The sequence below is a fragment of the Bacterioplanes sanyensis genome (assembly GCF_014652515.1).
GTDB classification, from domain to species: domain Bacteria; phylum Pseudomonadota; class Gammaproteobacteria; order Pseudomonadales; family Oceanobacteraceae; genus Bacterioplanes; species Bacterioplanes sanyensis.
In genome coordinates, this window is the sequence record NZ_BMYY01000003.1 from 230,076 (window position 1) to 287,746 (window position 57,671).

The 57,671-nt window shown below is 54.7% G+C and carries 54 protein-coding genes (2 of these 54 cut by a window edge); 7 read left to right on the top strand and 47 right to left on the bottom strand.

Going from position 1 to position 57,671, the window contains the following annotated elements; all coding sequences use genetic code 11:
- From IE090_RS06935 to IE090_RS06955, 5 genes are all read right to left on the bottom strand, one after another.
- Positions 1-116 carry the beginning of an ExbD/TolR family protein gene (locus IE090_RS06935; RefSeq protein ID WP_189387633.1) on the bottom strand. Its footprint begins 292 nt before the window's first position, so only the first 116 of its 408 coding nucleotides appear in the window; it begins with the start codon at positions 114-116; the stop codon falls past the left edge of the window.
- A gap of 3 nt (positions 117-119) precedes the next feature.
- On the bottom strand, positions 120-623 hold the full coding sequence (locus tag IE090_RS06940; protein ID WP_189387634.1) for a MotA/TolQ/ExbB proton channel family protein: 504 nt from the start codon (positions 621-623) through the stop codon (positions 120-122).
- Positions 623-1,963 carry a MotA/TolQ/ExbB proton channel family protein gene (locus IE090_RS06945; protein WP_189387635.1) on the bottom strand — a complete coding sequence of 447 codons (1,341 nt, stop codon included), beginning with the start codon at positions 1,961-1,963 and terminating at the stop codon, positions 623-625. Before IE090_RS06945 ends, IE090_RS06940 begins: the two co-directional genes overlap by 1 nt.
- The gene (locus IE090_RS06950; RefSeq protein ID WP_189387636.1) at positions 1,960-2,721 is read right to left on the bottom strand and encodes a DUF3450 domain-containing protein; all 762 of its coding nucleotides are present in this window, start codon (positions 2,719-2,721) and stop codon (positions 1,960-1,962) included. Before IE090_RS06950 ends, IE090_RS06945 begins: the two co-directional genes overlap by 4 nt.
- Positions 2,722-2,901: 180 nt before the next feature.
- Complete coding sequence (locus IE090_RS06955) at positions 2,902-5,814, bottom strand: insulinase family protein (protein WP_189387637.1); 2,913 nt, start codon at positions 5,812-5,814, stop codon at positions 2,902-2,904.
- 295 nt (positions 5,815-6,109) lie between these two features.
- Here IE090_RS06955 and IE090_RS06960 point away from each other — a divergent pair, with 295 nt between their 5' ends.
- Entirely contained in the window at positions 6,110-6,895 is a 786-nt protein-coding gene (locus IE090_RS06960) for a hypothetical protein (RefSeq protein ID WP_189387638.1), read from the top strand.
- 35 nt (positions 6,896-6,930) lie between these two features.
- Here the strand turns inward: IE090_RS06960 and IE090_RS06965 are convergent, their stop codons facing one another.
- From IE090_RS06965 to IE090_RS07035, 15 genes are all read right to left on the bottom strand, one after another.
- Positions 6,931-7,281 carry a PilZ domain-containing protein gene (locus IE090_RS06965; RefSeq protein WP_094061046.1) on the bottom strand — a complete coding sequence of 117 codons (351 nt, stop codon included), beginning with the start codon at positions 7,279-7,281 and terminating at the stop codon, positions 6,931-6,933.
- On the bottom strand, positions 7,278-8,288 hold the full coding sequence (gene holB, locus IE090_RS06970; protein ID WP_189387639.1) for a DNA polymerase III subunit delta': 1,011 nt from the start codon (positions 8,286-8,288) through the stop codon (positions 7,278-7,280). Before holB ends, IE090_RS06965 begins: the two co-directional genes overlap by 4 nt.
- A complete protein-coding gene (tmk, locus tag IE090_RS06975; RefSeq protein ID WP_189387640.1) occupies positions 8,285-8,923 on the bottom strand; it encodes a dTMP kinase in 639 nt (212 codons plus the stop codon). Before tmk ends, holB begins: the two co-directional genes overlap by 4 nt.
- A gap of 1 nt (position 8,924) precedes the next feature.
- The gene (mltG, locus tag IE090_RS06980) at positions 8,925-10,010 is read right to left on the bottom strand and encodes an endolytic transglycosylase MltG (protein ID WP_189387641.1); all 1,086 of its coding nucleotides are present in this window, start codon (positions 10,008-10,010) and stop codon (positions 8,925-8,927) included.
- A 27-nt stretch (positions 10,011-10,037) separates the two neighbouring features.
- A complete protein-coding gene (pabC, locus tag IE090_RS06985; RefSeq protein WP_189387642.1) occupies positions 10,038-10,862 on the bottom strand; it encodes an aminodeoxychorismate lyase in 825 nt (274 codons plus the stop codon).
- A 7-nt stretch (positions 10,863-10,869) separates the two neighbouring features.
- Positions 10,870-12,111 carry a beta-ketoacyl-ACP synthase II gene (fabF, locus tag IE090_RS06990; protein ID WP_189387643.1) on the bottom strand — a complete coding sequence of 414 codons (1,242 nt, stop codon included), beginning with the start codon at positions 12,109-12,111 and terminating at the stop codon, positions 10,870-10,872.
- A 103-nt stretch (positions 12,112-12,214) separates the two neighbouring features.
- Positions 12,215-12,448: an acyl carrier protein gene (acpP, locus tag IE090_RS06995; RefSeq protein ID WP_189387644.1), complete on the bottom strand. Its 234-nt coding sequence runs from the start codon at positions 12,446-12,448 to the stop codon at positions 12,215-12,217.
- 46 nt (positions 12,449-12,494) lie between these two features.
- Positions 12,495-13,235, bottom strand: a complete 741-nt coding sequence (fabG, locus tag IE090_RS07000) for a 3-oxoacyl-ACP reductase FabG (protein WP_189387645.1) — start codon at positions 13,233-13,235, stop codon at positions 12,495-12,497.
- Positions 13,232-14,173, bottom strand: coding sequence for an ACP S-malonyltransferase (fabD, locus tag IE090_RS07005; RefSeq protein WP_189387646.1), 942 nt, complete (start codon positions 14,171-14,173; stop codon positions 13,232-13,234). The genes fabG and fabD overlap by 4 nt, the downstream gene beginning before the upstream one ends.
- 135 nt (positions 14,174-14,308) lie before the next feature.
- Positions 14,309-15,313 (bottom strand): phosphate acyltransferase PlsX, encoded by a 1,005-nt coding sequence (plsX, locus tag IE090_RS07010; RefSeq protein ID WP_189387647.1) that lies wholly within the window; start codon positions 15,311-15,313, stop codon positions 14,309-14,311.
- Positions 15,313-15,498, bottom strand: coding sequence for a 50S ribosomal protein L32 (rpmF, locus tag IE090_RS07015; protein WP_189387648.1), 186 nt, complete (start codon positions 15,496-15,498; stop codon positions 15,313-15,315). The genes plsX and rpmF overlap by 1 nt, the downstream gene beginning before the upstream one ends.
- A gap of 27 nt (positions 15,499-15,525) precedes the next feature.
- On the bottom strand, positions 15,526-16,044 hold the full coding sequence (locus IE090_RS07020; RefSeq protein ID WP_189387649.1) for a YceD family protein: 519 nt from the start codon (positions 16,042-16,044) through the stop codon (positions 15,526-15,528).
- Positions 16,045-16,089: 45 nt separating this feature from the next.
- Positions 16,090-17,085 (bottom strand): S49 family peptidase, encoded by a 996-nt coding sequence (locus IE090_RS07025; RefSeq protein WP_373296411.1) that lies wholly within the window; start codon positions 17,083-17,085, stop codon positions 16,090-16,092.
- A complete protein-coding gene (locus IE090_RS07030) occupies positions 17,078-17,731 on the bottom strand; it encodes an HAD family hydrolase (RefSeq protein ID WP_189387650.1) in 654 nt (217 codons plus the stop codon). Before IE090_RS07030 ends, IE090_RS07025 begins: the two co-directional genes overlap by 8 nt.
- Complete coding sequence (locus IE090_RS07035; RefSeq protein WP_189387651.1) at positions 17,728-18,717, bottom strand: RluA family pseudouridine synthase; 990 nt, start codon at positions 18,715-18,717, stop codon at positions 17,728-17,730. The genes IE090_RS07030 and IE090_RS07035 overlap by 4 nt, the downstream gene beginning before the upstream one ends.
- A 419-nt stretch (positions 18,718-19,136) precedes the next feature.
- Here IE090_RS07035 and IE090_RS07040 point away from each other — a divergent pair, with 419 nt between their 5' ends.
- Complete coding sequence (locus IE090_RS07040; protein WP_189387652.1) at positions 19,137-22,514, top strand: Rne/Rng family ribonuclease; 3,378 nt, start codon at positions 19,137-19,139, stop codon at positions 22,512-22,514.
- 73 nt (positions 22,515-22,587) lie between these two features.
- Here the strand turns inward: IE090_RS07040 and prpF are convergent, their stop codons facing one another.
- The 9 genes from prpF to ppsA all read right to left on the bottom strand — a co-directional run bounded on the left by prpF (position 22,588) and on the right by ppsA (position 33,860).
- On the bottom strand, positions 22,588-23,775 hold the full coding sequence (prpF, locus tag IE090_RS07045) for a 2-methylaconitate cis-trans isomerase PrpF (RefSeq protein WP_189387653.1): 1,188 nt from the start codon (positions 23,773-23,775) through the stop codon (positions 22,588-22,590).
- Between the two features lie 124 nt (positions 23,776-23,899).
- A complete protein-coding gene (gene acnD, locus IE090_RS07050) occupies positions 23,900-26,494 on the bottom strand; it encodes a Fe/S-dependent 2-methylisocitrate dehydratase AcnD (protein ID WP_189387744.1) in 2,595 nt (864 codons plus the stop codon).
- Positions 26,495-26,540: 46 nt separating this feature from the next.
- On the bottom strand, positions 26,541-27,662 hold the full coding sequence (gene prpC, locus IE090_RS07055; RefSeq protein WP_189387654.1) for a bifunctional 2-methylcitrate synthase/citrate synthase: 1,122 nt from the start codon (positions 27,660-27,662) through the stop codon (positions 26,541-26,543).
- Between the two features lie 13 nt (positions 27,663-27,675).
- The gene (gene prpB, locus IE090_RS07060) at positions 27,676-28,554 is read right to left on the bottom strand and encodes a methylisocitrate lyase (protein WP_189387655.1); all 879 of its coding nucleotides are present in this window, start codon (positions 28,552-28,554) and stop codon (positions 27,676-27,678) included.
- The gene (locus tag IE090_RS07065; RefSeq protein ID WP_189387656.1) at positions 28,551-29,216 is read right to left on the bottom strand and encodes a GntR family transcriptional regulator; all 666 of its coding nucleotides are present in this window, start codon (positions 29,214-29,216) and stop codon (positions 28,551-28,553) included. Before IE090_RS07065 ends, prpB begins: the two co-directional genes overlap by 4 nt.
- Before the next feature lie 169 nt (positions 29,217-29,385).
- The gene (gene rraA, locus IE090_RS07070; RefSeq protein ID WP_094061063.1) at positions 29,386-29,877 is read right to left on the bottom strand and encodes a ribonuclease E activity regulator RraA; all 492 of its coding nucleotides are present in this window, start codon (positions 29,875-29,877) and stop codon (positions 29,386-29,388) included.
- Positions 29,874-30,503, bottom strand: coding sequence for a Rossmann-fold NAD(P)-binding domain-containing protein (locus IE090_RS07075; protein WP_189387657.1), 630 nt, complete (start codon positions 30,501-30,503; stop codon positions 29,874-29,876). The genes rraA and IE090_RS07075 overlap by 4 nt, the downstream gene beginning before the upstream one ends.
- Positions 30,500-31,483, bottom strand: coding sequence for an alpha/beta fold hydrolase (locus IE090_RS07080; protein WP_189387658.1), 984 nt, complete (start codon positions 31,481-31,483; stop codon positions 30,500-30,502). The genes IE090_RS07075 and IE090_RS07080 overlap by 4 nt, the downstream gene beginning before the upstream one ends.
- Before the next feature lie 7 nt (positions 31,484-31,490).
- Entirely contained in the window at positions 31,491-33,860 is a 2,370-nt protein-coding gene (gene ppsA, locus IE090_RS07085) for a phosphoenolpyruvate synthase (RefSeq protein ID WP_189387659.1), read from the bottom strand.
- A gap of 82 nt (positions 33,861-33,942) precedes the next feature.
- Here ppsA and ppsR point away from each other — a divergent pair, with 82 nt between their 5' ends.
- On the top strand, positions 33,943-34,764 hold the full coding sequence (gene ppsR, locus IE090_RS07090; protein WP_189387660.1) for a posphoenolpyruvate synthetase regulatory kinase/phosphorylase PpsR: 822 nt from the start codon (positions 33,943-33,945) through the stop codon (positions 34,762-34,764).
- Between the two features lie 7 nt (positions 34,765-34,771).
- Here the strand turns inward: ppsR and IE090_RS07095 are convergent, their stop codons facing one another.
- The 7 genes from IE090_RS07095 to IE090_RS07125 form a co-directional block, all read right to left on the bottom strand.
- Positions 34,772-35,608: an alpha/beta fold hydrolase gene (locus IE090_RS07095; protein ID WP_189387661.1), complete on the bottom strand. Its 837-nt coding sequence runs from the start codon at positions 35,606-35,608 to the stop codon at positions 34,772-34,774.
- Entirely contained in the window at positions 35,589-36,422 is an 834-nt protein-coding gene (locus IE090_RS07100; protein ID WP_189387662.1) for a DUF4124 domain-containing protein, read from the bottom strand. The genes IE090_RS07095 and IE090_RS07100 overlap by 20 nt, the downstream gene beginning before the upstream one ends.
- Positions 36,422-38,101 (bottom strand): OmpP1/FadL family transporter, encoded by a 1,680-nt coding sequence (locus IE090_RS07105; RefSeq protein WP_229815547.1) that lies wholly within the window; start codon positions 38,099-38,101, stop codon positions 36,422-36,424. Before IE090_RS07105 ends, IE090_RS07100 begins: the two co-directional genes overlap by 1 nt.
- 11 nt (positions 38,102-38,112) lie before the next feature.
- Positions 38,113-39,174, bottom strand: coding sequence for a transporter (locus IE090_RS07110; RefSeq protein ID WP_189387663.1), 1,062 nt, complete (start codon positions 39,172-39,174; stop codon positions 38,113-38,115).
- A 22-nt stretch (positions 39,175-39,196) separates the two neighbouring features.
- On the bottom strand, positions 39,197-40,129 hold the full coding sequence (locus IE090_RS07115) for a C39 family peptidase (RefSeq protein ID WP_229815549.1): 933 nt from the start codon (positions 40,127-40,129) through the stop codon (positions 39,197-39,199).
- 128 nt (positions 40,130-40,257) lie between these two features.
- A complete protein-coding gene (locus tag IE090_RS07120) occupies positions 40,258-41,235 on the bottom strand; it encodes a hypothetical protein (protein WP_189387749.1) in 978 nt (325 codons plus the stop codon).
- Positions 41,236-41,313: 78 nt separating this feature from the next.
- Complete coding sequence (locus IE090_RS07125) at positions 41,314-42,273, bottom strand: DUF6160 family protein (RefSeq protein ID WP_189387665.1); 960 nt, start codon at positions 42,271-42,273, stop codon at positions 41,314-41,316.
- 482 nt (positions 42,274-42,755) lie between these two features.
- Here IE090_RS07125 and IE090_RS07130 point away from each other — a divergent pair, with 482 nt between their 5' ends.
- Positions 42,756-43,949, top strand: coding sequence for an anthranilate synthase component I family protein (locus IE090_RS07130; protein ID WP_189387666.1), 1,194 nt, complete (start codon positions 42,756-42,758; stop codon positions 43,947-43,949).
- A 314-nt stretch (positions 43,950-44,263) separates the two neighbouring features.
- Here the strand turns inward: IE090_RS07130 and thrH are convergent, their stop codons facing one another.
- Positions 44,264-44,881: a bifunctional phosphoserine phosphatase/homoserine phosphotransferase ThrH gene (gene thrH / locus IE090_RS07135; protein ID WP_189387667.1), complete on the bottom strand. Its 618-nt coding sequence runs from the start codon at positions 44,879-44,881 to the stop codon at positions 44,264-44,266.
- Positions 44,882-45,323: 442 nt separating this feature from the next.
- Between thrH and IE090_RS07140 the strand changes: the two genes are divergently transcribed.
- A complete protein-coding gene (locus IE090_RS07140) occupies positions 45,324-46,052 on the top strand; it encodes a phosphoadenylyl-sulfate reductase (protein WP_268247115.1) in 729 nt (242 codons plus the stop codon).
- 45 nt (positions 46,053-46,097) lie between these two features.
- Here IE090_RS07140 and cysB read toward each other — a convergent pair whose 3' ends face one another.
- Complete coding sequence (cysB, locus tag IE090_RS07145) at positions 46,098-47,072, bottom strand: HTH-type transcriptional regulator CysB (protein WP_189387669.1); 975 nt, start codon at positions 47,070-47,072, stop codon at positions 46,098-46,100.
- Between the two features lie 133 nt (positions 47,073-47,205).
- On the opposite strand from cysB, the gene IE090_RS07150 reads away from it, so the two are divergent.
- Complete coding sequence (locus tag IE090_RS07150; RefSeq protein WP_189387670.1) at positions 47,206-47,979, top strand: sulfite exporter TauE/SafE family protein; 774 nt, start codon at positions 47,206-47,208, stop codon at positions 47,977-47,979.
- Between the two features lie 3 nt (positions 47,980-47,982).
- Here IE090_RS07150 and IE090_RS07155 read toward each other — a convergent pair whose 3' ends face one another.
- On the bottom strand, positions 47,983-48,870 hold the full coding sequence (locus IE090_RS07155; RefSeq protein WP_189387671.1) for a DUF72 domain-containing protein: 888 nt from the start codon (positions 48,868-48,870) through the stop codon (positions 47,983-47,985).
- A 124-nt stretch (positions 48,871-48,994) separates the two neighbouring features.
- Between IE090_RS07155 and IE090_RS07160 the strand changes: the two genes are divergently transcribed.
- On the top strand, positions 48,995-50,062 hold the full coding sequence (locus IE090_RS07160; RefSeq protein WP_189387672.1) for a 3-deoxy-7-phosphoheptulonate synthase: 1,068 nt from the start codon (positions 48,995-48,997) through the stop codon (positions 50,060-50,062).
- Positions 50,063-50,113: 51 nt separating this feature from the next.
- Here IE090_RS07160 and IE090_RS07165 read toward each other — a convergent pair whose 3' ends face one another.
- From IE090_RS07165 to IE090_RS07200, 8 genes are all read right to left on the bottom strand, one after another.
- Positions 50,114-51,325 (bottom strand): O-succinylhomoserine sulfhydrylase, encoded by a 1,212-nt coding sequence (locus tag IE090_RS07165; protein WP_189387673.1) that lies wholly within the window; start codon positions 51,323-51,325, stop codon positions 50,114-50,116.
- Complete coding sequence (purF, locus tag IE090_RS07170) at positions 51,322-52,848, bottom strand: amidophosphoribosyltransferase (RefSeq protein ID WP_189387674.1); 1,527 nt, start codon at positions 52,846-52,848, stop codon at positions 51,322-51,324. The genes IE090_RS07165 and purF overlap by 4 nt, the downstream gene beginning before the upstream one ends.
- A gap of 23 nt (positions 52,849-52,871) precedes the next feature.
- Positions 52,872-53,366 carry a CvpA family protein gene (locus IE090_RS07175; RefSeq protein ID WP_189387675.1) on the bottom strand — a complete coding sequence of 165 codons (495 nt, stop codon included), beginning with the start codon at positions 53,364-53,366 and terminating at the stop codon, positions 52,872-52,874.
- A gap of 163 nt (positions 53,367-53,529) precedes the next feature.
- Positions 53,530-54,084 carry an SPOR domain-containing protein gene (locus IE090_RS07180; RefSeq protein WP_189387676.1) on the bottom strand — a complete coding sequence of 185 codons (555 nt, stop codon included), beginning with the start codon at positions 54,082-54,084 and terminating at the stop codon, positions 53,530-53,532.
- Positions 54,068-55,315, bottom strand: coding sequence for a bifunctional folylpolyglutamate synthase/dihydrofolate synthase (locus tag IE090_RS07185; protein WP_189387677.1), 1,248 nt, complete (start codon positions 55,313-55,315; stop codon positions 54,068-54,070). The genes IE090_RS07180 and IE090_RS07185 overlap by 17 nt, the downstream gene beginning before the upstream one ends.
- Positions 55,308-56,111 (bottom strand): tryptophan synthase subunit alpha, encoded by an 804-nt coding sequence (gene trpA, locus IE090_RS07190; protein WP_189387678.1) that lies wholly within the window; start codon positions 56,109-56,111, stop codon positions 55,308-55,310. Before trpA ends, IE090_RS07185 begins: the two co-directional genes overlap by 8 nt.
- Positions 56,108-57,343 (bottom strand): tryptophan synthase subunit beta, encoded by a 1,236-nt coding sequence (gene trpB, locus IE090_RS07195; protein WP_189387679.1) that lies wholly within the window; start codon positions 57,341-57,343, stop codon positions 56,108-56,110. The genes trpA and trpB overlap by 4 nt, the downstream gene beginning before the upstream one ends.
- On the bottom strand, positions 57,303-57,671 hold the 3' portion of the coding sequence (locus tag IE090_RS07200) for a phosphoribosylanthranilate isomerase (RefSeq protein WP_189387680.1). Its footprint extends 285 nt past the window's final position; the window shows 369 of its 654 coding nt (coding positions 286-654); its start codon lies off the right edge, out of view; its stop codon occupies positions 57,303-57,305. Before IE090_RS07200 ends, trpB begins: the two co-directional genes overlap by 41 nt.

Consider the following 57,671-nt stretch of genomic DNA (forward strand, 5'->3'; position numbering starts at 1 on the left):
TTCACAAACGAGGTGGTCACAATAAAAAAGATCAGCATGATAAACACAATGTCGAGCATCGGTGTGATGTCGATATCGCTGGCATCGGTGTCGCCACCTGTATGTCGACGAGCCATAACTTATTCCGTAACCAATAAATCGGTGAGCTGTTGCACGCCGCGCTCACTTAAACGCTGAAAACGTGCGCGAAAATACAAACCCGTCAAAGCAACCACTAGGCCGGCCATGGTGGGAATGGTCGCCTGCGAAATGCCAGACGCCATGGCGCGAGCATTCCCAGTGCCGGTCACTGCCAACACATCAAACACGCTGACCATGCCGGTGACGGTGCCGAGCAAACCCAGCAAAGGGCAAATGGCAATCAAGGTGGCAATGGACGACAAATAGGTCTGCGAGCGTTGGCGCTGGCGGCTGATGATGGCAGCGCGAATTTTACGCGCCGTCCAGCTGGTGTAGTCGCTGCGTTGCTGCCACTGCTCCGCCAATTGGCGGTTGCTGCGCGGCAAATCGCGATAGAAAAACCACAAGCGCTCTAGGATCAGACTCCATAACAGCAAGCAGGCGGCCAAAATGCCGTACAGCACTGGCCCGCCTTGGTTAAAGAAGTCCAGCAACCACTGCATTAGCCGCGCCCCTGACGTTCCAGCACTTCGGCCATCAGGCCTGCCGACTGCTCATCCAACACTTGAATCAGCGCTTTGCTGCGTGAGGCGACCCAGTTGTGGGCCAGCAGCAGCGGAATGGCGACAATCAGACCTAACACCGTGGTAATCAGCGCTTGTGAAATGCCCGCGGCCATCAATTTCGGGTCGCCGGTGCCAAAGTTGGTAATGGCCTGGAAGGTCGCGATCATGCCAGTCACGGTACCGAGCAGGCCCAACAGCGGCGCAATGCCCGCAAACAGTTTGATGATGGATTGGCCGCGCTCCAGGGCTGGCAGTTCGCGCAATACGGCTTCGTCCATGCGCGCTTCCAACACTTCGCTGTCAATGTTGCGTGGTAGATTTTGATGTACCGCCAAGATGCGGCCCAGCGGATTATCGTCACGCGGCTGATCGAGTTGTTTTTGCTGACGTGCCAGCTTGCTGCCCACACTGAGCAATACCAGCAAACGCCACACGGCTAACAACAGGCCTACCACGCCGACGGCCAGAATGATGTAACCGACCTCAGCCCCTTGCTCGATGCGCTCGGCCAAATCTGGCGAGTCCAGAGTCATGGTCAGCAAGGCGCCGCGGCTTGGGTCCAGCGCCAAAGGGGCAATGGCCTGACTACTGGCAAGATAGCTAGCCGCCTGCTCCGCCACCGCAGGCTGGCGCCCCAGTTCACGCAGCTGTTGTAACTCGCTGTCGTACGCTAAATAGCCATCTGAACTCAGAGCGTTAAAGGTACCGATGCGCACCACATCGCGTGCGACCGGCTTGCCGTCGACACCAATCACCTCGGTGTTAAAGGCGCTGATCTGACCATTGATGGTCATTTCTTGCAGCAAGGTGTGCCACAGGTTTTGCAGTTGCTGTAAATCCGGCAGCTCTTTGGCTTCGGCCAGGGTGGCCAAATCGGCGCGGCGCTGAGGCACTTCCACCTTGGTTAGGCTGTCATCGAGCACGGTTTGCAAATCGTTGGCGACCTGGCGCACCACGCCAAACATTTCGCCCAAGTTGCCGACCTGCATGCGCAGCGCTTCTTCTTTTTCTGTCAGCGCCACTTCGTTGTTGTCAAAGGCTTGCTTTAACGCATCGGCGCGTTGGCGCTCGGCGGCCAAAGCGGCCTTGGCCTGCTTAAGCAAGCGCTGTTGCTCGGCCAGATCGTTGCGAAACGCTGCCTGGCGGGCTTTATCCAACTGAGCTTCGTTGCTCTGGTAGTCGACGGTTTGCTCCAGCAGTTGCTGTAGGCGGGCTTCATCTGCCTGGGCAAAAACGCCCACCAGCAATGTCGCTAGGGCGATCAGAAGGTGTTTCATGATGCGCCTCCTTGCAGAGTCGGCAATGGCAAGGTCAGCAGCTGTGGCGCCGCCGTTTGACGGGCGACTTTCAACGCTTGGTTCAGATCACGTAGGTAGCCGCCATCCAGTGCTTGCCAGCTGTTTTGCTGACGCGACCACAGCCAGGCTTGTTGGCCATCGTTGGCAATGCGGTACAGAGCCACACGACCGATGCGCAAAAACTCATAGCTGACGCCATCGTCATTGGCGCGATAGGCTTCAATATTGCGGCCATAGTCGACTTCAATTTGGTAAGCCTCTAATACGCGGCGAAATTTTTCCGATACCGTCACATCGGCACGCGTCATCATGTCGCGCAGCAATGCCACGCGCGTGGCGCGCTCGTTGGGCAAAAATGGCGTGTCTAGCTCAACAAACTCGTCCAGCGAATCCAGCATGCGCGTCATCAGCGGCAAGATGCCGCGCTCGGTGCGCTCGATTTCGCCAATTTGGCGATCCAGCGAGGCCAGTTCTTGTTGCTGGTTGTCGACGATTTGCTGCATTTGCCGGTTGTAGAGCGCCAGTTGCTCCGCTTCGGCAATGGTTTGGCGATACTGCTGCAACAGCTCGCGGGTTTGATCATCGAGCTGGTCGATGCGGCGCTGATTTTGCTGGCCGCTGCGCTCGCTTTGGGCGACGGTATTTTTAGCCTCGCGCACACGGTCGGCGGCTGGCTCAGCTTGCACAGCCGCTACCAACGCCAACAGCGCGGGAGCGACGAAAAACGATGCCTTCATAATAAGGATCATTCCTGACGGTTGATGAGTGGCAGCCATTCTACGCACTCTTTATGAATCTTGACTGAACTGCTAGACAGCCTTTGGCATAAAAACGGCGCCGATTATGGCGCCCTGATCGAACAATGACAAGTTTGTGAGAATCATTAGCAATTAATGAGACCCACAAACCCGCAGACGTTAATAATCCTCTGCCACCAGTCCCAATGCCTGAGCCACTTTTTCTGTGCCGCGCGGTGCCACCACCGCCCGACTGCCGGTTTGTCCTTCGATGTAGGTTTCGGCCACCCGCACCAAGTCATTCCAGCTAACAGACAGTACTTGCTCGCGATAGTTCTGGCGCACGGCTTGGCTGCGGCCGGTGCGATCCTGGTGGAAGCTCTGCTTGGCTTCACCGGCAGGCGAGCCCGGGCGGTCCATGGAGCTGATCACGCCCAAGATGGCCTGCTCCACCAAGCCTTGGTCGGCTGGCTGTTGTTTCAGCCAGCTCACCGATTGGGCAAAATCCTCAAAGGTCGCTTCACAGCGCGGATCGCGATAGGAGTAAAATTTAAAGCAAGCATGGGCATGATCTTGCGTCGCCCCGCCACCGTAGGCGCCGCCTTGCTCGCGAATCGCAGTATGCAGCATATTGTTGCGCAATACGCCCGCCAATACCGACAAAGGCGCGGCATCTGGGTGGGTCAGTGGTACCGTCGGCAGCGCCCAGGCGCAGTAATTGACTTGGGCATCGACCATCCAGTAACGCGCTTGATTGGCCGCAAACTGTGCATTTTGCACGTCATCATGGCCACTGCCGACTTGCTGCCAATGCTGGCGCACACTGGCCAAGTGCTCGGCGGCGGCATTAACATCATGCACCAGCAGCGCCTCATCAGGCTGGACCGGCAGGGCTTGGCGCAGCGACTGCAAGGCCTCGACGATTACGGCACCGCCCTGCTGCTTGATGGCTTCCACCCGCTGCTTTAAGCGCTTGGCTTGCGGCAAACCGCTTACTTCGTCCAATAATTGCGCAGCCCGATTCAACGGGGCTGCAGCCAGCGACATGGCCAAGGCATGGCCACTGCCGGTAATGCCATGTTCTTTGCGGGCTTTGGTTTGCCGCAGCAGCTCGATTAGGCGCTGTTCTTCATCGAGGCGCACCTCGCGCCAGGTTTCTGCCGCCATATCGCTGAACGCTTGGGTCTTGGTCGCCAGAGCTTTGCCCGTCAGCACCAAATAGCTGCGCAGCTGATTTGGGTCATTCACTTGGCTTTTAATGGTGGCGTAGGCGCTTAAACTGCCCAGCGTCGCGGTTTGCCGCTGCTGCTGTTGCAAATAGTCGAATTGGCCAGCACCCACTTCCGTCCAAGCATGGGTGTAAAACGGCAGCCAAGTGAGCTGCTCAAATGACAGCGCTGGCAGATCGGCAATTAATTGCTGATACACTAGGCCATTGGTGCCTGCCTGATACTCGTGCAGCGGCATGCCAGCATCATCGACCGAAGTGACAGGGGTATAAGTGACCGCCGCTGGCACATCGGCCAGCCCAACTTCTGGCAACAGGGATTCGTCATCCTGCTGTGCCTGACGCGCTTTTAGCGCTGCGGCCTCATCCACAATGCGCTGGCGCGCTTCGTCGCTTAAACCCGCCTCGATGGCGGCTAACTGCTGTTGCTCTTGCTGTGCGACCGCCTCATTCATGCCCGCATCCGGTGCCAGGGTGTAACGCACACGGTGGCGGTTATCGAGCAGCAGCTGGCGCACTCGCTGTTGAATAAACCCAGGCTCGGCCACTTTTTCGCGCAAGCGCTCCAGCGCTGGGTCTAGGTTGATCAAATCTGTCGGATTGCCGTAGTGCACCGCTGCTGGTAGTGACGAAAAGATCAATTGCAAGCCGTACGGCATATGATCGCCACCGATTTCACGCTGATGCAGCTCCAGCTGATGCAGCGCGGCTTCGATCACCTCGGCATCGACGCCTTCCTCAGCTACCTGCGTGAGCACTTCCAACACTAGATTTTCAAACGCGCAAGCATGCTCGGGCTCGCTGCCTTCGATGCCACATAAAAAGCTCATTTCACGATTGGAGTCTTCCAAACCGCACAAAGGCGAAGGCGAGCTGCCCAGCTCTGTGTTTTCTAATGCGCGGCGCAGTGGCGAGGCACTATTATCGAGCAGTACCTGGCTAATCAGGTTGGCTTCTAGTTGAGCGTCCAAATCGGTGGAGTCACCCAGCAACCAACCCATTACATGGTGGGTTTGACCACTGAGGTCACCGGCTTCGCCGCCCTCAACGCCGTAATGGGCTTGCACCGCGCGCGGCGCGGCGTAGCGTTTTTCCGGCTGCACTTGCCATTGCTTGTGCTGCTGCTCAAAGCGCTTGAGCGCCAAGCTTTCAAACGATTCATGCAGCTCGCTGACGTCTAAATCACCAAAGGTCATAAACACGGCGTTCGATGGGTGATAATGGCTTTTGTAAAAGTCCATCAGCTGGTCGTAGCTCAGGTCGGTAATCACCGACGGCTCGCCACCGCTGTTGAAATGGTAAGTAGTGGTCGGGAACAGCTCGGCACTGATGCCTTGCCACAACTGCGATACCGGCGATGACATCGCCCCTTTCATTTCGTTAAACACCACGCCTTTATACTGCAAGCCCGAGGTAGCATCGGCGGCATCGGCAAACTCTAATCGGTGGCCCTCTTGGGCAAAATCAAGCGGGTCTAGGCGTGAAAAGAACACCGCATCTAGATAGACATCCAACAAATTAAAGAAGTCTTTATCGTTTTGCGAAGCAAAGGGATACGCCGTCCAGTCACTGCTGGTCATGGCGTTCATAAAGGTATTGAGCGAGCGACGCGTCATCATAAAAAACGGGTCGCGCACCGGATAGCGCTCACTGCCACACAGCACCGTATGCTCGAGAATGTGCGCGACGCCGGTCGAATCCATCGGCATGGTACGCACCGCCACACAAAAGGCTTTTTCATCATGATCGCAATTTAAGTGGTAGTGCTCGGCTCCCGTGGCACGATGGCGATAGTGCTCGACGGTGAGATTTAACGACGCCACCGGCGTGGTACCCAAACATTCAAATGCGCTGTGTGTAGACATGAAAACCTGATTGATAGCTGAATAAGCGTCTATGGTATCGCACTGCAAAGGAGATTGTATGCTCAACCGCCACTGGAACGACGAGTTCCGAGTTGCCACGGGGTGGTACAAGTTTGCATCGCACTGCACAAGACCTATTACGCCACAACACCTTAGTGTCACGGCAACGGCGCAAAGCGCTGCTGATTTTCTATCCAACTCAACCACTGCTACAGGATTCAATAAGTGTTTTTGTTAGTCTTGCCGCGCTGCCGAAAAGCGCAGCATTGGAAGCCATTTTTAAAAGGAAAGCAGTGTGAAAAAACAGTTTTTAGCCCTAGCAATTGCCGCTACGACCGCCATGAGCAGCCAAGCGGAACTGATCAAGTATGAAACCAGTGATATTAGCGCCAGTGATCTCATCCAGATTTACAACTTGGACCTTAGTAAAGCTGAAGGCGCGACCGCTTGGTTTGAAACCAATGAGCTTGCAGGCCCTCGAGAGCCTCAACCGCCGAAACTTAAGCGCTTGGTAATTGATATGGCGGGTGGCCTGGATAATCTGGTCATTAACGATTTCGACTCAACTGAAGGAAACAGCAACGACTACGAAGCTAAGACATCAGGCTGGATTTTCCGTCAGTTGCACGTGCGGGCAACTGAAGTTGACACTGAATCCATGCGCATCAATATCAGCGTAAAGCCAAACAACAACCTACACACACAGGTTGCTGACTTTTATATTGGCGGCTTACAGCGTACAGATCGCAACCCAGTCGTCGATATCGCCACAGTAAAAGCCAACGATAAGCGGTTGCAACTGAAACTATTGGAACGCCCACAGACCTTCACCGATCGATACAACAATCTCATTCAACACTATGCCCTTGAGGTTAACTGGCTGGGCCATGGCAACAAAACCATACCGCTCTATGTCGATATTCAGCGTGATAACAGCCCAATTGCAATTGAGCTAATCGAAGACGGCCAGAGCCACTTGGGTCAAGACTATAAGGTTATGGTGAAATTTGAAGGCTCTCAGTCTGATCTCAAGGATGCTGGACACCTATCTAAGATGCTGCAAGAATTCTTCAAAATGTGACCCATTAAAAAACCCGGCATATGCCGGGTTTTTTATTACATGGTATGGGTCATGCGATCCGATTTAAGTGCCCCAGCCAGATAGGTTTCTATCTTGTCGCGGGCGATGGTGGTATCGCCGGTAAACTGCACACCGATGCCCGCCACCTTATTGCCCTGCGCGCCTTTCGGGGTGATCCACACCACCTTACCGGCCACCGGAATTTTCTCCGGCTCTTCCATCAGTTTGAGCAACATAAACACTTCATCGCCCAGCTGATATTGCTTGTTGGTTGGAATAAACAGCCCACCGTCTTTGATGAAGGGCATATACGCGGCATACAACACCGATTTGTCTTTGATTGTCAGCGATAAAATACCGCTGCGGCCACCTGCTCCCGGTATCATGCGGTCTCCCTTTGTTGTGCGGTCATCACCAGCTCACGCCAGTCGAGTAATAAAGTTTCAAGGGTCAGCTGTTTATTATAGTGGCCTGCGCCGGAAGCCAGGCGGCCAACTATGGTCTGCACTTTGTCGTGCAAGGTTATCAGCTTTGTGTAGTCCAAGGTAGCTTGCTGCAGCACAGGCAACTGTTGCAGCAGCTCAATCAGCATTATTTGTTCGTCACGCGCGCCCAGCTGGGCTTTCAAAGTGTCGGCCAACACTTGCAGCCACCAGCGACAGACCTGAGCAAAATCCAGCTTCTTACTCCAGGGTTCAGCCACCTCGGCCAAACTGGTACTGCCCTGACTCCATTGGCGTAGCTGCTGCAGCCACTTTAGCAGCTGCTCGTGAGTGCCATCATTGAGCCACTGCAAAGCGGCCAGCGGCGCCCCCGGATTAAAGCGCAAAGCTTGCTGAGCCAGTTCCGTGTCGATGCCCTGTTGCTGCAACCACTGCAGCGCCTGATTGTGCTCTGGCGGTTGCAAACTGATGCGCTGACAGCGACTGCGAATGGTGGGCAATACCGAGCCGTAGCGTTGCGCTGACAACAGCAAATAGCTCTCACCGGGCGGCTCTTCTAAGGTTTTTAGCAAGGCATTGGCGGCACTGAGGTTCATGACCTCGGCGGGTTCGAGAATCACCAACTGACAAGGCGATATTTGCGGTGTTTGCGCCAGAAACTGGTTGATTCGGCGCACCGCATCAATGCGAATTTGCTGTGAATTTTCCTCCGGCGCACAGTGCAAATAATCTGGATGATTACCCGCCCGCCATAAATGACAGCTGTGACATTCATTGCAAGGCCCAGAAGAATGTGGCTGGCGACACAGCAGCCACTGCGCCAGCTGTGACATCAGCTCATGCTTGCCGATGCCGGCCAAGCCCGTCAGCATCATCGCATGGGGCAGACCGGCGCCGGCGTTGCGCTCAACCAGCCCCTGCCAGACCTCACCCTGCCAAGGCAAGATCATAAACTGGGCTCCAGTGTTTTAATCGCCTGCACGATGGCTTGCTGCACACCGGGCAACGCTTGGTTGGCATCGATCGCAACGATCCTAGCGTGTTCACGCGCCAGCGCTTCAAAGCCCTGCTCGACGCGCTGAAAGAAAGCGTCCTGCTCGGCTTCGAAGCGATCCGTGACTTCGGCACGCCCTGATGCACGCGCTCGCCCCACCGCCAAAGGCGCCTTTAACCACAAGGTTAAATCCGGCTCCAGCGAGCCTTGCACCAAACGTTTTAATTGCTCAATCATGCTGAGATCAACACCTCGCCCATAGCCTTGATAGGCCAATGTTGAGTCGCTAAAGCGATCGCACAACACCCATTTGCCAGCCGCCAACGCCGGTTTAATCAAACCTTGCAAGTGCTGGGCACGCGCGGCGAACATCAGCAGCAGCTCGGCCAAATCATCCATTGGCTCATCGTGGTGCGCTTTTAGCAGCTGGTCTCGAATCAGCTCAGCGATCTCGGTGCCGCCAGGCTCACGGGTGGTGACGACTTCGTGCCCATGTTGGCGCAACCAATCGGCGAGAAACTGAATATTGGTGGTCTTACCCACACCTTCACCGCCTTCGAAAGTGATAAAGCGCCCTGCGCTGGGGGTCATGCTAGTTGTTCTCCTGCGGTGCCGGACTGGAGCGATAATCATCGCGCCGACTAAGAATCTGATATTGGCGCACGGCGCGATTGTGCTGCTCCAACGTATCGGAGAACACATGACTGCCATCGCCTTTGGCAACAAAATACAACGCGCTACCTGCCTTAGGCTGCACGGCTGCCAGCAGCGCTTCTCTGCCTGCTAGCGCAATGGGGGTGGGTGGCAAACCGCCGTGACGATAACTGTTGTAAGGGTTGCTTTGATCATTTAAGTGGCGGCGCCGTAAGTTGCCATCAAAGCCTTCTCCCAAGCCATAGATCACTGTGGGGTCGGTTTGCAAACGCATGCCTTTGTTTAGCCGGCGTACAAACACCCCGGCGATCTGCGGCCGCTCGTGGGCGACGCCGGTTTCTTTTTCCACAATCGACGCCAGAATCAAGGCTTGGTATGGGTTCTTTAGCGGCAAATCTGGATCACGCTGCTGCCACGCTTGTTGCAGTTCCGCCTCTAAGCGCCGATGCGCCTGCCGCAACAAGCGGCTGACCTTTTCGCCACTGGGGTACACATAGGTATCTGGGTACAACAGCCCCTCAGCACTGCCTTGAATCTCCAACAACTCGGCTACGCCCTGCGGGGTTAGCGGTTGCACGTCTTGATCCAGATGAGGGGCATTGGCCAACACCTGTAACGCATCACGCAGGGTTTTGCCTTCAATCAGGGTTAGGCGATACATCACAGGCTGCGCCTGTTCGAGCAGCGTCAACAGCTCTGCACCGGTAACGCCAGCGGGCACATCAAACTCGCCGACTCTCAGCACCCGCTCTTTATCCAACAAACGCGCTTGCAACCGCAACAATGCCGCCGATGGCAACCAGCCATCGGCCTGCCATTGCCGACTTTTGGCCGCGAGGGTATCGCCACTTTGAATGGTGATGCGCACGGGCTCTGAGTTGGTGCTGGGCACAAACCAGGCTGCCAAGGCCAGACCGACGATCAAGACGGTCAGCGCTAGAAAGATATAGCGCAACGATGAGGTCGAACCCGGTGAGCGCTGAGTGTTTTTCGATTGCGCGTGAGAAGTGTCAGAGCGAGCCACAGTTAATCCGCTGTTAGCATAAAAAAGTCAGGATACCGGATTCAGCCGGCCAGAAAACAACTGTTGTAACTGCGATTGCCAGTCTGTGATCTGAGTCAGCTGTGACATGGGCAAATTGATATCGTCAATCCGCGACACTGGCACCAGCCCACGCACGGCATTACTGACGAACACAGTGTCCAGCGCCGCCAATTGCGAGCGGTGAATTTTGGTCACCTCAATTGGCGCTTGCTGCAGCAACCACTGTCGAACGACACCGTTCACGCCACACGAAGTCAGATCTGGCGTCTGCCAGCGGCCATCGACATAGGCAAACACATTGCCACAACTGCTTTCGATCAGCTGTTCATCGCCATCGAGCATCAGGCAGTCATCCCAGCAACGCGCCAAACGACCACGCGCCAGCACCTGTTCGAGTCGATTTAAGTGCTTAATGCCAGCCAGCAAAGGCTGGTGACTCAAGCGCACATCACTGACCGTCATCACTTGCGGTGCAGACGGCCAATCGGGCACCTCGAACGCTTGCAACATCACCAGTGGCTGCATGTCGGCATGGTAGCCATAGCCTCGACCACCACCGCCGCGGCTGACCAACAACTTAAGGCCGCTATTGTGCCGGCCTTGGCCTTCAAAATGCGCCAAGGCTTGCTCGATTTGAGCCAAGGTATCGATGGGAAAATCCAACGCCACCAAACCACGCTGCAACCGCTGCCGATGCAAAGGCCACAGCGGCAGCGAGCCGTTATCGGCGCGGCGCATGGTTTCAAACAGACCGTCACCGAATTGCGCCGCACGATGATTGTCGGGCGCGGCCACCGGGCTGCCGGCGCAGTACCATTGCAACTCAGGCATGATCGCCTCAGCCATCAAAGCGCTTCAGTAACAAGCTGCCATTGGTACCACCAAAACCAAAGGAGTTGGAAATGGCAGCACGAATCGGCATAGAACGCGCCTGATGCGGCACGTAGTCCAGATCACAGCCGTCGTCTGGCGCGTCCAAGTTAATGGTCGGCGGCGCCACGCTGTCGACAATGGCCAGAGTGGTGATCAAAGCCTCCAACGCACCCGCCGCACCCAGCAAGTGGCCGGTCATAGATTTGGTCGACGACACCGCCAATTGATCGGCGTGCTCGCCAAACACCGCGCGAATGGCTTTGGTTTCTGCGACATCGCCTACCAAAGTTGAAGTGCCATGGGCATTGATGTAGTCGATGTCTTCCGCCTTCATGCCAGCATCATTCAAGGCGTTGAGCATGGCATCGCGCGCACCCGCACCATCTTCGGGCGGGCTGGTAATGTGGTGCGCGTCGTCACTCATGCCTAAGCCTGCCACCTCGGCATAAATACGCGCACCGCGCGCTTGGGCATGCTCTAACGATTCCAGCACCAATACCGCAGCACCGTCACCCAGGACAAAACCATCACGGTCTTTATCCCATGGGCGGCTGGCTTTTTCTGGCTCATCATTGCGAGTGCTCATGGCGCGTGCGGCGGCAAAGCCGGCCATCCCTAAGGGCGATGAGCCTTTTTCGGCACCACCGGCGAGCATGACATCGGCATCGCCGTAAGCAATGGTGCGCGCGGCATAGCCGATGTTATGCGTGCCCGTGGTACAGGCCGTGGTGATGGCGAAGTTGGGGCCGCGAAAACCGTGGCGAATGGCAATATTGCCCGACGCCATGTTGATCACGGAGCCGGGAATCAAAAACGGCGATACGCGCCGCGCACCGCTTTTTAATAATTGGTCGTAATTCTGCTCAATGGTGCTTAAGCCGCCAATGCCAGACCCAACTGCCACGCCGATGCGATCGTAATTCAGGGCATCGTTCAACTGCGCGTCACTGACAGCTTGTTCCGCCGCCACCAAGGCATATTGCAAGAACAAATCCACCTTGCGCGCTTCTTTCGGCGACATCACGGCACTGACGTCAAAGTCTTTCACCATGCCGCCAATGCGGGTGGCAAAGCCCTCGGTATCGAAATGGTCAATGACACCAATGCCACTGTTGCCCTGACGGACGGCATCCCAGGTGTCCTGTGTATTGAGGCCCAGTGGGTTAACTGTGCCCAGGCCGGTAATCACGACACGTCGTTTACTCATAGCACCTATTCGCAGTGAATTTCTTGTAGCCCGCCGGATCAATGCAGACGACGGGCATAAAAAAAGCCGCGTCCGAAGAGGCGGCTTTCGAACATCGCGAATCTTACAGATTGGCGATGATGTAGTCGATGGCTTCCTGAACGGTAGTCAGCTTCTCAGCGTCCTCATCCGGAATCTCGGTTTCGAATTCTTCTTCCAGAGCCATAACCAGCTCGACGGTGTCCAGTGAGTCAGCGCCCAAATCATCAACAAATGAAGAGGCGGCTTTTACATCCTCTTCTTTAACACCCAGCTGCTCACAAACAATCTTTTTAACGCGTTCTTCAATGTTACTCATGGTTAGTTCCTACCGTTTCAGTTTTTCCTGAGGGTCAGTAATGACCTCACCCCATATTCATGCCGCCATTCACATGAATGGTCTGGCCTGTTACGTACTGTGCGTCATCACCGGCCAGAAACGCCACGGCGGCGGCGATATCATCGACCTGACCGAAGCGCTTCATCGGAATCGACGCTAGGATGGCCTCTTTTTGCCCGTCAGGCAAGACATCGGTCATATCCGTTTGAATAAATCCTGGCGCGACACAATTGACGCGAATATTACGGCTTGCGACCTCTTGTGCCAATGAGCGCGAAAAGCCCTCAAGACCAGCTTTGGCCGCCGCATAGTTGGTTTGTCCGGCATTGCCCGTGGTGCCAATGATCGAACTGATGTTAATAATCGAGCCGTGCTTTTGCTTGATCATCGCTTTTGACAAAGCTTTGCAGACTCGAAAAACACCGCTCAAATTGGTGTTGATCACCGCCTGCCAATCATCTTCACTTAGCCGCAAAAATAAATTATCACGGGTCACGCCAGCGTTGTTCACCACCACTGACGGCGTGCCAAAATCTGCCAACAGCTGCTTCAAGGCGCCATCGGTTTGCTCAGCATCGGCGATATTTAATACCAAAGCATCGTTATCGGCAGACAGCGCCTGCAGTTGCTGGCGTATTTTGTCAGCACCGCTGTCGCTAGTCGCGGTACCAATGACTCGGTAGCCCTGCTGCGCCAGCTTGGCCGCAATGGCAGCGCCAATACCGCGTGACGCGCCGGTTACCAGCGCTAAAGCTTTCTCACTCATGAAGCCCCCTGTATCGCTGCCAACGCATCCGTAAACGAGGCAACATCCAATGTATTTTTAGTGGTCAGCGTTTTATCAATGCGCTTATTTAAACCGGCCAGTACTTTGCCGGGGCCAAATTCAACCGCCAACTCACCTTGAGCACGACATGCTTGCACCGCGCCGGTCCAGTTCACCGGGCTGTACAGCTGCGCCAGCAATTTAGCTGGAATATCCGCAGCCGCTGCAGGTGCATTATCAACGTTGTGATACACCGCAAATTTTGGCTGCTGCCAGCTCACCGCGTTTAGCTCAGCTTCAAACTCAGCGGCTGCCGCTTTCATTAAACTTGAATGAAAAGGACCACTCACGGCCAATGGCAGCGCACGCTTAGCGCCCATTTCCTTTGCTGCAGCTACCGCCGCTTCGATACCCGTGGTTTCGCCAGCAATAACGATTTGACCGGGCGCATTAAAATTTGCAGGCTCGACGACGCCCTGCTCCGCCACTTGTTGGCATAGCTCTTGAATTTGCTCTTCTGACAACCCCAAGACAGCCGCCATACCACCCTGACCAGCCGGCACAGCGGCATCCATCAGCTGACCGCGGCGCTTTACCAGCTTCACCGCCGTGGCAAAATCCACGGCTTCACTCGCCACCAGCGCACTGTACTCACCTAATGAGTGGCCTGCGGCGGCCACCGCCGTCAAACCCGGCTGTTGCTGCTGCATCAAACGCCACAATGCCACACTGGCCGTCAACAAGGCTGGCTGGGTGTTGTAGGTCAGATTCAGCGTCTCGGCTGGGCCTTGCTGAGACAAAGCCCACAAGTCTAAATCAATGGCAGCTGAGGCCTCGGCAAAGGTGTCTGCAATAATTGAGTGCTGCTCGGCCAGCTCGGCCAACATGCCGACTTGCTGCGCCCCTTGGCCTGGAAAAAAAGCAATAAAATCCGTCATTTAACAACCTTTTTTTGTTGCTGTTCGCCAACGCAGTACGCCAGCCACCGCGCTCATCAGCGCAGCGGGGCCCATACTATGGACGCGGATTGTTACAGTAAATGGGAATGATTGCACAAGATTATTGAGTATTTTTCATTGACCAGCGGTCAGCGCTTGGGCGTAACCCGCTTGTCCGCCGCGCTCAAGCTGCTGATAGACAAACTTGAGGGCATGGTGCAATGAGCGCCAATCGGAGTTGCCATGACTTTTAACCACCACGCCGCGAACACCCAGCAACAAGGCACCGGCATAGCGACTGGCGTTAAAACGACGCAATAAACGCGCAATGATCGGCCTGAGTAGAGGGTAAAAACTGCGCCCCCAAAAATGACGCTGAAACTCACGTTGAATTTGCTCCGACAGCCACGCCGCCAAACCTTCACTGGTTTTGAGCGCCACGTTGCCGACAAAGCCATCACACACCACCACATCCAACTCACCGGTATAAATGTCGGTGCCCTCACAGAAACCGACAAATTGCTCAGGCCAACGCTGACGAAAGCGCTCCGCGGCATCTCGAATAGTGTTGGTGCCTTTGCAGGCCTCCTGACCAATATTAAGCAGTGCCATGCGCTGTACTGGACGTCCTTGCAGCGCCTGCCAAGCCAAGCCCAAGGCTGCAAACTGCTCCAGCTGCTCAGCACCCGATTCTAAATTGGCGCCCAAATCAAGCATCAACACCGGACTTTGCCGGGTTGGCAAACACGCCGCCAAAGCCGGTCGCTGGTAGCCGTCGTACATACCCAGCAGCTGACGCGACATCGCCATCAGCGCACCCGTGTTGCCCACTGACAGCACAGCATCGGCCTCACCATCGGCATGCAGTTGCAGCGCCATGGCCATACTGGAGTTTTGTTTGTGACGCAGGGCCGCAGACGGCGAATCCGTCATCGCAATGGCAACATCAGCGACAACAAAGCGCACCTGCTCGAGATAATCGGCAAGTTGGGATTGGGCTTCGGCCTGCTGATCAGCGGTCATCACCAACAGCAAACGAAGATTTTTGGGGCGGGTTGCCAACCATTTGCGGCAGGCCTTAAACGCAACGCGGGGACCTAAGTCCCCGCCCATAACATCTACCGCGATGGTAAACATCATTAGTCGTTGCCAGTCTCCACGACTTTTTTGCCACGGTAGAAACCGTCTGGCGTTACGTGGTGACGACGATGCGTCTCACCAGTCGTTGGATCGGCAGACAGTGCAGTTACGCCACTGTCCAGAGCATCGTGAGAACGACGCATGCCGCGCTTGGAACGAGTCACTTTGTTTTTTTGAACCGCCATGGTTGGCTCCTAGATGTATATCAGTCGCTAGTTCTTTTTTAGCTGAGCCAGCACGCTGAACGGATTCTCACGCTCAACCTCTGGCCCGACGTCCTCTTCTGGCTCGGGCTGCTTCAGCTGACATTCGTCTTCTGGATGAAGCGGAAACGGTGGCAAACTCAACAGCACTTCGTCCTCTAAAACATCCCAGAGATCAAAGTAACCGTTTTCATCTACAATCACCGGCTCCAGACGACGCGGCAATTGTTTTGCCTGATCATCACCGAAAACCAGCCCCAGCTCAAATTCGCTGCTGACCTCGAGGGATACCGGTTCCAGACAACGCTGGCACACCATTACCACCCGGGTACTGCAATCGCCTTTCAGAACGCGATGACCCTCTGCGTCTCTGAAAAACTCTAAATGGCAATCCACTGGCGCTTCAGCCTGCTCAATTGCAGCACTGACGCGAGCCAGATTTTGACCGTCGATTTTTGCGCTAAATTGTTGATTCGTATCGACTAATTTAGCCGCATCAACCCGCTTCGGAAGTTGAGCCTCTGCCATAGTGCGCGACATCATAGGTATGCAATGGGCCTCTGTCAAAATTATTTAACGCAGGGTCAGTGATTGGCTGGTCAGCATGTTGGCAAAGCCACTGCCAATGCTGGCACCAAACTGCCGAACCAACTCTTCCCACGGGTGTGGTTGATAGGTGTAATTCACCATCTCTTCGGTGCCCAGTTTATCACGAGCCACCTGACTGCTGGATGCCAAGCCGTCGACCAGACCTAGCTCCAGTGCTTGCTCGCCCGACCACACCAGGCCGCTGAACATATCGGGGTGCGATTTCAAACGATCCCCACGCCCTGCTTTGACCTGCTCGATAAACTGCTTATGAGTGACATCGAGCACGCTGTTCCAGAATTGTTTTTCCTCTTCATTTTCAGGAGAAAACGGGTCCAAAAACGCTTTGTGCTCACCAGCGGTGTAAAGACGGCGCTCAACGCCCAGCTTTTCCATGGCATCCACAAAACCAAAGCCAGAACCCACCACACCAATCGAGCCAACTAAGCTGGCTTTGTCGGCGTAAATTTCGTCTGCGGCAGCAGCGATGTAGTAAGCGCCAGAGGCGCCTATATCCATAATCACAGCATACACAGGGAAATCTGGACGGGTTTCTTTTAAACGCTTAATTTCGTCATAAACGTAACCGCTTTGCACTGGGCTGCCACCTGGGCTATTGATGCGCAAAATGACGCCACTCGCCGCTTCGTCTTCAAAGGCTTTGCGTAGCGAGCCAACAATCAAATCGGCGCTGGCGTCTTGGTCGGCAGCGATAGGGCCATTAACCTCAATAATTGCCGCATGCGGGCCCTCGCCCATGTCTTTCGCCACATCATCGACCGGCATGCGAATCAACCATAAAATGGCAATCAAATACAAAAAAGTAAGGGATTTAAAAAAGATCCCCCAACGACGTGCACGGCGTTGCTCGCCTTGCATGTCCATTAACACTTTTTCTATTAAGCGCCACTCTTTACTGTCATCCGCTGGGCGAGCGCTAGGTGAGCCCTGCGCCTCGGTACGGTTATTCATATCATCCATAGTTTTTTATCCAGTGTTGCAACTCAGTCAGGTTATGACAGATGGCCACCGGGCCATGCCGTCTCAAAATGGATTCGTCATGGGCACCGTGAGTCATGGCAATGGCATCAACACCCGCGTTGGCCGCCATGTCCAAATCGTAACTGGTATCACCAATCATCAGGGCGCGCTCGGCAGGCACAGACAATTGCTGCAGCAATTCGTTCAACATGCGCGGCGCTGGCTTGGACTCGGTTTCATCGGCGCAGCGCGTGGCGGCAAACCAATGACGAACACCATGTTCGTCCAGCATGCGATCCAAGCCGCGCCGACTCTTACCCGTTGCTACCGCCAATTGCCGCCCACTGGCTGTTAGGTTTTGCAGTAGCGCATCTGCGCCAGCAAAAAAAGCCATCGACACTTCGCTGTCTGCAACAAAAAAGCGCGCATAAACCTCCGTCATGCGTTGGCGCTGCTCGCCATCAATACCAGGCCACAAGGTTTCTAAAGCCTCGGGCAGCCCCAAGCCTATGATATTCTGGACGGCAAAATCCGAGATGCTCGCCAGCCCTACCTCGCCGGCAGCACGCTGCATGCTATCGACAATGCGCCCGGTGGAATCCACCAAGGTGCCGTCCCAATCAAAAACGATTAATTCGTACTTCACACATTTTCCTTTAAATAGTGACGCCACGCCTGTCCCGTCAAGGCATCCAGCCAGCCAGCCAGCTGCGCATCAGGCTGTGCCTGTAAATCCAGCCACTCACCCGTCAGCGGATGACGAAACGACAACCGCCAAGCGTGCAAGCACAAGCGCGTCACAGCGTATTTAGCATCGACTTGCTGCTCAGGCGCTGTGTGATACTTCACATCGCCAGCGATGGTACAGCCCTGCGATAAGCAATGCACTCGAATCTGATGGGTGCGCCCAGTCACCGGCTCCGCCTGCACCACGCTGTAATGCTTGCCGGCACCCAGCAGGCGATAACGCGTTAGCGCTGTTTTGCCATCATCATCCACCCGCACCACGCGCTCACCCGATTGCCGCTCCGTGCGCAGCAGTGGCAAATCGACATGATTCACCTGCTGCGGCCAATGGCCGTGCACCAATGCCAAATAGTATTTACCGATGCCCTGCTTATCAGCCAACATGCGTTGCAATGTGGTCAGCGCTTTGCGCTTTTTCGCTACGAGCACTAGGCCTGAGGTGTCGCGATCCAACCTGTGCACCAGCTCTAAAAAGGCGTGTTGCGGGCGCATTTTACGCAGCGCTTCGATCATGCCCAGGTTCACACCACTACCGCCATGCACCGCCAACCCCGACGGTTTATTCACCACCAACAATGCATCGTCTTCGTAAACGATGGCGGCATCGAGCTTATCGCGCAGCACCGATGACACCGGTGGCGTTTCGCCTTTTTGCGGCAACCGCAGCGGCGGGATGCGCAACAAATCCCCTTCCTGCAAACGGGTATCCGCCTTGGCACGCTTCTTATTGATGCGCACTTCACCTTTGCGAATAATGCGGTAAATCAGCGTTTTAGGAACGCCTTTTAAAGTCGACAACAGGAAATTATCGAGGCGCTGACCGGCGTTAGCGTCGGTCACGGTCAACCAGGAGACCTGGCTGGTATCTAGCTCAGTTGGCACCATTAACTGTCCGGTAAAAGCTTATAAGTACGGCGTTTGCCGCCGCCTGGCATTGTTGCTATAGTCCGGCGACGGTCTGACGCGCCCGTACATCCGATTGATCAGATGCGCTCAGGTCGCGCCGAAAAGCGGCACAGTATAAGGAAGATGCAGTCAAGAAAACACTCTTCCGCACGAACAACCCGTTCCGGCGCTGCTCGCAGCGCTGAGTGAGATAAACCAAGCAACAAAGCGTGCTGGCATCTCGCATTATCAAATTATGGACAGTGTCGGTGCCCCACAAACGTTGACTAGGCACCACTGCAACAAGCCCGGTAGCCCGATTGGCGCCGGCCAGCAAAGCACCCATAAAGATTTTGGTAGTGGCCGCTAAGCGGCATTGCCAGGCGCCGCGTTGCTCATAATTGAGCTATTAAGACGGCATGAAAAGAATGCTAATCAATGCAACTCAGTCTGAAGAGTTGCGTGTAGCCCTAGTGGATGGGCAAAAACTGTACGATCTCGACATCGAAACCGGTGCCCGAGAGCAGAAAAAATCCAACATTTATAAAGGCAAGATCACCCGCATTGAGCCCAGCCTAGAAGCGGCGTTTGTCGACTTCGGTGCTGAACGCCATGGTTTTTTGCCCCTCAAAGAAATCGCCCGCGAGTACTTTGTCAAAGACCCTGGCCCTGGCCGCATCAATATCAAAGATGTGCTGAAAGAAGGCCAAGAAGTCATTGTGCAGGTCGACAAAGAAGAACGTGGCAACAAGGGCGCTGCACTCACCACGCAAGTGAGCTTGGCAGGTCGCTATCTGGTGTTAATGCCTAACAACGCCCGTGCCGGCGGCATTTCCCGTCGCATCGAAGGCGATGAGCGCGCCGAGCTGCGTGAGGCCATGAAAGACGTTTCCGTACCGGATCGCATGGGTGTGATTGTGCGCACAGCGGGCATCGGCCGCAGCTCAGAGGAACTGCAGCGCGACCTCGACTATTTGGTTCAGCTTTGGGATGCCATCAAAACCGCAGCCGACGAAAACAAAGCCCCGACCCTGCTGCTGCAAGAGAGCAACGTCATTTTGCGCGCCATCCGCGACTACTTGCGCCAGGACGTCGGCGAAGTGCTGATCGACACCGACGAAGCGCACCAAGAAGCGCTGGATTTCGTCCGCCGCGTGATGCCGCAATTCCAGAACAAGTTCAAGCGCTACGAAGACAGCGTACCTCTGTTCAATCGCTACCAGATCGAAGCGCAAATTGAGAGCGCCTTCCAGCGCGAAGTAAAACTGCCATCCGGTGGCTCGATCGTCATTGACCCCACCGAGGCGCTGGTATCGATCGACATCAACTCAGCACGCGCCACCAAGGGTGCTGACATCGAAGAAACCGCGCTCAACACCAACCTAGAAGCCGCCGACGAAGTGGCACGCCAACTGCGTCTGCGCGACATGGGCGGCCTGGTGGTCATCGACTTCATTGACATGATGTCAAACAAGAACCAACGCGAAGTTGAAAACCGCCTCAAGCGCGCATTAGAGCTAGACCGTGCCCGTGTGCAAGTCGGTCGCATTTCACGCTTTGGCCTGATCGAAATGTCACGTCAGCGCCTGCGCCCGTCGCTGGAAGAAACCAGTGGCCACGTATGCCCGCGCTGTAACGGCACCGGTGTCATCCGCGGCATTCAGTCCGTTGGCCTGTCTATTTTGCGCCTGATCGAAGAAGAAGCCGCCAAAGAAAACACCGGCCAAGTGCGCGCCGAGGTACCCAACCCTGTCGCCAGCTTCTTGCTGAATGAAAAGCGCGCTTTGATTGCTGCGATCGAAGAGCGCCACAACACGCGGGTGATGATTCTACCCAACCCGCACATGGACACGCCTCACTTTGAAGTGCAGCGTTTACGCCCTGACGACACCCTGATCGAAGAAGTCAGCTACGAGCAAAAACTGCAAGGTGGCGAGCCTGAATACGGCATCGACCTGAACACAGAAAACGCCACCAAACCACAGCGCGCAGCCGTTAAGGCCGTCGCACCCGCAGCAGCCCCTGTTGCACCGACCGCCGACGCCAGTGACAAACCCAGCTTTTTTAAGCGCTTGGGTGCAGCACTGACCACCTTGTTTGATGGCGGCGAAGAAGAGCCCCAGCGCAAGCCAGCAGCGCCAAGCCCGCAAAACAAAGGCAATGAGCGCAAGAGCAACGGCAGCCAGCGTCGTAGCAACCCCCATAACAACACCCAAAACAGTGGCCGCAACGACAACCGTAACGATGGCAACAAAGAGCGTCGCAGCCAGTCACGCAACGAGCGTGGCAACAACCGCTCAGAGCGCAACAGTTCCCGCGACGAAAACCGTACTGAGCGCGATAAAAACCAGGAAAAACCAAATCGTCAGGCGAAGCAGCCAGACAACAAGGGCCCGGAAAAAGAGCGCAACAAGCCGCAGGACGATAAAAACCGTCGCAGCAATCAACGCGACAGCAAGCGCGACAACGCCGCGGCAGCGGACAAGGGCAACGATAAAGGCGGCGACAAAAACAACAGCGCCGATAACAAAGCGCCGCGCCGCGACCGTAGCCAAGGCGCCAGCCCACGCAAGCGTCCGAACAAGCCTGACTTCAGCGATGAGCCAGATACGGTATTGATCGGCCAACAAGGCAACAAAGAAACCTTGGACGCCGAGCAAGCCAACGAGGCGCAAAAGGCACAACAGGAAAAACGCTCTGGCAACAGCGATGACAACAACACGGCTGAAACCAAAGAGCGCCGTCCACGTCGTTCGCGCCGTCGTAACCGCACCGACAAGGCAAGTGAGCAGGAAACTGGCAACGCAGCCAACAGCCATGTAGCCAGCAACGAGGACAGCAGCACTCAAACAGAGCAGCCATCCAACGAGCAAACTACCCAAACTGTCGAAGTAACGGCGGCTGACGCCCCAGAGAAGCCAGCGGTTGTCGATACTGCGGATGCCAGCACCAGCAGCAACGATGTCGCTCAACCAGCTGACAACAAGCCAGCCGACAACGATGACGAGCAAGACAGCGACAAGCCACGCCGTCGCAGCCGTCGTGGACGTCGCAAGGCCGATGACAGCAGCTCGACCGATGCCGTCGCAGCAGAAACACCCGAAGCCACGACGGAATCCGACAGCGACGCCGCCACAGCCGATGCTCCTGCGACCAACGACGTTACTCCGGCAGCTGAAAAAGCTGAAAAAGCTGAAAAAGCTGAAGCTCAGGATGGTGGCAGCGATGAAGCAGACAAGGCACCTCGTCCCCGCAATCATCGTCGCAGCAACCGCCGCAAGCCTGACGCCAAGCCGGCCGAGCAAGAAAAGACGGAAGCAGCAGCACCAGCTGCGGAGCAGCAAGTTAAGGCAGAAGCACCGGCAAAGCCTGCTGAGGTCGCTGCAGAGCCGTCTGAAAAACCAGCAGAGCCAACCCCCAAAAGCACTGCCGAGCAAGCAGAGGCAAGCAATGCTAGCGACACTCCTAAGCGCCCTCGCCGTGCGCGCCGTCGCACGGCCGGACGCGCGCCTAACGACCCGCGCAACCAGCTATGCGCCGAGTCGTCAGATGCCGAAGCGCCAATACCTCAGCCAGCCGCCCGGGCCCAAGGTGAAGATGCTAGCCCCACCACCGCGGACCCAGTGACTGCAAACCCGGCGACTGAAAGCCCAGCTCAAAATAATGAGCCAGCGCAGCCGAAAGCTGAGCAGGTAAAACCTGAAGAACCTGTCCAGCCAGACAATGGGCCCGCCGCCAAAGCGGACTCAGATGCGCAAACTGAGGCTGACAAAAAAGACACCGAGCATAGCCGCTAAGGCCTTCGGTATCGCATAAAAAAACCGGCGCTTGGCGCCGGTTTTTTTATGTCTTCGTTTTATGAGAGTGGCATTAAAGCTGCGCAGGTGGCACCCTTACCCAACCTTCCATTAATACCCGCGCACTGCGGCTCATAATGGCTTTGCTGGCACTCCATTGGCCGTCTTTTTCGATAGCTTCTGCACCGACCTTGAGCGTGCCTGACGGATGACCAAACACCACTTCACGGCGCACACCGCCGCCGGCTGCTTCATTCACCAAAGTACCTGGCACTGCCGCTGCGGTGGCAATGGCCACAGACGCCGTGCCCATCATGGCGTGGTGCAATTTGCCCATCGACAGCGCCCGCACCCGCAAATCAATATCGTCAGCGTCAATTTGCTTACCACTGGAAGCAACATAAGCCTCAGGCGGTGCGACAAAGGCGATTTTCGGCGTATGCTGACGCGCCGCCGCTTCACTGACATCGCTGATCAAGCCCATTTTAACGGCCGCATAAGCGCGAATGGTTTCAAAGCGTTGCAGTGCCGCTTCATCGTTATTGATGTCGTCCTGCAGCTCAGAGCCGCCGTAGCCAATATCACTGGCGCGCACAAAAGCGGTAGGAATGCCGGCGTTAATCAAAGTGACATCAAAAGTCCCCACACCCGGCACCTCCAGCTGATCGATCAGGTTGCCGGTCGGGAACATAGCGCCCTCGCCATCGGCTGGATCGAGAAACTCAATCACCACCTCTGCCGCTGGAAAGGTCACGCCATCGAGCTCAAAGTCACCACATTCCTGCACCTGACCGTCTTTCATCGGCACCTGGGCAATGATGGTTTTTTCGATGTTCTTCTGCCAGATCCGCACCGTGCAAATACCGTTTTCAGGTATGCGCTCGGCGTCCACTAGCCCCTGACTGATGGCAAAGGCGCCGACGGCGCCGGTTAAATTGCCACAGTTGCCCGACCAATCCACAAAGGGCTTATCGATGGCTACCTGGCCAAAAAGATAATCGACGTCATGGTCTGGCTGGGTACTTTTATCTAACAGTACGGTTTTGCTGGTGCTGGACGTCGCACCGCCCATGCCGTCGGTATGCTTGGCATAGGGGTCTGGACTGCCAATGACACGCAGCAATAACTTGTCTCGATATTCGCCTGGCTGCTGAGCTTCAACTGGTAAGTCTTTGATATTGAAGAAAACGCCCTTGCTGGTGCCGCCGCGCATATAGGTGGCGGGAATACGAATTTGGGGGCTATCGGAAGGAAAGGACATAGTGCCATCTCGCGTTGAATCAAACGCTGGGCAGCATTGCCACCCAGAACGAAAACATGGGTAAACTCACCCACCCAAGGAAAAACAGGGCAGCCTAAGCTGCCCTGTTGTTTAAGCTACAGAGCTACTGCTGTAAGAACTCCTTAGCAAAGCGCTGCAAAACACCACCCGCCTGATAGGTGATGACTTCTTCGCCAGTATCCAAGCGGCAGATCACCGGCACTTGCTGCTCACGGCCATCCGCATAGTGAATCACCAAGGTCAGCTCACCACCGGCCTGATGCTCACCCAGTACGTCAAAGGTTTCCGTACCATCCAAGCCCAATGTGATGCGCGTGGTACCTTCCTTAAACTGCAGCGGCAATACGCCCATACCAATCAGATTGGTGCGGTGAATGCGCTCAAAGCCCTCCGCCACAATCGCCTCAACACCCGCTAAACGCACGCCTTTGGCGGCCCAGTCACGTGATGAACCTTGGCCATAATCGGCGCCGGCAATAATAATCAGCGGTTGCTTGCGCTGCATGTAAGTTTCGATGGCATCCCACATGCGTACCACCTTGCCTTCTGGCTCAATGCGCGCCAGCGAGCCTTGCACTACGTTGCCTTGTTCGTCGCGCACCATTTCATTCATCAACTTAGGGTTGGCGAGGGTGGCACGCTGGGCCGTCAAATGGTCACCGCGGTGGGTGGCGTAGGAGTTAAAGTCCTCCTCAGGCAGCCCCATTTTGGCCAGATACTCACCGGCGGCACTGTCGGCCAAAATGGCATTGGAAGGCGACAAATGATCGGTGGTGATGTTATCCGGCAGCAAGGCCAGCGGGCGCATGCCTTTCAGCGTGCGCTCAGCGGCCAAGGCGCCCTCCCAATACGGCGGGCGACGAATGTAGGTACTCATCTCACGCCAGTCGTACAGCGGGCTCGGGGCTTTTTCGATATCACCGAGGTCAAACATCGGGATATACACATCGCGGAACTGCTGCGGCTTAACGTGCTCGCCAACGATGGCGTCGATTTCTTCATCCGACGGCCAAATATCCGCTAAGCGAATCTCTTTGCCATCGACCACCGCCAATACGTCTTGCTCAATATCAAAGCGCACCGTGCCAGCCAAAGCGTAAGCCACAACCAAAGGCGGCGATGCCAAAAACGCCTGCTTGGCATACGGATGAATGCGGCCATCAAAGTTGCGATTGCCCGACAACACCGCGGTGGAATACAGGTCGCGATCAATGATTTCCTGCTGAATCTCTGGGTCCAACGCGCCCGACATGCCATTACAGGTGGTGCACGCAAACGCCACAATGCCAAAGCCGAGTTTTTCCAGCTCTGGCAATAAGCCGGCTTCTTGCAGGTAAGTGCGCGCCACTTTGGAGCCAGGTGCAAAGGAGGATTTCACCCAAGGCTTGCGCACTAGCCCCAGCTCATTGGCTTTTTTCGCCAGCAAGCCTGCCGCCACCACGTTGCGCGGGTTGGAAGTATTGGTACACGAGGTAATGGCGGCAATAATCACCGCGCCATCTGGCATCAAACCTTGAGCTTCTTGCGCGCGTGCTTGCTCTAAATTGCCGGCGATGCCTTTAGCGGCCAGGTCTTTAGTGGCAACGCGGGCGTGCGGATTTGATGGGCCGGCAATGGTGCGCCCAACGCTCGACAAATCAAAGCTCAATACCCGCTCATACTGGGCATTAACCAGCGCATCCGCCCACAAGCCGGTGTGCTTGGCGTACTGCTCCACAAGCGCCACTTGCTCCGGTTCACGACCAGTCAGATTGAGGTAGTCGATGGTTTGCTCATCGATATAGAACATGGCCGCTGTGGCACCGTATTCCGGCGTCATATTGGAAATGGTGGCACGATCGCCAATGGTTAAGCTGCGTGCACCGTCACCAAAGAATTCCAAATAGGCGCCTACCACTCGCTCTTTGCGCAAAAACTCGGTTAATGCCAAGACGATATCGGTGGCGGTAATGCCAGGCTGGCGTTTACCCGTGAGTTCAACACCGACAATGTCGGGCAAGCGCATCATCGACGGATGGCCCAGCATCACGGTTTCCGCTTCCAAGCCGCCAACACCGACGGAAATCACGCCCAATGCATCAACATGCGGCGTGTGGGAATCGGTGCCGACACAGGTATCCGGGAAAGCAACACCGTCGCGCACCTGCACCACGGGGGACATTTTTTCCAGATTAATCTGGTGCATGATGCCATTACCGGCGGGGATCACATCGACGTTATCAAACGCGGTTTTGGTCCAATCGATAAAGTGAAAACGGTCTTCATTGCGACGTTCTTCAATGGCGCGGTTTTTATCAAAAGCGTCTGGGTCAAAGCCACCGCATTCCACCGCCAGTGAGTGATCAACAATGAGTTGGGTTGGCACCACTGGATTCACTTTGGCTGGATCACCGCCCTTGGCAGCAATGGCGTCACGCAAACCAGCTAGATCGACCAGCGCCGTTTGCCCCAAAATATCGTGGCATACCACTCGAGCCGGATACCAAGGAAAATCCAGCTCACGCTTGCGCTCAATCAGCTGGCGCAATGAATCAGTTAGCGTCTCCGGTGCACAGCGACGCACCAACTGCTCAGCCAAAATGCGCGAGGTGTATGGCAAACCGTCGTAGGCACCCGGCTTAATGGCCTCGACGGCCGCCCGGGTATCAAAAAATTCGACGTCACTGCCAGGCAGTGACTTGCGGTATTCAGTATTCATAATCAGGCTCATCAAGCAGCACCGGCTATAGCCGGTGCTTTTAAGTTTATCGGTCAGCAATTGCAACGACAGGGCGCAGCGCTTCACCGGTGTAATCCGCGCTCGGGCGAATAATGCGGTTATCAGCACGCTGTTCCATCACATGCCCAGCCCAGCCCGTCAGACGGCTGCAGACAAAAATCGGGGTAAACAGCTTGGTCGGAATGCCCATGTAGTTGTAAGCCGAGGCGTGGAAAAAATCGGCATTGCAGAACAGTTTTTTCTCGCGCCACATCACGGCTTCACAGCGCTCGGAAATGTCGTACAGCGAGGTGTTGCCATTTTCCTGCGCCAGCTTCTCAGACCATTGCTTAATGATGGCATTGCGCGGGTCAGATTCGCTGTAAACCGCGTGACCAAAGCCCATGATTTTTTCTTTGCGCGCCAGCATGCCAAGCAGCTTTTGCTCGGCATCGTCCGGATTTTCCATGCCTTCAATCAGTTCCATGGCAGCTTCGTTGGCACCACCGTGCAGTGGGCCGCGCAGCGAGCCAATGGCGCCGGTCACGCAAGAATGTATGTCGCTTAAGGTGGAAGCACAGACGCGCGCAGTAAAGGTGGAAGCATTAAACTCGTGCTCGGCGTACAAAATCAGCGAGGCGTGCATGACCTGAGTGTGCAGCTCAGATGGTTTTTCACCGTGCAAGGTCCACAGAAATTGCTCAGCGATGGAATCGGCGTCAGTGTCGACGTCGATGCGCTTATCCTTGTGGCTGAAGTTGTACCAGTAATTAATCATGCCGGGGAACAGCGCTAACATGCGGTCGGTGGCATCTTGCTGCTGCTCAAAGCTGTCTTCGGTTTCTAAGTTACCCAACATTGAACAGCCGGTGCGCATCACATCCATTGGGTGCGCCGATGCGGGAATACGCTCCAACACTTCTTTTAACGGCTGCGGCAATGTGCGCAGCGATTTCAGTTTGGCTTTGTAGTCGTCGAGCTGCGCTTGAGTGGGCAGCTCACCTTTTAAAATCAAATAAGCGACTTCTTCAAACTGGCACTGATCAGCCAGCTCTTTAACGTCATAGCCGCGATAGGTTAGGCCAGAGCCAGATACGCCCACCGTCGACAGTGCGGTTTTGCCTGCTACCTGGCCGCGCAGGCCGGCACCACTGAGTTGTTTAGCCATAAGTGATTCTCCCTTATTTGTTTTTGCCGTCTGCGAACAGGGCATCCAGTTTGCTTTCAAAATCGTGGTAGTTGAGGTAATCGTACAGCTCCATGCGGGTCTGCATCATATCGACCACTTTGCGCTGATCGCCTTCTTCCAAAATGCTTTGGTAAACCGTTTCTGCCGCCTTGTTCATGGCACGGAAAGCACTGAGCGGGTACAGCACCATGGCCGCACCCCACTCGCCTAATTGCTCGCGGTTCCACAACTCGGTTTGGCCGAATTCGGTGATGTTGGCGAGAATCGGCACATCTAAAGCGTCGGCAAAGGCACGGTAGTGCTCTTCGGTTTTTACCGCTTCGGCAAAAATGCCGTCAGCACCGGCCTCAACGCAAGCCTGAGCGCGCTCAATGGCGGCCTCTAATCCTTCCTGAGCAAAGGCATCGGTGCGCGCCATGATGAAAAAGCTATCATCTGTGCGCGCATCCACCGCCGCTTTAATGCGATCGACCATTTCGGCTTTGGAGACAATTTCTTTATTAGGGCGATGGCCGCAGCGCTTTTGCGCTACTTGGTCTTCTAAGTGCACCGCCGCTGCACCGGCTTTTTCCATCTGCGAGATGGTGCGAGCAATGTTAAAAGCGCCGCCCCAGCCAGTATCGATATCCACCAGCAGGGGCAAGCTAGAAGCCGACGTAATACGGCGCACATCTTCGAGCACATCGTTGAGCGAGGTCATGCCTAAATCGGGTAAACCATAGGAGGCGTTGGCCACCCCACCACCGGACAAATAAATCGCCTGATGGCCAATGCGTTCAGCCATCATGGCAGCGTACGCATTGATGGTGCCGACGATTTGCAGCGGCTGGTTATCAGTCAGCGCTTGTCTGAATTTTTGACCTGGAGTCATGCTTGACCCTCCTGTTCTAGACGGTGTTCAAGATTGATGAGCGACGTCTGAATATGACGACGCATGAGTAGTTCGGCGAGTTCGGCATCGCGTGCGCTGATGGCCTCAACGATGCGCTGGTGTTCGATTAACGCCTGCTGGGGGCGCTTGTTACTGGTGGATGTTTGATAGCGGTACATGCGCACTAGGTGGTACAGCTCGCCACACAGCATTTGATGTAAACGCGCGTTGCAGCTGCCTTTCACAATGCGATAGTGAAAATCCAAGTCGCCGGCTTTCTGGTAATAGGCCAGCCCCTGCTCTTCTTGAATGTTCTGCTCGTGCTGTTTAAGCAATGCCTGCAGCTCGGCAATTTCGTCATCGGGCATGCGCTGTGCTGCCAAGCGACAGGCCATGCTTTCCAGCTCGACCCGTATTTCATAAATATCACGCAGCTCTGCCAAGCTGAGCGACACCACCCGGGCGCCAGCATGGGGAATGCGCACCACTAAATGCCTGGCTTCCAGTTTTTGAATGGCCTCGCGCATCGGCGCACGGCTGCCACCGTAGCGCTCCACCAGCTGCTGCTCCGACAAACGATCACCCGGCTTGAGCTCGCCCCGCACGATGGCGGTGGTCAGCTCTGTGAATACTTTCTCTGCCAGGGTTGCGTTGTCGGCCATGCACTTTGTCTACAATTGCTTAACTTATTGGCCAAGAATACGCTTGAAATAACAGATTTCAAGTAAAAAACCACAAGATTGTATACAACCAAAGCATTGGACGGGATTTCAACGCACAAAAAAGCCGGCATTGCGCCGGCTTTGTCGACCATTCCTTTGGTGATGCGCTTTACGCTGGCATCGACAGCGCCTCAGGCGAGACGATCACACCGTTATTGTCGGCATAAACAAACTGCCCAGGCACAAAGGTAACGCCGCCAAACTTCACTTCGACGTTCACATCGCCCAAGCCGCGCTTGTCGGTCTTTAGCGGGTTGGTCGCCAACGCTTGCACGCCCAGATCGGTTTCCATAATCACGTCAACGTCGCGAATGCAGCCGTAAATGATGATGCCTTCCCAGCCATTGCTGGCGGCTTTTTCGGCCAGCATATCGCCCAGCAAGGCATGGCGCAGGGAGCCACCGCCATCGACCACCATCACTTTGCCCGTGCCATCGGTATCGACCAGCTCTTTGACTTTGGAGTTGTCCTCGAAGCACTTCACGGTGACGATTTCACCGCCAAAAGATTCGCGGCCACCGTAGTTGTTGAACATGGGCTCAACCACTTGCACCAGTTGCGGATACTCATCGCATAAATCTGGGGTTACGTAATCGCTCATAGTCCTTCCTTATTGAGTTGTTGAATGTCTTGCACTTCGAAATAGAACTCACCCGGCGCAGCATCGGTCAAGGATCGCCACATGGCGCTGGCGACCTGCGTCGCCGGCATGGCCTGATAACGCCCCCACCCCGGGTGCGCCAGTAACTTGCCGGCCAAATGCTCCAGCCCTCGATGCTGCGAGCGCTGCCCCAACAGCACCGACGGCTGCATAAACACTAATCGCTCAAAGCCAATGGCGGCTACCTGCTGCTGCATCTGACCCTTGAGGCGGTTGTAGAGAAAGGGGGATTGCGCATTGGCACCGATGGCGCTCAGTATGCAAGCGCGCTGGGCGCCCAGCGCTTTGGCTTGCTGCGCAAACTGCACCACCAGATCACGGTCCACCGCCGCCAAACCCGCACGGCCCGCTTGTTTGCGCGTGGTGCCCAGGGTGCAAAAGAAGTCCGTCACAGGTGTTTCCATAGGCGGATTGATTGCCAACCAGTGCAACTTGGCATGCTGCCAACTTGGCTGCGTGCGCACGGGCGCCAGCACCTGTTGATAGCGCTCGTCAGCCAATAAGCAGGACAACAGCGCTTGGCCCGTCAGCCCTGTCGCCCCTACCAACAGCGCCGTGCGCTTCACGCTCCGTCATCCTGAGGCTGGCCAGCAGACAGTTCGCGCCCCAAACACCAGTTGCTGATCATGGGCCAGACTTCCTTGGCAGCCTGCTGACTGACGACCATATCAACGTGGCCATAGTCACGTTGAAAACCCTCCGCCTTGCCTAGGCGCACGTATTGCAAAGGCCCGCCGTACAGCGAGGCAAAGCGCTGACAATAAGGCTCAGGGTCAGAGCGGTCGGCCGCGGCGGCTAATGACAACAACGGCACCTCACCGGCTTGCCAGCCAGGCATTAACTTGCGTTTGGGGCGGCGAAAGCGCCACTCGCCAAACCAGTCGTGACGGCGCAAATATTCATTGACCAAGCCCGCCGGCTCAGATTCAGGGCCAATTTTCAGGCGTCGGCCACTGATCTCACCGCGCCGCTTAATCCAGCGCCGCAAACCAAAGCCCAGCAAGGGCAACCACAAATAGCGTGGCCGGCGAATGACCTGGGTGCCCAACAGCACACAGCTGTGCACATTTTCCCGTGTCAGTACGCCACTGGCGATGGCCGACGCCAAAATCACTCCGCCCAGCGAGTGCCCAACCCAAACGGGTGGCCGGCCACTGCGCTCCAGCAGAAAGTCGTTAATGGCACCGATGTCGAACTCAACGTAGCGTTGCAAGGTGTTGTTGCGATAATCCAGGTTGCGCGGGCTTAAACCGTGGCCGCGCTGATCGAGCAGCCATACGTCTAAGCCCTGCTCAATCAAGTGACGGGCCAAACCGATGCCACGCTGCGACCACCAAAAACGTCGATTGGTGAAGCTGCCATGCACCAGCACCACCGGTTGGCCGCCTTGATGGCGACCATCGGCATAGCTCAGGTGAGTTAAAGCCAGCTGCACGCTGCGGTCCGGATCGCGATTGTGCTTTACCAGGTAAACATCTTCGGCCAAAGGCCCTTGCTGTTCGGCCCGCATTAAGCTGACCGGAAACAGCGCACTGCTGCTTTTCATGAAGCTGTTAGTTGTCCTTATCGGCGAGGAAGAACCAGGTATCCATCACCGAATCCGGGTTGAGCGACACACTGTCGATGCCGTGCTCCATCAACCAGCGAGCGAAATCCGGATGGTCCGACGGCCCTTGACCGCAAATGCCAATGTATTTACCGGCTTTTTTACAGGCGTTAATGGCGTTTTCCAGCAGCGCCAAAATGGCGGGGTTACGCTCATCAAACAGGTGAGCAATGATGCCGGAGTCACGATCCAGCCCCAGGGTTAACTGGGTTAAATCGTTAGAGCCGACAGAGAAGCCATCAAAGTGCTCCAAGAACTGCTCAGCCAGCACCGCATTGGCCGGCAGCTCGCACATCATGATTAAGCGCAAATCGTTTTCGCCGCGCTTTAAGCCGTTTTCAGCCAGCAGCTCCACCACCTGCTCGGCTTCACCCGGCGTGCGCACAAAGGGCACCATGATTTCAACGTTGGTAAAGCCCATGTCGTTGCGTACGCGACGCATGGCACGGCATTCCAGCTCAAAACAGTCGCGGAAGTTTTTAGAGATGTAGCGCGACGCACCACGGAAGCCCAGCATCGGGTTTTCTTCTTCCGGCTCGTACAAACGGCCGCCAATTAAATTGGCGTATTCATTCGATTTAAAGTCCGACAAACGCACAATCACGCGCTTAGGCCAGAACGCCGCCGCCAGGGTGGAAATCCCTTCCACCAGTTTGTCGACGTAGAAGTCCACCGGGCTTGAATAACCAGAAATACGGCGTTCAACGGTGGGTTTGATTTCCTCGGGCAGGCTGTCAAAGTTCAGCAGTGCTTTTGGATGCACGCCGATCATGCGGTTAATAATAAATTCCAACCGCGCCAAGCCCACACCGGCGTTAGGCAAGCCCTGAAAATCAAAAGCGCGATCCGGGTTGCCGACGTTCATCATGATTTTAAACGGCAGCTCCGGCATAGACTCAACGCTGTTGCGGCGAATATCAAAGTTTAATGCGCCTTCATAGACCAAGCCGGTGTCACCCTCGGCACAGGAGACGGTGACTTCTTGGCCATCGCTTAACAGCTGGGTGGCGTCTTCGCAGCCCACCACCGCAGGAATGCCCAGTTCACGCGCAATAATCGCCGCGTGGCAGGTACGACCACCGCGATTGGTCACGATGGCAGAGGCACGCTTCATCACCGGCTCCCAATCTGGGTCGGTCATGTCAGCTACTAAAACATCGCCAGGTTTTACTTGATCCATCTCGTCGATGGAGTCGATCACCCGTACTGGGCCTTTGCCAATGCGATGGCCAATGCTGCGCCCTTCGACCAACACTTTGCCGGTCTCTTGCAGCAAATAGCGCTCCATGACGGTTTTGCTGGCACGGCTTTTTACCGTTTCCGGGCGCGCTTGCACTATGTATAAGCGGCCATCATCGCCGTCTTTGGCCCATTCGATGTCCATCGGCCGACCGTAGTGCTGTTCAATGATCATCGCCTGGCGCGCCAGCCCTTCGATTTCCGCGTCATTGATGGAGAACACTTGGCGCTCGGCGCGATCAACGCGCTGGGTTTCTACCGACTTACCGACCGAAGCATCCTGGTTGTAGACCATCTTGATGGCCTTGGCCCCAAGATTGCGGCGCAAAATCGCTGGGCGGTTGTTTTGCAGGTTTTCTTTGTGAACGTAAAACTCGTCTGGGTTCACGGCGCCTTGCACCACGGTTTCACCCAAGCCATACGAGCTGGTAATAAATACGACTTGGTCAAAACCCGACTCAGTATCCAGGGTAAACATCACACCACTGGACGCCGTTTCACTGCGCACCATGCGCTGCACGCCTGCCGACAGCGCCACTTTGTGATGGTCAAAACCCTGGTGCTCACGATAAGCAATGGCACGGTCGTTAAACAATGAGGCAAACACATCGCGAATGGCGTGCTTAACGTTGTCGATGCCGACGATGTTGAGGTGGGTTTCTTGCTGACCGGCAAACGACGCATCGGGCAAGTCTTCGGCGGTGGCCGACGAGCGCACTGCAACCGCCATCTTGCTATTGCCGCCTTGCAGCTTGCTGAAGGCTTCTTCTACGCCAGCCTCCAATGCCGGCGGCAGCGGCGCTTCAAGAATCCAGTTACGGATGCGAGCGCCGGTCTCTGTCAGCATGCGAATGTCGTCCACATCCAGCGCTTTCAGCTCGGCATTAATGCGTTCGTCCAAGCCTTGGTAGGACAAAAACTCACGGTATGCATCCGCCGTGGTTGCAAAACCATTGGGAACAGTAACGCCTGCGTTGGCCAGATTACTGATCATTTCACCGAGCGATGCATTCTTGCCACCTACCCGCTCTACATCGCCCATGGACACCTGATCAAACCAGAGTACGTAATCGGTCAACGCCCTTCTCCTGTCTTTTTCAATGGCTTATCGCTATGATTCGCAGCGCGTAATAGTAAAAGTACCCAGAGCAAATTTCTACATGAAGCGATACGCATTCTTCATTTCCGATGGCACCGGCATTACCGCAGAAACGCTGGGGAATAGCCTGCTCGCCCAGTTTGAGCGCTTAGAATTCGAGCGCATTACCATGCCCTACGTTGACGACGAAGAAAAAGCGCACGCGGCGGTGGCAAAGATGAATCAAGCCGCCCAGGACAGCGGTCAGCCGGTGATTTTGTTCGACACCATTGTCAATAAAAGCATTCGCGCCATCGTCGACTCGGCTAACGCTTTTAAGGTGGATATTTTTGCCACCTTTTTGGCGCCGCTGGAGCAAGAGCTGGGCACCGAGTCGTCTTACAGCGTGGGCAAGTCGCACCTAGCGACCGACAGCCACGACTATCAAGCGCGCATTGATGCCATTAATTTTGCCCTGGATAACGACGACGGCGCACGCACACGGCAATACGCCGAGGCCGATATCATTTTGGTGGGCGTGTCGCGCTGCGGTAAAACCCCCACCAGCTTGTACATGGCGATGCAGTTTGGCATTAAAGCGGCCAACTACCCGCTAACAGAAGAAGACATGCTGGATTTAAAACTGCCGAAATCCCTCAGCGAGCATCGCGACAAGCTCTACGGCTTGTCGATTGACCCGGACCGCTTAGCGCTCATTCGCAGCGAGCGCCGTGCTAACAGCCGTTACGCCTCGCTCAAGCAGTGCTACCTCGAAGTCGAAGAAGTGGAGCTGCTGTATCAACGCGAGCGTATTCCTTACATCAGCACCACCGCCCGCTCCATCGAAGAAATCGCCACCCGCATTTTGGCCGATACCGGGCTGCAGCGACGGTTAAAGACCTAATACACCCCTAAGAGTTCAAGCCGTTCATTGCGCTAGCAATTTGCCGTGAGTGGCTATACACCAAGCGATGATCGGCACCCGGAACATTCACATACTGCCACGGCTTGACACTGTCGCGCGCTAGCTGCTGATGGCGCTCATGCATCGCCTGGGGCGATAAACTGCCAACAAAACTCATGCCAGCCACCGGCGGCTGCCACTCAACAAAAGATGGTGCATGCTGCTCCAACTCCGCCGCCACCGTCGCTAAAGCCCTAGCAAAGCCCGCGGGGTTTTCCGCCAAACGCTGCATGGTTAAGCGATCGGCTTGAGCATTGTCTGGCCGCTTAGGCGAGACAATATCTAAAAAATGGCGGTACAGGGCCTCCTCTTGCGGCTTAATCGCCAACTGGTGTGACAGCTGGCGGTAATCGGCCGCTTTGCTTAATAACACATCAGCATTGCAGCCGCCGAGCATGGCCGGCTCCAGCAAAAATAATCGACCGTGCAAATCATGCTGCTGTAACCAAGCCCAAGCGACCATGCCGCCGAAGGAATAGCCAGCCATATCAAAAGACGTCCAGTCCAGCCGTTGCAGCAGCTCTTGCAGCTGTTGCGCATAGGCACTAGCGCGCCAAGGCTGCTCGGTTAAAAAATACGACTGACCCATTTCCGCCAAGTCGATGAGCAGTACCTCTGACCAGCCTTTTAAATAATTGCTGACGTAGGTCCAAGTATTTTCACCGGCGACGCCAGAGCCATGCACCATCACCATGCGCGGACCACCGGCATACTGAGGGTATTGCAGTAACAACGCATGTTGATGCGCACTGGCGGTGTTTACATTAATCGGATGTCGTTCCATAAAACCATTGTGCTGTTAGGGACCAAGGCTGCTTAACCTGCGCTTCTGGCACCAAGGCGATGACATAACGCACTTGTGGATCACGAATTTCAAGCAGGGATTCAAATTGAGCCATACGCGCCCAGCTGGCGGCTTGTTGCACGCCATTTAACTGGGGCAGCCAATACAGGGGGTGTAACTGGTCGTTAAGTAATAATAACGCTGGGCGCAAACCTTCGCCTTGACTCACCAAACGCAGCTGTCGCGGCGCTTGGGCTGGGCCAGCCAGGGCAAAATACCAACCACGATAATGCTGTAGCTTTTTGTTTGGCTGCTGCCACAACAACGGCTGAGCGCGCGCAAACGAAGAAAATGCCGCCATTTTCTCTACGGGCAACGCGTCTTTAAAAGCAAATAAATAGCGCTCACAGCAGTTTTGCGGCGCATTTTTTACGCGAAAAGGCGGAATCAATATATGATCAAACACGGCTTCTTGCGGCGCGCTATCCGCCTTGCCCTCGCCAGGCTCATAGGTTTGCCGATGGGTGGTGCCCTGTTCATCGACCCAAATATAAAATGGCGGATTTTCTTGCTGATATTGCTGCTGGCGACGCTTGACCTCGGCCTCATCGGGGAAGTCATCAGGATCAACTGCCATGCCATCTGGCTCGGCGCTGTTTGACTTGCTCTGTTCTCCAGCTCTGTTAGCCGCCTTGTCATCGGCCGACGATGAACCCAGTTTAGGGCTGTTGTGCACCCGCCCCTGCTCATCGACCCAAGTGTAATAGTCACTGTCAGCCCAAGCTGGCCCGCAGGCCAGCATTAGGCACAGCATTAAAACTTGGTGCGAAAGCTGATACCAGCAGCGCCAATGGTGAGCTTGGTGTCGACGTCCAGCCCGGGATATGGGTTGGTGACGGTACATGTCAGGCAGTTCCGGTTAATGGCGTTACTGGAATTCGGGTATTCACCGACCTGTTCGGCGTCTTGCGGGTCGGCTTTAATCGACTCGGCAGATTGCATGAAACTGAGAGACAGGTCAATCACGGTGTCCATGTCCCACTGATAGCCCATGCCGACACTGTACAGCGAGGCAAAGCCCAGCGGCGCCTGAATGCTGCGGGCATTATCGGGAATGGAGGTTTCCCGTGGCTCGTAGCCGGCGCGCAATTGAACACGAGAGTTTAAATCGTACTGAAAACCAAAGCCCCAACTCCAAACACTGCGATAACCGAGGGTTTGACTTAAGGTGGTGTCGGTCACCAGCTCAGGCGCCAGTGTTTTAGCCGTGCTTAAAAAGCTCACTTGACGGTCGAACTCAAATTTAAGCGCATCCCACTTTTCAAAATCCGTCCAACCGGCATCGACGTTAATTTGATAGCGATCTAAAAAGCGAAATTTAGTCCCCAGCTGCAAATGCTGAGGGTAGGTCATTTCTACCGAGACATTACCCGATTCACGGCGTTGGCCGGTGGGCAGTGAAAAAATTGCGCCACCAATGGCACCCACAATGGACGAGCGAAAACTGCGAAAGAAGTCCGCAAAGTCGCGCGTATACTCCAGCTCGTAGGTGCCTTTTAAATGGGTCACCGCTTCGCTTTGATAACCCAGACCAAAGGCAAACCAGTCCGTCGGCTCCCATAACAGACCTAAGTTAAACGACGGTGACAGTGTCTCTTCCGTGGTTAAGCGCAGCTCACCGACGTCATCGTAAGGACCGATATTACCGCCACACAGGGTAATCAAAGGTGCCAGCGGGTCGTTGCCCGTCGGGTTACCGTCTTCATCGAAACAGCCAAACGAGTCTTGCAATAATTCACCCACCCCAACCAACACACTGGGGGCGCGAATATCCTGCACCACAGACACGGCTTGATGGGAGAACAAAAAACTGGCGCCTACAGAAAACTCATCGTTCACTTTATAGCCAAACGACGGCGATAAATAAGTAAAGCGCTGCAACGCCACTTGCTTGGCCTGATAGCGCCCCGGGTCATCATCCGCTTTGGCAAAGCCGGCCGCCATCGGTGCATACACCGCATTGGCAAAGGTAAATTTTGAGCCTGGCGGCTGAATCGATACGCCTGCAGTGGGCAAGGTTAAAATCGGCAGCATGTCCATGGGCATAATGCCATAGCCAGGAATGTAGGCCGCTGCCGATGCTTGGCTATCGCCTTCTTGTAAGATCGGGTCGTTAGAAATATCCAGCAAGCCGGCCTGATCGGCGTCGTAATCATCAGGCAACGAGAAGGTGGATGTGGCCGACAAATAAATATTCATCGCCTGCAACTGCCACTGCCGGCCATCCAGCTTGGTTAAGCCCGCCGGATTAAAGTGAATATCCATAATGCCGGTTGGGTCTGCCGTCACGGCATTGCCCAACGACATGGCCTTGGTATCCAAAAATAGGTTTTGTGCCAGCTGACTGTTGACCGTGTTGGGCAGCGATGCCATCAACACAGCTGCGGGCAAAGCACGACGCCAAAAGCGTCTGCGCGGAGTCATCTCAATCATTGATCACCCCATCAATTGGCCGCAGACGGTTTAACGCCTTCAATATCAATAGGCAGCGACAGGCCCAAAATAATATCAGGCGACAACTCCGTCATACCGAAACCGACATTGACGTTGGCAATGGTGGTGGGCGATACCCGCACCCCCAAGGCAAAGTTCATGATGCCAGATAACTGACTGCCACTGACGGAGTCAGTGGTGCGCCCTGTTGCCGGGGTGTACAGACGAAAACGCGTTTCATCGTTGTATGAACCCTGGAAAGACACACTCAAGGACACATCGTAAGAGAGCGAATAGGCAAAGCCCATCGACAGTGACAGCGAATTGCCGGGGTGAACTTCTTGTAGCAAGGAAGAGCCACGCACTTGATCCAGATCCGTCACCGGCAGGTTATAGCCATAACTGCCCGAACCAAACAGCACCACAGGGTCCATCACCTTGGACGCACTGATGCCACCGCTCCAACTGTAATAGCCCGAGCCACTGGAGAGGTTTTTATTTAAATCAATTTCGTACGGGCTGTCACCGGTTTTACTTTTAAAGGTGGTAAACAAAGTTTTACTGAGCGTACCCGGAATGTATTCCCACGGCTGCCAGCGCAACGTGCCGCTCAAATCCCCCAGGGCGTAACTGGTTAAGCTTTCTTCGGTATCAAACTTGGCCACCAAGGGTAGACGGCCACTGACGGTCAGGTTGTTAAACAGGCCGTAATCTAGGGTAAACGAGTTGGTAAAGGTGTGCGTGGCGGCCGGTGAAACATCCGCGTTGCGAATGGAAGAACTGCCCGTTGGCTCACCGTCTTCATCTAGGTTGGGCTCAACGACTAAGTTGATGCGCTGATCGCCGTAATAGCTGTAATCAAAATTGTAATTCAGACCAACGCCGCCTTGTTTGAGCAGCGAGTAGTTTTCCTCTGCCGCTTCAAAGACTTCTTCCAGTGCTTTTTCCGTGTCAGCGTCGTCTTCCTGCTTGGATAACGCTTCACGAGCCTGAGATAAATCGTCCTCCGCCCACACTCCTGGCGACAAAGCCAGCAGCAAAGGCAACGCATATAAAGAGTGGCGAGTCAGCATGAGTAGTCCTTGCGTGTAATTATTATTTTCTTCTGAAGCGCAGCGTTTTTTCAATTCGCTCGGTCGGGTCCTGAGTTACCCGCACATTGTACTCAGAGGGGTCGATGCCGTCTTCTGCATCTTCCAAGGTAATCTGATAGAGAAAATTGCCGTCTTCATCTGTGATGGCATTGCCATTGTCATCCAACTGCAGCTCATAGCTGGATTTGGCATTGTTGGACAGCGAAGCAATTTGGTTGGCAATTTTATCTTCATGGCGAATGGCCAGCAGCGGAAACTCGCGATAGGCATTTTCAGCAATCACCGACTCCGACACATAGCGCATGTCTTCTTCTCGCAGCGCCAAGCCATTAGCCGGCGTATGGCCATTAGGGAAGACGATAAATAAAATATTGTTATCCCACACTTCTAAAAAACGATGCATGGTAAAACTGATGTTGCCTTGAGCCGGATCAGCCACGTAAACACGGTCTTCGTGCACGGCACGAATCACCACAAAGTGTTTAAAGCCTGCATGATCAATGGGCGCAATGGCGGGGTGATCCAGCTCGCGCAGGTCATCTGCATCGGCGCGAAAACCACCGGATGGATGACCCAAAGCCGTCACCAAGCGCTTCATATCCAGCAGAGAAAACCCACGGCGCTGAATAATGCGCTCGGTTTCACCAAAGCGCAGCAAGCCTTCCATTACCTGGCGCTCGCGGAAATTACGGCCCAAGTAATAATCGAGCAAGGTCGTTAGGGCAGCAGAGCCGCAAGAATAGTCGTACTGTTGGCGCACCACGTTGTGAAACTTCTGTACCACTAACGGCTCGACATTGACCACCTGATCGGACTGAAACGGCTGATTCACATCGTAGCGAATAACGGTATCGCCCTGCTGGCGGTCATTAACAATGGCCAGCTCGTTGATCATGGCAAAACCGATGATGGATCCGAGGAGAATGACGAACACGGGTGGCAACCCCATTATTATTGTTATGTTGATTGCTACCCATGTTACATAAAATCACACAAGGCACCAAACGCTTTTTCCACCATTTACGCCAATCAACGAGCCCAGCATTAATGCATAAAAGAAACTCAGTATCCCCTCAAAACCCTGTAAATACACCACTGATACGGAGTTTTTTGACGGTCCAAGTACATTTCAAAAGTTGCCTCGTGTACCGCATTATAAGCCATTATATCGACAGCATATGCACTCCTTGTATCCAAAGAGAAAGGGCGATCCGTTTGCCGTGCAGTATAAATGGAGTAACCCGTCACTCCAGAGAATGGTAGGACATCCCAATCCACCCCCGGACAACGATAACTATTTAAGTTTCCTTGCGAAGTATTTTTGACTTCTTCCAGAATACCGCGCAGCGAGTCAAATGAGTCTTTGTCAGGTAAGATCGTTTCTCTGCAACTAGGATTAAGATCTACACCTGTCAGAGCCATTTCACGCTCGTACTCGATACTGAGCTCTTCACCTGTAGCGATACTTTGTGCCGTAAAATACTTCCGGGCCTGCTCCGAGTCTTCTATGTTGAGACGAAACTTCGAATGAATACCGCCTTTTGGCTTCAACAGTAATTCAGAGCCAGACAGCACATCCGCAACAACATACTCTTCTTTTTGCCAATAGCATTGAGATATTTGAGTACAAGCATCATCCATATAGTCATGAACGATGACACTACCACTCTCAGATATTTCTAAGAAACCCTGATTACCCTGTTCTTTAGAACACACCAAGTGTGAAGCCACACCTAACTTATGCCCCACAGGCTTCCATAAGCCCACCAAATTGCCTGGAATGATCACGCCTTCCTTTTCAGAACCAGAACCAGAACCAGAACCAGAACCAGAACCAGAACCAGAACCAGAACCAGAACCATCTTCAGGTACCGTTTTATTTACATCATTACCTTCATCTTCTTCACCCACACTCTCTGAGCGTTCAGCGCCATCAGAACTCTCGGTTGCCTCATGCTCATTTCCCTTTGGGCCGCTCGTCTTATGCTCATTACCACATGCTACTAATAGAGTGATGAGCAAGAGCAATACTACTTTCATACAAATAAAAACCTTTTTCAAATACGCAAAAAAACGGGCTGCATCAGCAGCCCGTTTTATAAAATGGCATCAGCAGTTTTAGTTGTGACCGTAGATGCGCTGAGTCATGCCAGCCAAATTGATGTCGGACACCTTAACGCCACCAATCGACTCACCGCCCATTTTAATAGCATCAATATCTAGGGTACCAGCTATCTGCCCCATCTGAATGTAAACACCGCCTCCATCAGCAACGCTTCCGCCTTTCGCCCAAATAGTTTGATCTATCGTTGCCGCCTGTTTGTCGCCATTACTGTCTAAGCTATAGAACTCCAAACCTTCAATTTGAACCGCAGAGCCATTAGCCAAATTATCTGCAACGACTTGCTCCGCTGCATTCAAGTTACCATCACCGTTACCACCATAGGCAGCACTATCCGCGCGAGTATCTGCTTGGGCACGAGTGTAACCGAAAGCACCGACATTCATATCTGTGATCTGAATGGCACTACGAGAGAGAATAGCAACAGAGCCTACCTGAGCCGATACTGGAAGATCAGCAGTGGCGATCGTATCGCCATTAGCAAAAGTAACACTATTACCTGCTTGCTCTAAATTAAAGATAAATGTCTCGGACTGGCCAAGGTTCAATGTCATATCAATGTTGTTGACTACCTCTGTAGTAGCACCACCAACGCTACGCAGCGCAAGAGCAGAAGAGTTACCGCTTGTGTCTGCTAGCGTGTCACCAATAGCAACTTGCATACCGGTGACACCAGTCATTCCAATAGCCAAGTTACCATTCGCATCAACATCAATAGTTTGCGTCAAGTTATTTACATTACTGACAGTAATGTCTTGAAGTAATACTGAACCCTGATCTGTGTACTCGATCTCACCAACAGAGATACCAGAGTTATCAATATCAATTTCAATGGTTACACCTGCCTGACCGGTGGTGTTTGATAACGTCGCATCATCCAGTGGCTGCAATGCTTGCGCTGCGAACGGTGCAGCAGCAATAGCCGCGGCGAGAGACGCTTTTTTGAGAAGTTTCATGTGTGCACACTCCTGATTATTTTTTTGCGTTGTGCGGGCCTTCCCGGCCCTATCACTGCGACACTGACTTAACTCTCTGTGGAGCCTTAGCAGTGATCGCGGTGAACTGTAGAAAATCGCTGTTATTGTTATTCGCTCTGTCAGCACCGAGCCGTGCTCGTTTTTGACTGCTGATAATCTATTACCCTCACCTAGGCCGTGTCTAGCAATGAGTTACATATTTTAACCGCCGTTCACACAAATCGGCGTTTAATGCCATGCCGGTATGCCAGACGTGCTGGTGCTTTTGCTGTAAAATCAGACACTTAACTGGATTTAGCCGGACGCCCAATTGGCACAAAATGATACACAACAAACTCCCCTTCAGCGCACGTAAGATACTGAAATACTGCCATTTTTTGGATAACCCAATTGTGTTTTACAGCGGCCAATCGGGCAAAGCGGTACCATCGTCGCAATCCGCGCTATCCAATCAGGACAGAATGGCCGTTTTGGCCTTCGCACCCCAACGGTGCTTGCAAGCCAATACCGCTGAATCCTTGCTAGACATGGTACGCCAGCTTAACGCTGATGTTACGGGCAGCCATAAAAGCATCGGCCTTGCGGAAGATCGCTTCGTTAGCGGCTGGGCCGGTGCTTTCAGCTATGACGCCGGTCAAGTCAACCCAGCCAATGGCCTACAGGGCGCAGCCGACAGCCAAGCGCCACTGGCTTGGTTTGGCTATTACCCTTGCTCAGTGCATTTGCAACTGGATAGCGACGATGCCTGGATATATCACCCAGATCACCTAGACACAGCCCCCTGGCGAGAAGCGCTGCAGCAGTTGCTGCAGCAGCCACCCAAGTTGCAAGCAGCCAAAGCCCGCCACTGGCAAGCAGGCTGGCACCTTGAGCAATACCGCCACGCCTTTGAGCGCATTCAGCATTATTTACGCGCGGGCGACTGCTACCAGACCAACCTCACTCTGCCATTTGAGTGCCCGGATGATCTCACCGAGCAATCACCTCTGCCATTGCTGCAGGCATTTGATGCGCCGCACAGCGGCTACTTAAAGACGGACGACTTCACCCTGTTTAGCGTCAGCCCAGAGCGCTTTATTCGTATCCAAGGCCAGCAACTGGACACCCGCCCCATCAAGGGCACGGCGCCCAGAGGTGCAACTCCGGAGGAAGACCAAGCACTGCTGAACGAGCTGCGCCAATGCCCAAAAAATCAGGCCGAAAATCTGATGATTGTTGATCTGCTGCGCAACGATTTGAGCCGCTATGCCACACCAGGTAGCGTCAGCGTTGAGCAACTGTTCGAGCCGCAAAGCCATGCCAATGTGCACCATTTGGTGAGCACCATTCACGCCGAACTCAAGCCTGACATTGGCCACGCCCAGGCTATTTTTGCCGCCTTGCCGGGCGGCTCAATTACTGGCGCCCCCAAACGCCGGGCAATGGAAATCATCAGCGAACTGGAAGCTGGCCCGCGCGGTTTTTATTGCGGCTCCATGGGTTACTTCGACGAGCGCGGCGTAAGCGACTTTAACATTCTGATCCGCACCATTTGCGCGCGCAAAAACGGTGCGCAGTGCTGGGGCGGCGGCGGCATTGTGCTAGACAGCACCGCCGAGTCCGAATTTCAGGAAGTACTGAACAAGGTCCAGCGCATTCTTGATCAACCGCTATAACCTCCAGTGCAAAGCAGCGGCCCGCCCCACAAACTCAGGCTGAAAGGCCTGACGCTTTCAGCCTCCAAGCCAAAAGCCAAAAGCCAAAAGCCAAAAGCCAAAAGCCAAAAGCCAAAAGCCAAAAGCCAAAAGCCAAAAGCCAAAAGCCAAAAGCCAAAAGCCAAAAGCCAAAAGCCATCCCTACCCTTGGTGAACTCGTCTGCGGCTTGCGCCGGTACTGCGTTTAAGGATGGTTTTGTGTGAACCTCAATATAGATAACGGTATAACCTCACAACTTCTCACTGAGGGGAAGGGGTAAAGATAACGGTATAATCTATAAGCTCAAATCTCGCTCGCTGGCTTCGATAAATGCTCGCTTAAGCTCTTCGTAGGTATGTACGGCTGGAAACTGCGGGAACTCATCAATTACGTTTTGTGGCGCATGAAACAGAATGCCGGCGTCCGCCTCAGCCAGCATGGTGATGTCGTTGTAAGAATCCCCTGCGGCGATGGTGCGGTAATAAATGGTTTGCAACGCCCGAATGGACTGACGCTTAGGATCGGCCTGGCGCAGCTTGTAATCGACCACCCGTCCTGACTCATCCGTCACCAAGCGATGACAGAACAAGGTGGGAAACCCTAACTGACGCATCAAAGGCTGGGAAAATTCATAAAAGGTGTCGGATAAAATAATGACCTGAAAGCGCTCACGCAGCCAGTCGAGGAATTCACGCGCCCCTTCAAAGGGCTTCAAGGTAGCAATGACCTCTTGAATGTCCTGGATTATTAAACCGTGTTCAGCCAGCAGGCGCAAACGCTGCTGCATTAACTCGTCGTAATCCGGAATATCCCGCGTCGTCGCCTTTAGCGCTTCAATGCCGGTTTTGTTGGCAAACTCAATCCAAATTTCGGGTACCAATACCCCTTCCAGATCCAAACATGCGACTTCCATGAGCTTTTCCCTCTATGACTTAGCGGATGATTAAAATGGTCACTCACTGTAGCCAGCAGGAAGGATGAGAACAATTGACTCAGGGCAGCTCTAAATAATTCGGTGCCCGCTCTGGACCCCCAGAGGGCTCCAGATCAGATGCCGTTTGCCGCTCCAGCCAGCTACAGCAAAAATCGGCGACACAGAGCTGGAGTGCTCTGGCGCTCCCCGCAGGGCGCGGGCGGCAGGCCTCCATAACGTCGTTGGCGATGTTGAAAAGGGCTGGCCATTTCCTGCCATCACCGCCTTGTTCTGAAAGCCTGCTGCACTCGCGCAGAGCTGTACAGAATTATTCAGAGATGCCCTATGTTATAAAAGCACACAGCATGGGTATGCTTTTTTATTATTAAATGGACTAAGTAGCGCATGTTAACCTTGCGCTCACAAGAACCACAGGACAACCGTGATGAGTGAAGAAATCGAGCAACTCAACCAGGACTTAGCCGACAAGCGCCCGAAAGACATTATTCGCCACGCGCTGGAGCAGCATGGCGCCATTGCCGTGTCTTTTAGCGGCGCTGAGGATGTCGTTTTGATTGATATGGCCGTTAAAATCAAACCCGACGTTGATATTTTCACCCTAGATACCGGCCGCCTGCACCCAGAAACCTACGAGTTTATCGAGCAGGTGCGCAAGCACTATGGCATTCGCATCGACATTCGCACGCCCGAGCAACAGGCGCTGCAGCAGCTGGTGCGAGAGAAGGGACTGTTCAGTTTTTTTGAAGATGGCCATCAAGAGTGCTGTGGCATTCGCAAGATCGAACCACTGCGGCAAAAATTGCTGACCCTGGACGCTTGGATCACTGGCCAGCGCCGTGACCAATCCCCCGGTACGCGCAGCGATGTGCAACTGGTGGAAGCAGATTCAGCGTTTCAAGGCCGCAATGGTGAGCTAACCAAATACAATCCGTTGGCACTGTGGAGCTCGGCTCAGGTGTGGGAGTACATTCGTCTGTTCGACGTGCCTTATAATCGCTTGCATGAACAGGGCTACATCAGCATCGGCTGCCAGCCCTGCACGCGCCCCACCCTGCCCAATCAGCATGAACGCGAAGGCCGCTGGTGGTGGGAAAACGCAGGCCATAAAGAATGCGGCTTGCATGCCGGCAACATCATTGAGAAAGGCTAACGCTGCACTGCGTATTTTTGCTGGCTGGCGCAACGGCGCCGGCCATTAATGCTCGGGCAACTCCAAGCTGTCGAACAGCTCTTCCAGCTCCTGACGGTTATGGCAATGCGCTGCTTGGTCGATGATGTCCTTAGTTAAATGCGGCGCAAACTGGGCGATGAAGTCGTACATATAGCCGCGCAAGAAGGTGCCCTTGCGAAAACCAATTTTGGTCACACTGGCATCAAACAAGTGACTGGCATCCAGCGCCGCCAGATCTGAGTCGGCCTCTTCATCAATCGCCATGCTGGCAACAATACCCACGCCCACACCCAAACGCACGTAGGTTTTAATCACATCGGCATCGGCCGCGGTAAAGGCCACGCGAGGCGTCAGCCCCCGGCTTCTGAAAGCTTCATCTAACTTAGAACGCCCAGTAAAGCCAAACACATAGGTCACCAAGGGGTAAGCTGCAATCTGCTCCAATGATGGCTTGGGCGTTTGCGCCAGCGGGTGGCTCTTGGGCACCAAGATACTGCGGTTCCAGCGATAACACGGCATCATAATCAAATCGCCAAACAGCTCCATGGCTTCGGTGGCAATGGCGAAATCCGTGGTGCCGTTGGCGGCCATTTCTGCTATTTGCATCGGCGTGCCTTGATGCATGTGCAAGGACACATCTGGATAGCTGCGCATAAAGCCATCGATCACCGGCGGCAAGGCGTAACGCGCCTGGGTGTGCGTCGTGGCAATCGACAGAGCCCCTTTCTTTTCATCACTGAACTCCTGCGCCACCTGCTTGATGCTTTCCACTTTGCGCAAGATCTCGCCGGCCACTTTTAAAATGGCTTCACCCGCAGGTGTGATGCGGGTCAGGTGTTTGCCGCTGCGAGCAAAGATCTCAACCCCCAGTTCGTCTTCCAGCAAGCGGATTTGCTTACTGATGCCAGGCTGCGAGGTGTACAAGACCTGTGCCGTGGCCGACACATTTAGATCGTGATGGGCCACTTCCCAGATGTATCGCAGTTGTTGCAGCTTCATAGTTCCTCCGCCAAGCAGCAGGTGTTTGTTATAAAAATATAAACAAATATTCTTTTCCAGAATAGATGTAAGCCTCTAAATTGGCCACCTGAACCCTCCTTAGAGCTACCGGTAGTACTTTAGACCATTCTTCATGGATATTTTGTTATATATAGGCGCCGGCGCACTGGTTGGCCTCATTGTTGGAATCACAGGCATCGGCGGCGGCGCTCTCATGACGCCGCTGCTGCTGATGTTTGGCTTTCCACCGCACATTGCCGTCGGCACAGACCTGATGTACGCCGCGCTCACCAAAGCCGGCGGCGCCATCAGCCATCACCGCCAAGGCCATGTTGAGTGGTCATTAGTGAAATTATTAGCCTGGGGAAGCCTGCCAGCAGCCTTGCTGACAGGCCTGATGCTGAAATCGCTGTTTCAAGAGTCGGAAGACTACGCCCATCTGCTGAGCAATGCCTTAGGCATTATGCTGCTGCTGACCGCATTGGTAATTATCGGCCGTAACCGCCTGCAGGCTCTGGCACAGCGCTACAGCAACGGCAGCCTGAGCAAGTGGCGCGGGCCGGCCACATTGATCATGGGCGTATTTTTGGGCGTTTTTGTTACCCTGTCGTCTGTTGGCGCGGGCGCCATTGGCACGGCCATTTTGATGCTGCTCTATCCGCTGTTGCGCAGCACCTCGGTGGTGGGAACGGACATCGCACACGCCGTACCGCTCACGTTGGCGGCCGGCTTGATTCACATGTATTTGGGCAATGTGGACTTTTACCTGCTAGGCGCCCTGCTGATTGGCTCATTGCCTGCCATTCACCTAGGCAGCCTGTTGAGCCGCAAAGTGCCCGAGCCGGTGCTGCGCCCGCTACTGGCCACCATTTTGTTTGGCATCGGAGCGCGCTACGCTTTTTTCTAATTTTTACAGCAAGCTTGGCTGAGTCGGCTGCCATTTCAGCTCGGGCAGCTGCCAAGCATCACACACCGCATTGGCGCGCTGAGGCGCGTTGTGATTACCAGCGGTGTGAATAAAAAAGAACGGCTGCCGCCCTTGCTGCTGCCACTCAATTAACTTGGCATGCCACTGCTGTAAAAATTCATCGTCGCGCTGCCACTGGCTATGGCCAATAAAACGCACCACAGGGTGTTTTCCCGTGGCAATCGGATGCACGGGCAAGCGCGGTTTTTTGGCGCGGGCATCCAGTATTTCTGCGCTTTGACCGTTATCGTGAAATAAGCCTCGCGTATCAAAGATAACGCGGTCTACCTCACGCTGCGTTAGCGCTCGTAGCAGCTGTCGCTCGGCATCGCCCTTCGCAAATAACTCAGGGTGGCGAACTTCAACGGCCAGGGGCACAGCCTGTTCTTGCCGCAATGCATCCAGCGCGCTAAACAGCTCAGGTAAGCGCTCAGGCCCAAATTGCGCTGGCAACTGCAGCAGCCCCAGCCCTAAACGTGAGCCAACGGCCTGACAGAAGTCCAACCAAGCTGGCAGCTCGCGCTTTAAAGCCTGTAATAAATCATGGCTGAGACTGATGCTGCGCGGCAGCTTAAAGGCAAAGCGAAACGATTCCGGCACTTGTTGCGCCCAGTGATGTGCGCGCTCAACCGTGGGCAAACCATAAAACGTGGTATTGCCTTCGACACTGGAAAACTGGCGAGCGTACTGTGCCAACGCCGATTGCGCATCGCCAACCGGGGCCAATAATTCACCCCGCCACTGCGGCATGTACCACATCGGCAAACCTAAGCGCAGCTGATTGTGATCCAGCGCCCTGTGCTTATGTGCAATTCGTTCGGTATTTGTCATAATCGGTCGAAGAAATTTCGGCAAGCCCACCAACGTCGCTCCACTGCGAAAAGCACGGCGTCGATTACAGCACAGGCGGGGAAATTTCTTATTTTAAAACTACCGTGATGAATTGGGAACGAGCATGTCCGACAGCCGCGTAGAAGATTTGAACATCGAGTCATTTTCACCCCTGATCACCCCTGATCAGTTAAAAGCTGAATTACCCATCAGCGACGCTGCCGTCGCTAGCGTTCAAAAAGGTCGCCAGGTCATCCGCGATATCATTGATCGCAAAGATAAGCGTATTTTTCTGGTGATAGGCCCCTGCTCCGTGCACGACATCGAAGCGGCCCACGACTACGCCGCTCGCTTGCGCGACCTAGCCGAAGAAGTCAGCGACACCTTATATTTGGTGATGCGAGTGTATTTCGAAAAGCCGCGCACCACCGTGGGCTGGAAGGGCATGATCAACGACCCTTACATGAACGACACCTTTAAAATCCAAGACGGCTTGCACCGTGCCCGTAAACTACTGCTGGATTTAGCCGAAATGGGGCTGCCGTTATCCACTGAAGCTCTGGACCCGATTTCGCCGCAGTATTTGCAAGATTTCATCGCTTGGTCGGCGATCGGTGCACGCACCACTGAGTCACAAACCCACCGTGAAATGGCCTCTGGCTTATCGTCTGCCGTCGGCTTTAAAAATGGCACCGATGGCAGCCTGACCACGGCCGTGAATGCATTAAAATCCGTTGCCAATCCGCATCGCTTTTTGGGCATAGATCAAAGCGGTTCGGTGTCTGTCGTTTCTACGCGCGGCAACCCCTACGGTCACGTGGTATTGCGCGGCGGTGGCGGCAAGCCTAACTATGACTCGGTGAACGTCTCTTTGGCCGAACAAGCATTGGCGAAAGCTGATTTGCCCGCCAACATCATGATTGACTGCAGCCACGAAAATTCGAGCAAAGACCCAGCCATTCAGCCCTTGGTGATGGACAATGTCAGCAACCAGATTTTGGATGGCAACCAATCCATTATTGGCTTGATGGTCGAGTCTCACCTCAAGCATGGCCGCCAAAATATTCCAGCCAACCTAGACGATTTGGAATACGGCTTATCGGTCACCGACGGCTGCATCAGCTGGGAAGAAACAGAAGCTGCGGTTCGCAAAATGCGCGACAAGCTGAAAGACGTTTTACCCAAGCGCTAATTTCAGCCACAAAAAAAGCCGCTCAAATGAGCGGCTTTTTCATAACGACGGCTATATCGCCAACGCGGCTAATCCACGTTGAATATCGGCAATAATGTCGTCGATGGACTCCAAGCCCACAGCAATGCGTAACAAACCATCACCAATGCCCGCACGAGCGCGTTCATCCTCACTCAAGCGACTGTGCGTGGTGGTTGCCGGATGGGTAATGGTGGTTTTGGCGTCGCCCAAATTGGCGGTAATGGAAATCAGACGCGTGGCATCAATGACTTGCCAAGCGCCTTGCTGGCCACCCACGACCTCAAACGACAGCACACCGCCCGGATGGCGCTGCTGCTGCTTCGCCAGATCAAACTGCGGATGACTTTCCAAACCAGCATAATTCACGCGCACAACGGCCGGTTGCTTTTGCAACCACCGCGCCAGCGCTAACGCATTGTCAGAATGCGCTTTCATTCGCAGCGCCAGCGTTTCTAACCCCTTGGTAAACACCCAAGCATTAAACGGGCTCATGGTCGGCCCTGCGGAGCGCAAAACGCCGACCACAGGCTCAATTAATGCCTCACTGCCCACCACGGCACCGCCGATGCAACGGCCTTGACCATCAATATATTTAGTCGCTGAATGAGTAACTAGATCCGCCCCCAGTGTTAATGGCTGCTGCAATGCCGGCGTGCAAAAGCAATTATCGACCACCAACAAGGCATCGCGTTGATGAGCCAGCTCAGCGATGGCGGCGATATCCGCCACTTCAATCACCGGGTTGGATGGCGACTCCAAAAACAGCACGCGGGTGTTGTCTTGCAGCGCCGCGCGCCAGCTGTCGAGATCAAGCAAGTCAACGTAGGTGACTTCAATGTCGAATTTGCGCAGAAATTTTTCGAACAGCACATTGGTGCTACCAAACACACTGCGCGAAGACACTAAATGATCGCCGCTTTTTAAGTGCGCCATGCACACGGCATAAATCGCCGCCATCCCCGAAGCCGTCGCCGCACATGCCTCAGCCTGCTCTAACGCGGCCAAGCGCTGCTCAAACGTGCGTACCGTCGGATTGGTGTAGCGCGAATACACATTACCTGGCTCATCGCCCGCAAAGCGTGCGGCCGCTTCGGCCGCCGAGCGAAACACATAGCTGCTGGTCGGGAAAATAGCCTCTGCGTGCTCACCTTCATGCGTGCGCTGCTGCCCGGCTCTAACGGCCAGGGTTTCAAAATCGACGTCAGCAAACTCGGCTGGATAGCGCTCGGAATAATCCGTCATAGCTGACCTTCTACGCCGTCGTCATTGTGCAAATCGATGGCGACGTTTTCGACGCCCTGCTCTTTATTCGCATCGTTGCGCAGCGCCGACAAGCGCTCAAAATAAGCGTCATCAATATCACCGGTCACGTATTCACCGGTAAAGACCGAGCAATCAAACTCTTTCGCCGACGTGCTGCTGCCCTCTAAGCAGGCTTCGATTAAATCGGGAAGGTCCTGATAAACCAGCCAGTCTGCACCGATGTCTCTGGCAATTTCATCGGTACTGCGATCATGCGCAATAAATTCTTCCTTGGCTGGCATATCAATGCCATAAACATTTGGATAACGCACGGCAGGAGCGGCAGATGCAAAATACACTTTGGCAGCGCCCGCATCACGCGCCATTTCAATAATTTGCTCACACGTCGTGCCGCGCACAATGGAGTCATCGACCAGCAATACGTTTTTACCGCGAAATTCCAAATCCAACGCGTTGAGCTTTTGGCGCACGGATTTTTTACGCTGTTTTTGCCCAGGCATAATAAACGTACGGCCAATGTAGCGGTTTTTCATAAACCCTTCGCGGTACTTAACGCCCAAACGCATGGCCAACTCCAGAGCTGAAGAGCGGCTGGTGTCGGGGATCGGAATAACCACATCAATGTCGTGCTCTGGGTGCTCACGCACAATTTTGTCGGCCAGTTTTTCGCCCATGCGCAAACGGGCTTTGTAAACGGCAATTTCATCCATAATGGAGTCTGGGCGAGCAAAATAAACGTATTCGAACAAACAGGGCGTCAAGCGGGTATTGTCGGCACAGAGTTGGGTATGCAACTCGCCCTCTTCCGTAATGACCACCGCTTCGCCTGGCGCAATATCACGCTCCAGCTTAAATTCCAGCGCATCGAGGGCCACCGACTCCGATGCCACCATGTATTCCATACCGGCGGCGGTTTCTTTGCTGCCAAACACTGCTGGGCGAATGCCATTAGGATCACGAAACGCCACCACGCCAAAGCCGCTGATCATAGCAACCACGGCATAACCGCCTTTAACGCGCTCATGTACGCGGCGAACCGCCTTAAAAATCACCTCGGGCGTTGGTTTTATTTGTCCTTGTACCTGTAATTCATGCGCAAAGATGTTCAGCAACACTTCAGAATCTGAGGTGGTATTTACATGGCGCAAGTCTTCACGGTAAATGTCTTCTGCCAATTGCTCAGCGTTGGTCAGGTTGCCGTTGTGCGCCAAGGTAATGCCGTAGGGAGAGTTGACATAAAACGGCTGCGCTTCCGCCGAGCTGGAGGTACCCGCCGTTGGGTAGCGAATATGGCCAATGCCCATATTGCCCACCAAGCGTTTCATATGACGAGTGCGAAAAACATCGCGCACTAGGCCATTGTCTTTGCGCAGGTACAATTTATTTTGGTAGCTGGTGACAATGCCAGCAGCATCCTGGCCGCGGTGTTGTAAGACCGTCAGAGCATCAAAAATACCCTGGTTAACATGGGATTTACCAACAATACCCACTATTCCGCACATGCGCGTTCTACCTCAAACAAGGACTACTGAGAAAACCATTCCATTCGCTCGGTCGCTGCTGGCAGCGTTTTGCGCGCCCAATCAGCCACCGTTTCGAGATGGGGAATGACGACAGACTGCTGGTACCAGGCATCTTCTGCTACCAGGGTGTATTGCAAACCATAGACGATGGCGACCAAAATCAGCAGACCGCGCACCGCACCGAAAAACATGCCAAAAACGCGATCGGTGCCACTTAGGCCAGTGACACGCACCAACTCAACAATCAAATGGTTTAATAAGGCGCCGATAATCACCGTACCGGCAAACAAAATAAGGAAGGCGATCATCCAACGCAGTGACGCGGTATCGACATGCCCTTCTAATAAGGTTGCCAAATTACCGCTGAATAGCCGGGCCACGACAAAGGCGACGATCCAGCTGGCCAGCGATAACGCCTCGCGCACAAAGCCGCGCTTTAGGCTAATCAGGCTGGATATCACTACCACTGCGATCAGCACCCAATCAATGATGGCCATGCCACTGCTCTCTTACCGACGATCCAGAACCGCACTGAACAAGGTGTCAGTGCAAATTGAGCGCGCAGTATATCAGACGGTCATATGAATGACATGATGTTGTCACTCAAAGCCAGCAAGCATGCGGCTTACAGGCCGATTTCCTGACTTTAAAGACAACTTTTTAGGAACGCGCACGGTAGCGCTTAATGTACACATCTTGCTGCTGTAAACGCTGTCGCAATCGCGCTTGCAGTGCCTCGGCCTCATTGCGCTGCAACACCGGGCCAACGTAAACACGCACCCAGTTGGAATCCGGCTGCACTTGCAAATAGCTCTTAAAACCGTCGGCTTGCAGTTGATCTCGCAGTTTTTCGGCATTGGCACGCTGAGCAAAAGCACCGACTTGCAGCGACCAAGCATATGGCATATCACGATCGTCTAGGGTAGCGCGATCGCCTTGAGTGCGCGGCGCTGCCGGATCGTCACGCTCGATGGTGCGTTGCGGCTCCGGTGTTGTCGCCTGCTCACTGCTGCCGCTGGCCAACTGCTCAAGTTCGATTCTTACCCGCCGCTCGCGCTGCTCATCGGACCAGTTGGGCGTTTGCGGCATGGGTGGAATATCCGTGGTCAGCGGCAAACGTGCACGATTGCCATCTAAAAAGATGGGCAGCACGATGGCCACGGCAATGACGGTCACCAGCGCCCCAACTATGCGTTTTTTAAGATGCTGCTCCATGCCCTAGGCGTTCCTCCATCCAGTTCAAAGCCTGCTCCACTGTATAGAAGGAACCGGCCACCAGCCAGCGCCGATGCGGTTGCTGAGCCGCAAACTGCATCGCTTCGGCGACACTGTTAAAGCAAGCGTCGACAGGCTGCGGCACGCGCTCTGCTAATTGCTCAGCGCTCAGCCCGCGCCATACATCTAAACCAGCCAACAGCAATTGCTGATGCTGAGGCAACAAGGCAACTAAGTCTGCGACCGGCTTGTCTTCCAACGCCGAGAAAATCACTCCATCGACTTGTGGCAACACCTGCGCCAGATGCGCCATCGCCTGAGGGTTATGCGCCACGTCCAAGAACCACTGCTGCTGGCCCAACGCCAGTTGCTGCAAGCGCCCCGGCACTCGCAACTCCGCAATCACCTGCCTAGCGACCGCCTCAGACGGCAAGCGCTGCACTGCTGCTAGAGCTTGCAAAGCCGTGGCCACGTTGTGATAGGGCACGTTTACTTGCGGGATGGACCAGCTCATCTCCTCACCCGCCGAGCTAAAGCTCACTTGATAGCCTTGCTCGCTGGCTACGATATCAAACGCTTCCCCGCGCGCCAGCCAAACGCCCTGCCGGGCATTGACCGTCGCCCGCGCTCGCTCAGGAGGCTGCGGCTGACCGCATATCAGTGGACGCCCGGAGCGGGCAATGGCGCATTTTTCATAGGCGATGTCGTCGACGCTATTCCCCAGCCAAGCTTGATGGTCCAAGCCAATGCTGGTCACCACGCAAGCATCGGCATCGGCAACATTCACCGCGTCCAAACGCCCGCCCAGGCCAACTTCAAGAATGCAGACATCCAGCGACTGACGGGCAAAGAACTCCAGCGCACTGAGGGTACCGAACTCGAAATACGTCAACCCGGTATCGCCACGCGCCTGCTCGACGCGCTCAAACGAGGCCACCAGCTCGGCATCGGTTATTTGCTCACCGTTGATTTGCACACGCTCGTTATAGCGCTGCAAATGCGGCGAGCTGTACACACCGACTTTTAGCCCCTGCACCTGCAGCAACGCACTCAGCAAAGCCGACGTGGTGCCTTTGCCGTTGGTGCCGGCAACGATCAGAGTCAAAGGCGCTGGGCGCCGGCATGCCATCACATCGGCAACGGCGGCCACGCGCTCAAGTCCAAGGTCGATTTCCGTGGCGGTCAGTGACTCCATATACTGGAGCCACTCAGGCAAAGAGCGCTCAGCCATCCAGCGCCTGCCGCATTTCACGCACCAATGTCGACACCTGCTGGCGCGCCTTATCTGGTGCACCGGCATGATCAGCGATCAAGTTGACAATGGCACTGCCGACAATGACACCGTCTGCCACTGCACCCACGGCGGCCGCCGTGGCACCGTCGCGAATACCAAAGCCAACACCCACGGGCAGAGACACCTGCTGGCGAATGCGCGTAAGGTTGCGCGCCACATCATCGACATCCAGCGCCGCTGAGCCGGTCACACCTTTCAGCGACACGTAATAGACATAGCCACTGCCACTGGCGGCAATGCTGGCGATGCGTGCATCCGTGGTGGTAGGCGCAATCAGATAAATAACATCCAACTCGGCCTCACGGAAAATACCGCCGATGTCTTCCGCTTCTTCGGGCGGCAAGTCGACCATCAAAACACCATCAACACCCGCTTCCTTAGCACTCGCAACAAAAGTCTCATACCCCATCGCTTCAACCGGATTGAGATAGCCCATCAACACCACGGGCGTGCGGCTATCTTGCTGGCGAAACTCCGTCACCATAGCCAGCACATCGCGCAACGATGTGCCATGTGCCAGAGCGCGCTCACACGCCAATTGAATAGTCGGGCCATCGGCCATCGGGTCTGAAAACGGCACCCCTATTTCAAGGATGTCAGCACCGGCTTCAACCAGGGCATGCATCATGGGAACGGTGGCGTCTTTGGCGGGATCGCCACCGGTAATGTAGGGAATCAAAGCCTTGCGACCTTGTTGCTTCAATGTGTCCATTACCGCCGCAATACGACTCATGATACGACTCCTGACTGATCTTCATGCACGCCATCAAGGCTGGCCACGGTATGTATGTCTTTATCACCACGGCCCGATAAATTAACCACGATGCTTTGATCGCTGCGCATGGTTTTCGCCAGTTTCATACCAAAGGCGATGGCATGAGCACTTTCCAGCGCTGGCATAATGCCTTCCATGCGAGTCAATTGATGAAAGGCTTGCAACGCTTCGTCATCGGTGGCCGCAACATAATGTGCACGACCAATGTCCTTCAACCAGGAATGCTCAGGCCCAACGCCGGGATAGTCCAGACCCGCCGACACCGAATGCGTACCCATGATTTGGCCATTGTCGTCTTCCATTAAGTAGGTGCGGTTGCCGTGCAGCACACCAGGGCGCCCTTTGCTCAGCGGTGCGGCATGATCATCACCATCAAGACCCAAGCCACCGGCTTCAACACCGTACATGGCGGTTTCATCGTGACCGATGTACGGGTGGAACATGCCAATGGCATTGGATCCACCGCCGACGCAGGCCACCAACGCATCCGGCTGGCGCCCTATCAACTCCAAACTCTGACGCTGCGTTTCACGGCCGATGATGGTTTGAAAATCACGCACCAGCATTGGGTAAGGATGCGGCCCTGCCGCCGTGCCAATAATGTAGAAAGTATCATCGACATGGGTAACCCAGTGGCGCATGGCTTCGTTCATCGCATCTTTCAGCGTACGCGTGCCCGACTCTACGGCTTCCACCTCAGCACCCAACAGGTTCATACGATAGACATTGAGTTTTTGCCGCTCGACGTCCACCGCGCCCATAAACACCCGGCATTCCAGGCCGAAGCGCGCCGCTACCGTGGCCGAGGCAACGCCGTGTTGGCCGGCGCCGGTTTCAGCAATCACCTTTTTCTTGCCCATATATTTGGCCAGCAATGCCTGACCAATGGTGTTGTTGATTTTGTGGGCACCGGTGTGATTCAAATCTTCGCGCTTAAGATAGATTTGCGCACCACCACAATGGGCCGACAAACGCTCAGCATGATACAGCGGTGATGGACGCCCCACATAGTGTGCCAAATCACGGTCAAACTCGGCCCAAAAATCGGGGTCTTGGCGCAGCTTAGAATAGGTTTGCTGCAGCTCATCCAATGCTGCGGTCAGAGTTTCAGAAACAAACCGGCCGCCAAAAATACCAAAGTGGCCGCGCTCATCCGGCAGTGTTAAGTCGATTGCGTTGTTGGTCGCCATACTGGACCTCTTTCATAAATGCACAAATTTTGTCGTGATCCTTGATGCCTTTCTCGGCTTCGACACCGCCACTAACATCAACCGCATATGGGCTAACTTGCTCAATGGCCGTTGCAACATTGGATGGCGCTAGGCCACCCGCTAAGATCACGGGGGTTTGCAGTTCCTCAGGAATCAAAGACCAGTCAAATGACTCGCCGGTTCCGCCGGGAACTCCTGGCTTATAGCTGTCTAGCAGAATCGCCAGTGCACTTGGGAAGCGCAGGCATGACGCCACCACATCCGACGCTTGCCGGACGCGTAATGCCTTAATGAAGGGATGTTTGAA

Bases quoted from the DNA above. Each gene is read 5' to 3' on its own strand.
- IE090_RS06940 (WP_189387634.1), bottom strand. From the start codon at position 623: ATGCAGTGGTTGCTGGACTTCTTTAACCAAGGCGGGCCAGTGCTGTAC.
- IE090_RS06945 (WP_189387635.1), bottom strand. From the start codon at position 1,963: ATGAAACACCTTCTGATCGCCCTAGCGACATTGCTGGTGGGCGTTTTT.
- IE090_RS06950 (WP_189387636.1), bottom strand. From the start codon at position 2,721: ATGAAGGCATCGTTTTTCGTCGCTCCCGCGCTGTTGGCGTTGGTAGCG.
- IE090_RS06955 (WP_189387637.1), bottom strand. From the start codon at position 5,814: ATGTCTACACACAGCGCATTTGAATGTTTGGGTACCACGCCGGTGGCG.
- IE090_RS06965 (WP_094061046.1), bottom strand. From the start codon at position 7,281: ATGATACCGGGAGCAGGTGGCCGCAGCGGTATTTTATCGCTGACAATC.
- holB (WP_189387639.1), bottom strand. From the start codon at position 8,288: ATGATCTTGCCTTGGCAGGGTGAGGTCTGGCAGGGGCTGGTTGAGCGC.
- tmk (WP_189387640.1), bottom strand. From the start codon at position 8,923: ATGACCCCCAGCGCAGGGCGCTTTATCACTTTCGAAGGCGGTGAAGGT.
- pabC (WP_189387642.1), bottom strand. From the start codon at position 10,862: ATGCCTGAGTTGCAATGGTACTGCGCCGGCAGCCCGGTGGCCGCGCCC.
- fabF (WP_189387643.1), bottom strand. From the start codon at position 12,111: ATGAGTAAACGACGTGTCGTGATTACCGGCCTGGGCACAGTTAACCCA.
- acpP (WP_189387644.1), bottom strand. From the start codon at position 12,448: ATGAGTAACATTGAAGAACGCGTTAAAAAGATTGTTTGTGAGCAGCTG.
- fabG (WP_189387645.1), bottom strand. From the start codon at position 13,235: ATGAGTGAGAAAGCTTTAGCGCTGGTAACCGGCGCGTCACGCGGTATT.
- fabD (WP_189387646.1), bottom strand. From the start codon at position 14,173: ATGACGGATTTTATTGCTTTTTTTCCAGGCCAAGGGGCGCAGCAAGTC.
- plsX (WP_189387647.1), bottom strand. From the start codon at position 15,313: ATGATGTTTACCATCGCGGTAGATGTTATGGGCGGGGACTTAGGTCCC.
- rpmF (WP_189387648.1), bottom strand. From the start codon at position 15,498: ATGGCGGTTCAAAAAAACAAAGTGACTCGTTCCAAGCGCGGCATGCGT.
- IE090_RS07020 (WP_189387649.1), bottom strand. From the start codon at position 16,044: ATGGCAGAGGCTCAACTTCCGAAGCGGGTTGATGCGGCTAAATTAGTC.
- IE090_RS07025 (WP_373296411.1), bottom strand. From the start codon at position 17,085: ATGGATGATATGAATAACCGTACCGAGGCGCAGGGCTCACCTAGCGCT.
- IE090_RS07035 (WP_189387651.1), bottom strand. From the start codon at position 18,717: ATGGTGCCAACTGAGCTAGATACCAGCCAGGTCTCCTGGTTGACCGTG.
- IE090_RS07040 (WP_189387652.1), top strand. From the start codon at position 19,137: ATGAAAAGAATGCTAATCAATGCAACTCAGTCTGAAGAGTTGCGTGTA.
- prpF (WP_189387653.1), bottom strand. From the start codon at position 23,775: ATGTCCTTTCCTTCCGATAGCCCCCAAATTCGTATTCCCGCCACCTAT.
- acnD (WP_189387744.1), bottom strand. From the start codon at position 26,494: ATGAATACTGAATACCGCAAGTCACTGCCTGGCAGTGACGTCGAATTT.
- prpC (WP_189387654.1), bottom strand. From the start codon at position 27,662: ATGGCTAAACAACTCAGTGGTGCCGGCCTGCGCGGCCAGGTAGCAGGC.
- prpB (WP_189387655.1), bottom strand. From the start codon at position 28,554: ATGACTCCAGGTCAAAAATTCAGACAAGCGCTGACTGATAACCAGCCG.
- IE090_RS07065 (WP_189387656.1), bottom strand. From the start codon at position 29,216: ATGGCCGACAACGCAACCCTGGCAGAGAAAGTATTCACAGAGCTGACC.
- rraA (WP_094061063.1), bottom strand. From the start codon at position 29,877: ATGAGCGATTACGTAACCCCAGATTTATGCGATGAGTATCCGCAACTG.
- IE090_RS07080 (WP_189387658.1), bottom strand. From the start codon at position 31,483: ATGAAAAGCAGCAGTGCGCTGTTTCCGGTCAGCTTAATGCGGGCCGAA.
- ppsR (WP_189387660.1), top strand. From the start codon at position 33,943: ATGAAGCGATACGCATTCTTCATTTCCGATGGCACCGGCATTACCGCA.
- IE090_RS07095 (WP_189387661.1), bottom strand. From the start codon at position 35,608: ATGGAACGACATCCGATTAATGTAAACACCGCCAGTGCGCATCAACAT.
- IE090_RS07100 (WP_189387662.1), bottom strand. From the start codon at position 36,422: ATGCTGTGCCTAATGCTGGCCTGCGGGCCAGCTTGGGCTGACAGTGAC.
- IE090_RS07105 (WP_229815547.1), bottom strand. From the start codon at position 38,101: ATGATTGAGATGACTCCGCGCAGACGCTTTTGGCGTCGTGCTTTGCCC.
- IE090_RS07110 (WP_189387663.1), bottom strand. From the start codon at position 39,174: ATGCTGACTCGCCACTCTTTATATGCGTTGCCTTTGCTGCTGGCTTTG.
- IE090_RS07120 (WP_189387749.1), bottom strand. From the start codon at position 41,235: ATGAAAGTAGTATTGCTCTTGCTCATCACTCTATTAGTAGCATGTGGT.
- IE090_RS07125 (WP_189387665.1), bottom strand. From the start codon at position 42,273: ATGAAACTTCTCAAAAAAGCGTCTCTCGCCGCGGCTATTGCTGCTGCA.
- IE090_RS07130 (WP_189387666.1), top strand. From the start codon at position 42,756: ATGGCCGTTTTGGCCTTCGCACCCCAACGGTGCTTGCAAGCCAATACC.
- thrH (WP_189387667.1), bottom strand. From the start codon at position 44,881: ATGGAAGTCGCATGTTTGGATCTGGAAGGGGTATTGGTACCCGAAATT.
- cysB (WP_189387669.1), bottom strand. From the start codon at position 47,072: ATGAAGCTGCAACAACTGCGATACATCTGGGAAGTGGCCCATCACGAT.
- IE090_RS07150 (WP_189387670.1), top strand. From the start codon at position 47,206: ATGGATATTTTGTTATATATAGGCGCCGGCGCACTGGTTGGCCTCATT.
- IE090_RS07155 (WP_189387671.1), bottom strand. From the start codon at position 48,870: ATGACAAATACCGAACGAATTGCACATAAGCACAGGGCGCTGGATCAC.
- IE090_RS07160 (WP_189387672.1), top strand. From the start codon at position 48,995: ATGTCCGACAGCCGCGTAGAAGATTTGAACATCGAGTCATTTTCACCC.
- IE090_RS07165 (WP_189387673.1), bottom strand. From the start codon at position 51,325: ATGACGGATTATTCCGAGCGCTATCCAGCCGAGTTTGCTGACGTCGAT.
- purF (WP_189387674.1), bottom strand. From the start codon at position 52,848: ATGTGCGGAATAGTGGGTATTGTTGGTAAATCCCATGTTAACCAGGGT.
- IE090_RS07175 (WP_189387675.1), bottom strand. From the start codon at position 53,366: ATGGCCATCATTGATTGGGTGCTGATCGCAGTGGTAGTGATATCCAGC.
- IE090_RS07180 (WP_189387676.1), bottom strand. From the start codon at position 54,084: ATGGAGCAGCATCTTAAAAAACGCATAGTTGGGGCGCTGGTGACCGTC.
- IE090_RS07185 (WP_189387677.1), bottom strand. From the start codon at position 55,315: ATGGCTGAGCGCTCTTTGCCTGAGTGGCTCCAGTATATGGAGTCACTG.
- trpA (WP_189387678.1), bottom strand. From the start codon at position 56,111: ATGAGTCGTATTGCGGCGGTAATGGACACATTGAAGCAACAAGGTCGC.
- trpB (WP_189387679.1), bottom strand. From the start codon at position 57,343: ATGGCGACCAACAACGCAATCGACTTAACACTGCCGGATGAGCGCGGC.